Genomic DNA, 54,871 nt, shown 5'->3' on the forward strand with positions numbered 1-54,871 from the left:
TGCCAGCACCCTGGCAGACCTGCACCTCGTCGCTTTCGTCTGCCTCATGCTCAGACAGGCCGCTCAACTCGCCACAGGTTCATAACAGCCTCTAGGCTATTTCGAGCGCGTGCTTGCGGCCAACGGCGGCCGCCGCCTCGTCGGCGCGGATCTCTGCTACGCCGACCTGTCGCTGTTCCAGCTCGTCGACGGCCTGCTCTACGCCTTCCCCAAGGCGACCGCCGCGGCCCTCCGGAGAACCCCGCAGGTGGCGCGGCTCCACGAGACCGTGGCGCGGCGCCCGCGGCTCGCCGCCTACCTCGCCAGCGCGCGCCGGATCCCGTTCAACGAGGACGGCATCTTCCGCCGCTACCCGGAGCTGGATCCCTGAGACGCGAGCCGGGGCTCACCGACGCGGGCCGGCGATCAGGATCGCCGCGAGCACCAGCGCGACGAGCCCGAGCACCAGCGACAGCAGGCGCCAGAACAGCAGCGGGTCGCGCTCCAGGAGCGACGCCCGCCGGCCATCCGTGAAGGCCGGGTTGGGGTGGCGCAGGTCGTGGACGAAGGCCGACACGGTCGCGTAGCGCCGCTGCGGATCGGGATGGACGGCCCTGCGCAGCGCGCCGTCGACCCAGACCGGCAGCAGCGGGCGCACGGTCAGCGCCGACGCGTAGCGCAGCCGCCGCTGCGCCGCGCGCGTCCGGGCCCGGGGCACCGCGTCGCCGTAGGGCAGCCGCCCCGTGAGCATCTGGTAGGTCATCACGCCGACCGCGAAGACGTCCGACTGGGCGGTCCCCGGGGCGCCGAGGAAGCACTCCGGCGCCGTGTACTGCACCGTGCCCAGGATCTCCGCCGGGTCGATCCGCGGGTCGCCCTCGACGACGCCGGCGACCTGGGTCGCGCCGAAATCGATGATCTGGACGGTGCCGGCCGCGTCGATCAGGACGTTGTCGGGCCGCAGGTCCTGGTGGACCATCTCCCGCCGGTGGAAGGCCTGCACGCCCCGGGCGAGCTGCTCGACGAGCCCCCGCACCGCCTCCAGCTCGGGCGCCGCGTGGTCGCGCATCCACTGGGTCAGGGTCTGGCCCTCGACGTAGCGCATCACCGTGTAGAGGTGGCTGCGGCGGCCGGCCTGGGGATGGGCCTTCAGCACGTGGGGATTGTCGATCCGCCGCGCGATCCACTCCTCCATGACGAAGCGCTTCCGCTGGGCGGGATCGTCCCGCAGGTCCAGCGACAGCACCTTCAGCGCGACCTGCGCACCGGTCTCCGCCTCGAGCGCCAGGTAGACGCGGCTTCGCGGACCGGAGTGGAGGATCCGCAGCAGCCGGAAGCCGTCGAGTTCCGCGGGCGGGTCGAGGAGCGGCGCCGGGTCCAGACCGTCGGCCTCGCCGAGGAGGTCGGCCGGCTCGCCCTCCGGCACGGTCTCGACCCGCACGATCTGGATCGTCAGGTTGTCCGGGCTGCCGGCCGCCAGGGCCATCTCGACGATCGCCCGCGCGGCCGCATCCAGGGTCCCGGCCCGCGCGATCTCCGCGACCATGTCGCGGGGCCGGACATGCTCGTGGATGCCGTCCGTCGTCAGCACGAAGGTGTCACCGGCCTCGACGCCCACGGCGTGGTAGTCGATCTCGACGCGGCCCTGCGCTCCGAGGGCGCGGCCGAGATACGATTCCGCCGCGGAGACGACGACCCGGTGGTCCTCGGTGAGCTGCTCGAGCGACCGGCCGGACACCCGCCAGATCCGGGCATCGCCCACGTGGAAGAGGTGGGCCACGCGGGATTTCAGCACGAGGGCGTCGAAGGTCGTGACGTGGCCCCGGTCGGCATCGTTCGGATCGGCGCCGCGCCGCGTCTCGGCGTAGAGCCAGGAATTCGTGGCCGCGATCACGCGCTGCGCCGAGGTCTTCACCGACCACGTGTCCGGCGTGGCGTAGTAGTCGCTGAGGAAGCCCTTGACCGCGGTCTCGCTCGCCGCCGCGCCCGCCGCGCTGCTGCTGATCCCGTCGGCGAGGGCGACCGCGATCCCCTTCAGGCCCAGCGCCGGCTGGACGGGAACCAGCGCGCCGTTGAAATCCTGGTTGGCGGCCTTGCGGCCGGCGCTGCTGTGCTGGCCGATCGTGACCGTCAGGTCGGCCGGGCCGCGCGGTCCGGCGCTCAAGCGGCGGCCGCCGCGCTGTCGCCCCGGCCGCGGTACGACAGCGCCTCGGCGAGGTGGAGCCGGCGGACCTGCGCCTCGCCGTCGAGGTCGGCCAGGGTCCTGGCGACGCGCAGCGTCCGGTGGAAGCCGCGGGCGGAGAGGCGCATGCTCTCGGCCGCCTGGCGGATCAGCGCCGTCCCGTCGGCGTCGGGGCTCGCGACGTCCGAGATCAGCGTCGCGGGACAGGTCGCGTTGGTGGTGGATTCCGGCAGGCCGCGCGCGGCGTAGCGCGCGCCCTGGAGCGCGCGGGCCGCCGACACCCGCGCGGCCGCCTCGCGGGAGCCCTCGGCCGGCGCGGGCAGGATCAGGTCAGCGGCCGTCACCGCCGCCACCTCGACGCGCAGGTCGATTCGGTCGAGCATCGGGCCGGAGATCCGCGCCTGATACTGCGCCATGCAGCGCGCGTTCGGCCCGCGCCGGCAGGCGTAGCCCGGTTCGAGACCGTGGCCGCAGCGGCACGGGTTCATCGCCGCGACCAGCTGGAACCGCGCCGGGTAGGTGATTCGGTGGTTGGCCCGGGCAATCATCACCGCCCCGGATTCCATCGGCTGGCGCAGGCTGTCGAGCACCTGCGGGGAAAATTCGGGGAGCTCGTCCAGGAACAGCACGCCGCCATGGGCCAGGGAGACCTCACCGGGCCGCGCCCCGAGGCCGCCCCCCACCAGGGCCGCCATCGAGGCGGAATGGTGCGGCTGCCGGAACGGCCGGCGGTTCGAGAGCGCCCCGTCCTTCAGCGCGCCCGCCACCGACTGGATCACGGAGATGTCGAGCAGCTCGCGCGGCGTGAGCGGCGGCAGGATCGAGGGAAGACGCGCCGCCAGCATCGACTTGCCCGAGCCGGGCGGCCCGTTCATCAACATGTTGACGACGTCGAGACCCACGTGCGAGTCCTCCGGTTGTTAGGTGGATGGGTTATATGAAGGCGTACTCGTACCTGCGTTTCTCGACGCCCGAGCAAGCCAAAGGCGACAGCTCGCGGAGGCAACTTGCGCTGGCACGAGAATACGCGAGCCGGCATGATCTCGAATTGGACGAGCAACTGACATTCGCAGACCTCGGCGTATCAGCGTTTCATGGACGCAATGCCGAGACCGGCCGACTGGGCGAGTTCCTTGAGGCGGTCAAGGATGGCGTCGTGCCTCAAGGCTCTTACCTGCTGGTAGAGAGCTTGGACAGGATTTCACGGCAGGCCGCACGCAAGGCGCTTCGGGCGCTGGAGAACATCGTCGAGGCCGGGATCACGGTCGTCACTTTGAGCGACGGCAAGGCGTACACTGCTGACAGCATCGATGACGATCCCATGTCGCTGATGCTCGCGTTGATGATTTTCATCCGATCGAATGAAGAAAGCGCAACCAAGTCGCGTCGCTTGAAGGCGGCATGGCAGAACAAGCGCGCGACCGCCGCTTCACGGCCCTTCACAGCGCGTGCCCCTGCATGGCTGGAGCTGACTCCAGAACGGACGTGGCGGGTGCGGGAAGATCGAGCGGCAGTAGTGCGCCGCATCTTCAAGATGGCGTCAGAAGGGACCGGCGAACACGCTATCACAGCCGCGCTGAACGGAGACGGTATCCCTCCGTTCGGTAACGGCTCTCGGATCGGGACGCATTGGCACCGAACCTCGGTTATCAAGATCCTCGAAAATCCCGCAGTAGGCGGTGTGCTCCAGCCCTACACACAGGAGCATGTTGAGGGGCGGAAGATACGGACACCTCAGGCGCCGATTGAGGGGCACTTCCCCATCATTGTGGATGATGAGACCCGTGAAGCGGTCCGATCCCTCCGCGAGGGCGCACCGAGCCCTCAGCGGGGACGGCACGCGACGACAACGGTTCAGAACATGCTCGGCGGTCTCGCCCGATGCCCCATCTGTTCGAGCACCATGACACGGGTGTCAAAGGGCTCTCACGCGAAGGCCGGTCATCCATCGCTCGTATGCACAAAGGCAAAGGCTGGGGGCGGATGTCGATACCGTGCAGTGCGCCTGGATCTCGTTGAGGCGGCGCTGATCAAGGACGCGAAATTCATCTGCCAGATCGGCCCGACAGACAAACGGATCTTGCCCGGCTGGTTCGATCTCCAGAAGATCAGAGACCAAATCAACGCCACTCAAACAAAGATCGACAACCTTGTCGACGCCATCGCAAATGGATCTGGATCAACCTCACTCACCCTTGCTCTCGCACATCAGGAGCAAACGATCCAGTTCATGCGGTCACGCGAGCTTGAGGTGCTGAGGATCAACGAGGTGTCAGACAGCGCCACGTTGAGCCGGAAATTGGATGAGTTGGGAACACTACTGACGAGCGCGCCAATCAACCGCCACGGCATCAACCTGGTTCTACGTCAGTTGCTATCCGAAGTCGTGGTTCAGTACGGGACCGGCCTCATTGTTCTACGGTGGAAGAGTGGAGGCGAGGCAATAGTGCGTTTCGACAAACGCGATGATCCCAGCAAGGCGGTGGACGCATGGCGCGAGGTGGCGGTATCGCTCACAAATGATGTGCCGCCGTCCTCGACGCCCATGACCGAGGAAGCGCGTGATGCCCTGATCCAGCACCCTGTCAGTAAGAGCCGCACGTTTCGCCGAAGCGTGGGCCTCCCGGCGGACGAGACTGAATAGTCGCCGCACCGGAATGCCCATCAGATCGCCCAGGAGACTCGCTGGCGCCGTTCAGGGTCTCGGACGGCCGGATGGATGCCTTCGCCACTGGAGGGGACTCAGCGGCCAATTCTGGAGCCGTTTCGACCATCGCCGCCGGGGCAACGTAAGTGGTCCGTCGCCGCTCTTGCAGGACGTCAGCAACGATCCCGGCGAGGCGCCGACCGTCGAGCTGGCCAGCGGCGCGCTGAAACTCGAACAGTTCGTCGTTCGAGGCGTGGGCCAGAACCGCACGAACCGCGTCAGGCCGGGCTTGGCGTTCGGCATCACGCGCGGCCTGTTCTTCGGCGGCTCTATCTTCCTTCGCTTGTAGAAGAGCAGCACGGGCGGCCCTCACTTCGTCCGGGACCTTGAACTTCTCGCCGCGACGCTTGGCGGCTTCTTGTCTGCGGCGGGCTTCTCCGAGGCTGGTAATCATGTGCGTACTCCGGCCTCGCGCTTCAGGCGGCTGGCCAATTGGGGGTGGGTGTTGGTGATGAAGCCCTGGTGGCTCCGGTTGGTCCGGCCTTCACGCCAGGGGTTTCCGAAACTCCTGAACAAGGTCTCGGCTTGCTCGCGCTTGCGGGCGTCGGCTCCGGCGCGGATCGCGGCGTTCATCGCCAAGGCGCGTTCTGTGGCGTTCGAGCCGGCCGGGATCGAGCTGGCCGGCGTCGAGGCCGTGACCGGCGCTCCCATGCCGACGCTCATCATCGTGAGAGCATCGTCCAGGGTGCCGACAGGACCGGCGCCAAGGTCGAACTGAACGTGGCCGCCGTCATCGAGGCTGGCGACCGCGTTCATGGTCGTCTCGATGGTCTCGACTTCCGCTCTGGTGAACTCCCGGCCAGCGGCCTTGCCGAAGGCGCGGATCTGTGGGGCGAGGTGAAGGCTGACGCTCACCGGCCGTCCTCTCGGATCGCGGACGCAAGGGCTCCGGCCTCAAGAAGGGCAGCGGCCAGGGTGCTGCGGATGAATTGGGGCCGGCTGAGACGCTTGTCTCTGCGAGCGCGGTCCAGGGCCTGTGCAACCTCGCCGTCCAGCTCGACATAGAGGCGCACCGCCGCTGGTGCGGGGTTCGTGGTCATCGTGGGTCTCCGGTTGAAGGCGTGCAACGCGCACGCAAAACGCGCCTCTGGCGAGATGCCGAGACGTTGAGGCCGGAATGGTGTCCGGCGTGTCATGATGCGAGGAGTTTCGACCAGATCAAAGACTGGCAGTGTGCTCCCGCCTTATCACAAGATGGCCTCAGTGTCAAGTGTCCATGCTTCCAAAGCGCATGCTTATGCTTCGGATGTACTACGCAGTAAGCTTGGCCGTGACGGGTATCGTGGCTCTTTGCGGGCTTCGCCCTTGTCCGGCTTCTTCAGAATGGATGACTCTGCGGTCCTACCTTCAAGCTCCACCATGAATGATCGGATGATGGTGGTAGAAGCGAGCAACGCGAGCGATGTAGGCGAAGCCGACAAAACCGTGATGCTTGGCGCCGCCTCGCGTGCGTGCGCGACATCCTAACCGCTGGCCTCTACATCGGCAGGTTCACCTACGCAGGTTCCATAGGTAGGTTCAGTAGGTAGGATAGTAGGTCAACTTGAACCCACCCCCAGGTCAACTTGAACCGGGGGTAGGGTCAACTTGAACCGAGGGGTAGGGTCAACTTGAACCCACCCCACCTAGGGTCAACTTGAACCCACCCCCGTCCAACTTGAACCTACCTCAGAACAGAACCTCCTCTTCATCAGCCGGCTTGGGAGGCTCCCCATACGCTTCGTATGAAGCAATCTCGGTCTCCAGGTTGGCTCGCCAGTTGTCCTTCGTCCAGCTCAATGCACTTTTTCTGAGGTCATCGAAAAGCGGCATTGCGTAGAACGTGACCCGTCGTTCGATTTCAGCAACCTCGTCTGCTGTGAGCCGGACAGGGCCTGCCTGGAAGGTGATCTTGTTGGCAGGGTTGCGCACTGCTTTCTTCGGTCTCTCTGATCCGGCCGGAGCTTTGCTTTCGGCGCGTTTCCAGATCGGGTAGTAGTGGTTCGGGGCCGGATCGCCGCTCTCATCCCAAGCCGGTTCAACAGCGAACCATCCACGATCCTGAAGACTTTTGATGCCGCGCTTGACCGCCGTAACGTTGATGCCAGCTTCGCGAGCAAGTCTCGCGTGACCGGGGCGTGCCTTGCCCTCGTCCTTGTTCCAGAATGTAAAGATCAAGGCGTTCGCGACAGCCTTGCCGAACGGCGTCACTTCTGGATCGGCAGTGACGGCTTTGATGAAGAGAACTTGTTTGAGGAGGGTCTTCTCGTCTTGCGCTTTCGGCGCATCTGTGCTATCGACGGTCATCATCTTCTCATGAGTGATGGCCCGTCACCGCACGTCTCGCCAGACATGCAGCGGTTGGCGGGCCTTCGCTTGTCGAACCCTATTTTCTTCAGATCTGAGCCGGAAAATCGGGCATCTAAGCCATTGATGTTGCTTGCGTTTTTGGGAAATGGGGATTTTCCGCTGTCTCCAGCCGCTTTTTGTGTGACGGACTGAAGGAAAGCGGCAGGTCTTTCAGACCCGCGTCCTGACGATGCCGGCAGCGATAGCGGCGGCTCTGATGCTGTAGAACTCGCCGGCCTCGACGCGCTTGGCGATGTCCGGGTGATCCCGCCTGATCCTGCTGGCCAAGTAGGCGACGCTGCTGCCCCTGGTGGTGGTGGCCGGATCGTTGCTCCGCTGGCCCTGGTAGGCGAGCGGCTTTGCCTCCCGCATGGTCTGAGCGGCCTGTGCGGATCGAATGGCACGCCTCTGCGACGTGGCGGTGATAGTCGGCATGATCCTATGTGTTCCTTCGATCGATTTGAAACGTTATCATATTACACATGAACGTTACATGAACGGGATACTCCGCGCGAGCGGGTTCCTTCGATGTCTCAGGGACTTACGATCCCGATAGGGACGGCCCGTAGGCCGCCCCCGTTCGTGGATCAGGTCAATTCAGGCTCCAGATCGTGGGTCCGGTGGTTCCAGTCCTCGGTCATCTTCCGCTGGACCTTGTTGGCCAGCTCCTGCGGGTTCTCCCCGGCACCGTGAACGTTGATCGTGACCGGACCGCCCTGGACCGGGCGACCGCCACCAGCACCACCGACACCACCGTTGAAGCGACCACCACCGGCCGGGACACTCCGAACGATGTCATCGGTCGTGGGCTTCTGGCCGAACGGCACGCCCTGGATGCCACCGCCCACGTCGACCTTCTCGCCCTTCAGAGCCTGGAGGCGTTCAGTCCCGCCATCCTGAGCCCGCCGGGCCCGCTCACCAATGGCCTTGATCGAGGCCACGGCCTTCTGCTCCTGGAGCCACGGCTGGGTGCCGTTCCACTCGAAGTGCATCGGGTCCTTGCGGCCCTTCCAATCCATGCCCCAGATCAGGCCGTACTTCTTGGCGAGGGCACGAACGTTGTCCGGCATGTCCGTGATCGAGGTCCCCAGCGGGTTCTTGCCGGGGTTCAGATCGATGGCGTTGCCAAAGGCGTGCTGTGACAGACGGCTGCCACCGCGCACGTTGCGATGAGCGTGACCACCGAGGCTCTGAACGTTGTAGCCCTGCGCCTCCAGCTCGCTCAGGAAGCCCTGGAACGAAGGAAGCGCCGCAGCGTGAACCTGAGTGGCCCGGCCGGTCTTGGACCGCAGGGTGGCCAGGTTTGAGCCGGGTGCCCCGAACTGGCCGTGCATCAGGTTGGCTCTGAGTGGACCATCGGTGGTCAAGCCAACGTCAGGGATGCCCAGGTTGCCGAGACTGGCGACCTTGCTAACACCAGACACGTTCCCGACCTTCCAGCCCTCGTGCGCCTGCATGGCGTCGAGGAGCTTGGCGCGCTGCTCCGGGGAGTACTCGGACATCCGCTTACCGGGATCGCCGCCCATGGCCCTGAGGTAGGCCGGAACGTTGTTCTCGGAGGCCGGAGCCCAGCGCCGGATCGCACCACTGAGGGTCAGATCCTTGTAGCCCTTGGACTCGAACAGGAGCTTTTCCTGCGCCTTGCGCCCCGCCTCGTAGGACGGGAACTTGGCGAAGCGACCGTCCGTGCCAGTGGCGCCCATCGAACGAGCGAACGGCCCGTACTCGATGTTCCCAGGGTTGTTGTTCCGCCAGGAGCGAGACCCGCCCGACTTCTGATCGGGGGATGCGGTGTCACTGCCTGGAGCGCCACGTCCCTTGCCGTACCAGTCCGGCACCTTCATGTCCGGCGGGGTGAAGAACTTGCCGCTGGAGCCGCTGCCACCGCTACCGCTGGAGCCGCCAACGCTACCGCCGCCCATGGATGAGGCGACAGAGGCACCAAGGCCGCCGTTCGTGAGCGCGGCCTTCTGGAGGAGCGAGCGTAGATCCTCGATGCCACTGGCAACGCGCCGGGTGCTGTCGTCCCGGTCATCGTAGGCGCTGTAGGACGCCTTCTTGACCAAAGCCGCGATAGAGCCGGTGGTCTCCACGTCGAGGGACTGACGCTGCACGCGGGCGGGAGGATCGACCCACGCGGGCGCCGTGCTCTTGGTCTCGCCCTTGCCGTCCCCGTAGAGGCGGGAGGCGATACCGGGGTCCAGGAACTCAACGATCCCACGGCCCCAGCCCTTCGACATGTCCGGGGCCTTCAGGATGCCGAGTTTGTTGGCGATGGTGGCCAGGAACGCCGCGCCGAGCAAGCCGCCGGCTGTGGCGATGGCTCCGGCGCCCAGGAACCCGCCTGCCGCCGCACTCGTGCCGCCGATCAGCCCCGCCGTCCGTAGGGACGTGGCGATGGTGCCGATGGTGACGGCGAACCCGCCCAGCGCGGATGCGAGACCGCCCAGGACGGCGACGTAGGGAGCGATTGCGACAAGGGCGAAGCTGAAGCCCAAGACCTTGGCAGACAGGTTGCCCAGGGCATCCGCGCTCATGTTCGTGCCGGTGAACGAGGTCACGACCGACTTGACGGTATCTATGACCTGACGCACGCCGCGGCCGAAACCCTGCGCGAACTCGAAGAAGCTTTTCAGGGTGCTGTAGTCCAGGCTACCCGGCCTCCCGAAGGCTGACTCAAGCATCTCCTTGACGTTCTTGAAGCCGAGACCATCCACGAACCCATCGATGAGGGTGTGGACGTGCGCCTTGATTACATCGAAGTCGGTGTACTTGCCCAGATCGATGAAGAACGTGCCGATCTCTCGCACGATGTCTTCGATGCCGCCGCCTACAGCTTCCCAGGCCAGATCGAAGGTGGCCGTGAGCTGGCTCCTGAGACCGGCGAGGGTGCCGAGACGTTCGTTCTGTGCCTGCTTGAGGTGGCCGGCGTTCCGTGGGTCGCGTTCAGCGTCCACCGCCTGGCGGAGCATGGGCGACGCCTTGGCCATCATCAGCATTTCACCCCGCCATTCGCGCATGCCGATGAGGTTGGCGGCACGGGCGGCCCTCTCCGGGCTCATGCGCGCCATCTTCTCGAACATCTTCAGGAGGACGGCGGTCGGGTCCTGTGCGGTCTGACGGGAGACCGACGCGTTCGAGCCCAGCCCCAGGAGCCGGAACCCCTCGCTCAGATCCTTGCCCCGCTGGCCACGCGCCGTCTTGGCGTTGACCATGTCGTTGACGAGGAAGTCCATGAACGTGCCGGCCTTGCCCTCCTGCATGCCGGCCGAGATGCCGACGCCCGTGAAGGCGGTCAGGTCCTGGACGGACATCTTGGAGGAGCCGAGAACACCAGCGCCGCGCCGGAGCGACGAAACCAGTTCCTTGGAGTCGGCCGCCGTGACCTTCGCCACCACAGCGAGGCCGTTCAGCATCTTGTCGATAGCGCCCGCATCGAACTTCGACGGGTCCTGAGTGAGGGTGGAGAGGCGCCCCACAAGCTTGGTGGTGTCGGGGACGTTCAGATCGAGGCCGGCGGAGGCGCCCATGATCGAGCGCGTCACGTCCTTCGCCGCGATCTCGGGAATGCCGGCCTTCAAGGTCTCGGTGAAGGCGTTCAGCGCGTCGGCCGGACGAAAGCCGAACTCGACGGCGGAGCGGTTCAGCCATCCTGACCGGGTGGCGTTGACCTGATCCCGGCTCTGGCCGCCGAACATCCGCAGGTTCGCTTCCGCTGTATCGATCCGAGACCGGGCTTCCAGGCCGATGCTGCCGAGCTTCGCCAGTGCGCCGGCTCCGATGGTGCCGAGCAACGAGATGGAGCGGGCGGCGTCAGTGACCCGGCCTGCCACATCCTTCCCATCCGAGAAGCCTCGCGAGACAGAGCGGCGGACATCGGCCCGGCGGCGTTCGGCGGCGCGGGTCTCGCGTGCGGTCTCGCGGATCGCAGAGGCGCGGGCGCGTTCAGCATCCCGTTCCATGCTGGCCTGCTGCCTGAGCATCCGGGTCTGAAAGGCCATGCGTTCGCGGAACTGCCGGAGCGTGGCATCCTCTGCGCTCCGGCGGGCGCGGTCCTGGCGGGCCTGCTCAGCCCCTACGGCGCGTTCCTCCGCGAGACGCTGACGGTTCATCCGGGTATCGAACGTGAACCGCTGGCGTAGGCCGCGCATGGCGGCATCCTGGCCCTTGGTGAAGTTGTCGGCGGGCTGACTGCCGCTGTTGAGGCCGGCTGTCATCTTCCGCATGTCGGTGCTGAAACTCAGCGCAAGCTTCTGTAGCGCCCGCATCTCGGATTGTAGTTTGCGGACAGCGGCAACTGCTTGGTCTGCGCTCGCTGTCAATTCGATGTGTACGATTTCGTCTGCCATGGTGCTCCGGCCGGTTGTTCCGGCTCTTGGAAAGGGGGTCTTTTGGGCGAAAAAAATCTTGTCTAGTCAGCCACCCCACCCCCCTATGCGTCATAAAAAAACCGACCGCTTGCATTCTTGCAAGTGTAAGGCATGTCTTTCGCCAGGGTAGTGTAAGTGCTTGGCACAGCGACGCGAGGGACCTGCCACGCGAAGATTACATGCAAGCGATGATGAACGTGTGGCATCTTGCTCACTCGCCCATCGTTTCGTTGAATGCTTTCAGTGTCTTGGGCGATGTGCCCGGTGCCAGGGATCAATCGACATGATGAACCGTGACAAGCTCGTTCTGCTCGACGCCACGACCGCCATGCTGCTTCGCCTTGCGGATGAGCTGCGGGAGGCTGGCGACCTGGACGGCGCCTTGGCTGCCAGCGATGCCGCGGAAGCCGCGATGGTGCTGCTTGATCTCGACACGCTCAGAGCGCGCGTGGGGGCGTAGCTCCCCCAGTCAATCGAACCGGCGAGAGGATCGTGCATCGCGGGCAGCGTTCCTGCGAGCGCGGTCCTGTTGCAGTGCGAGGCCCGCTTCGATCTGCCGGATACGATCAAGGCTGTCCGCCTGCCGCTCCTGTGCCCTGGCCATGTCCCTGAGGGCGTTGGCCTCGCGGGTGCCGTCCTGTGCCACCGCCGGTGCGACGGGTGACAGGAGTATACCGGCCAGGATCATGCGAGCGGGCGACATGCGCCGAAACTGGCCGGACCCGGAGTCCCTGTCCAGCGCGGCCGGTTACGCACCGCACGGGACTGGTGCCGTCATCAGGGGGCCGTAGCTCCCGAGGATCCGGCGGCGGTCGAGGCTGGCCAGCCGGTCGAGCGCCACCAAGGCTCGGTCGAGGTGCGAGGGATCGGCCTCCGCACATGCCAGAGCTTCACACAGGGTCGAGGCGCGGGGTCCGGCCATCAGTCGGGCCACGGCCCGGAGGGTACGGCACCGAGCGGCACGCTCGCAGGTCGAGAGGTTCGGCGCCCATGGGCCGAATGCGTCGGATGAGCTCATGATCGTTTCTTGGTGTTGGGCGGGACGCGATTTACTGGCGTGGAGGCCGAGAGAGGGGGTTGCAGAGAGAGTCCAGGCATTTTACAAACCAGTCAACGAACGTAGACCGGAATGTAAGAGGCGGCATCGAGATGGCCGAGGGTCGGTTCGTCGGCTACTACCGGGTGAGCACCAAGCGTCAGGGCGCGTCCGGTCTCGGCCTCGAAGCGCAGCAGTCCGCTGTCCGTGGCTACTTGAACGGCGGGTCTTGGTCCCTGGTCGCCGAGGTGGTCGAGGTCGAGAGCGGCAAGCGGTCGGACCGGCCAAAGCTGGCCGAAGCTCTGCGCCTCTGCCGGTTGCACAAGGCCGTTCTCATCATTGCCAAGCTGGACCGGCTCGCGCGCAACGTGGCCTTCGTCTCGGCTCTGATGGAAAGCGGAGTCGAGTTCGTGGCGGTGGACTTCCCGCAGGCCAACCGGCTGACGGTCCACATCCTAGCCGCCGTCGCGGAGCATGAAGCAAAGGCCATCAGCGAGCGGACTAAGGCTGCCCTGGCCCAGGCCAGGGCCAGAGGTGTTCGACTCGGTGGAGACCGGGGCGCCGTTCTGTCCCGTGAAGCTCAGACCGCTGGTAACGCTGTCCGCACGGCCAAGGCCAACTACCGGGCCGCCGACTTACTGCCAGTGATCCGGGACATCCGCGCAGCCGGAGCCGTCACGTTGCAGCAGGTGGCAGACGGGCTGAACGCTCGCGGCATTACCACTGCCAGGGGTGGCCAGTGGTCGCCGATTCAGGTCCAGCGGGTCGAGGCGCGGGCCGCCTGAACGAAAATGGGCCGCTCCCGTAGGAGCGGCCCGAGTCAAGGGAGGAAACGCCCGCTAGGGCTACAGCGCGGCGAAGCTGGCGCTATCGCCCTGCTGCGGCGCACCAACGGATACCGCACTGCGGAGTTCCGCCGACTGGTCTGGTCGATCAGAAACCAAGCCCCTCTCAGTGCTTGTCTGCGGACGCATAACGCGATACGGTTGAAGCATCGTCAGAGAGGGTACATTCCTCCGACGTTCCATGGCAGTCCCAATTGTGGGCAGCCTCTCCCCGCGTCGTACACGGCAGCCAAACTATTTGGCAGCCAGAGCAGTACAATTCGCCACCGTACACGGGCCCGCGGGGAGCACGTTGCGGATCTTCAATCCAGGCTCACGCCAGGATGGAAGGTCCGTGACCGAATGCCGGACACGTACCCTTCCATTGTGAGCCCGACCGCGACGGCTCTGATGGACAATACACAAAAAAATCAATCATCCGACCACCAACTCAAGGTGCGGCTTCTGTTCGGCCTGTTCGAGGCCGACGCCAAAGGCGCGTTGGCCATTGCCGCTGCCCTGGTGTTCCTCGTGCTACTGGGCGCTGGCCGCGCTTGGCAGCTCTGGTGAGTTATCGTCGTGCTCGCTCTCCGTTCTGCATGCCCAAACTGAGCGGAGGGCGAGCACCGACACGACTCGCGGGCCTACAATTCATTTCCATCGGATTGAGAGAAGGACGAACTGAGCTGCCCTCTATCCACAGCACTATCTCAATCCGAGGCTCATCCCCGCTGCAATGAGGGGGGCAACAACCTATGGTCGCCCCAAGGCAACGCTCAGGATGCAACAGCATGGCCGTCGCAATTGGAAATAAGTTTTCGGCCACGTTCACTATCGATCCCAAATGGATGGAACAACATGGCGTTTTCGACCCAACCCTGGATATAGACGCGCCGCTTTTCATTGATCCGTTTCTGCTAGCATACAGCAGACATAAAGAATTTTCTGAAGGCGTGTTCGATACCTACGAAGAGCATTTTTCGACAGTTTACAGCCTTCTGAGGGCCTCAGTCTTTGAAGGCGACAAAGCTTGGAACGCCGCATTCAAAAAATTTCATCTGAGTGAAGCGCAAAACATGCATGGGACCTGCCTCGGATATAGCCGCCGATCTACTCGCGGGCACGCCTTTGGTCCAATGAAAGCCGCACAAGCATTGAGATGGGCAAGCAACCTCATCGAAATTGGCGTGAAAGATCCTGAGTTATTCTCAGCTTTGTCCCTCTTTGAAAAGGGCATTGGTTCAGATCTTATAAGCGACATGGTTGCGTGTATTGGACTCAAACACATTGTCGCGTTTAATCGACGCATTATCTCGGAGATCGAAAGCGACTTGGGCTTAAAGCTTCCGACGGATATGTTCGAAATCCGAGGCGACTGGTATGAACTTGTGCCAAATCCGTTCAGCGACCCAACGACACCTATAATTTTGCTTTCTGACGACATCCTCAAATACCTTCCAATTTTAGAAGATCCACGTGACATTGCAAAGATCGCCGAAGAAAATGCGGAACTTAGAGATCGCGTCAATGCACACCTTTCCGAAATTTTCGTTATTCAGTACAAAAATGAACGTGACCGTTTGAAGAACTACGCCCTACGTGACGCCAATGCTTTCCAGATTTTCCTAGACCTACTGAAAATTACCGAAAAAAATCATTATGACTTGGTCAAAGATCCAGCGGGCATTATGCTTTGGCGCGAAGCTGCCGATGAGGCCATATCTCAAGACAATTTTAAGATTACCGACGACAGGCGACTGCCAGATGTTGATCGAATAAATTCGGTCATCGTCCAGATTATCCAGCAATTCCAAAAACTGGTCGAGCAAAATCGTCTTAACAGGCTGTTCTTTGTAGATTACAAGCCGAGGCACGAGAGGTTTGCTCAGCTTTTATTTCTGGCTGTTGCAATTTCGTATTGTCAATCCAACAAATTAGATATGTCTCCCGAGGCTGATGCGGGAGCAGGCCCGGTTGATTTCAAGATGTCATCTGGAGAAAGCAAAGCTCTGGTTGAGATAAAACTTTCAACGAACGGCAAAACTGTCCAGGGCTATAAAACACAGCTCGATGCATACGCTGGAGCAGAGGGTGTTGACTTTGTTCATTATGTCGTGATTGACGTGGGAAAGTTGGGATACAAGCGGCGGGATCTTGAGAAACTACAAAGAACGGACGAAAAACTCAAAAAATTTCGCCCGCTCTATTTTATTGATGGAAAACTCAGAGAAAGTGCAAGCAAGCTGACCGACAAGGATGACGAGTAGGTCGGCCTCAATCGGCCGTTTGCGCTGAGACTGCTTAGACGCCAGCACAATGAACCTGTCTGACGCCTACACCTGCCTAGTGACAGTATCGAGCATACGGGTCTTCACGTCGTTAACATGAACAGGTTGTGGCCCCCGGCGGCCGCGATCTCCAGGGCGCGCTTGGCGCCCTCCTGCCCCTTGATGTCGGCGAGGTCCGGCAGCGGCCCGGCCGGCGCGGCGACGGCGGGCTCCGGCCGCGCCATCACCTGGCTGCCCTTGAAGTGGTTGGCGAGCTGGATCAGCGAGCGCGGCGCGAGCACGTCGAGGTCGCCCCCCGCCCAGGCCGCCTCCGGCCCAGTGGACGCCGGGCAGATGAGCCCGAGCCCCCGATCGGCCGCCGCCATCGCGGCCGGCAGCACGCCGCTCACCGCCGTGATGCTGCCGTCGAGGGCGAGCTCGCCCAGGACGCAGTAGCCGGCGAGCGCGTCCGCCGGGATCGCGCCGATGGCCGCCATGACGCCCAGCGCGATCGGCAGGTCGAAATGCGAGCCTTCCTTGGGAAGATCCGCCGGGGCGAGGTTCACCGTGATGCGCTTGGCCGGCAGCGCCAGCCCCGAGGCGATCAGCGCTCCGCGGACCCGCTCGCGCGATTCCGCCACCGCCTTGTCGGGCAGACCGACGACGGTGAACACCACCGAGCCCGGCACGATCTGGACCTGCACGTCCACCGCCCGCGCCTCGATGCCCTCGAAGGCCACGGTGGCGACGCGGGTGACCATTCGTGCAGTGTCCTCGCCGCCGCGTTCCGGTACGGCCAAGATGTGCGGCAGATTCGGTGGCGGCTCAAGGGGATCGTCGCCATGGAACTCCGCCGCGGCACGCCTGTTCACAGCCGGAAACAATTGCCGGATCGGAGACAGCCATGCGCCTGACCACGTCCCTTCTCGCCCTGACCTTGATCGCGGGCACCGGCCTCGCCGCCCGCGCCGACGAGAAGCTTCCGCCCGATCAGCAGGCCAAGGTCGAGGCCATGCTCAAGCAGGAGGGCTTCACCAAGTGGAAGGAGATCGAGCTCGACGACGGCATGATCGAGGTCGACGACGCGATCGACGCGAGCGGCAAGCAGTTCGACCTGAAGCTCGATCCGAAGACCCTGGCCATCGTGAAGCGCAAGGCCGAGTGAGGCAGCGCTTCGGCTGCGCTTCGACTCGGCTTCAGCAGCGCTTGCGTTCGGGCCGAGGCCCGGCCATATAGCCGGCGGGGGGTTGGCGAGGGACGTTTCACTCGCCAACCGGGTCAGGTCCGGAAGGAAGCAGCCCTAACGAGACCGAGCGGGTCTTCGTCCAGCCTCCCACCTCATTCCACGGCGCGCGGCAGCCGGACCCAGACACGGCATGGACGCTACGACCGGCACGCCTGACGACGAGCCGGGCCTGCCCGGGTTTCCAGCGCCCCCCGCCGCGGCGACGCCCTACCGGGTGCTCGCGCGCAAGTACCGCCCCACCAATTTCGGCGACCTGATCGGCCAGGACGCGATGGTGCGGACCCTCGCCAACGGGTTCGCGGCCAACCGCATCCCGCAGGCCTGGATGCTCACCGGCGTCCGCGGAGTCGGCAAGACCACGACGGCCCGCATCCTGGCGCGCGGCCTCAACTACGCCCGCGCCGGACAGCCCGACACCGGCCCGACCGTGTCGATGCCGGAACTCGGCCTCCACTGCGCGGCGATCATGGAATCCCGGCACATGGACGTGCTGGAGATGGACGCCGCCTCGCATACCGGCATCGACGACGTCCGGGCGATCATCGACGGCATCCGCTACGGGCCGGTCTCGGCGCGCTACAAGGTCTACATCGTGGACGAGGTCCACATGCTCTCCGAGAAGGCGTTCAACGCCTTCCTGAAGACGCTGGAGGAGCCGCCGCCGCACGCGAAATTCGTGTTCGCCACCACGGAGATCCGCAAGGTCCCGGTGACGATCCTGTCCCGCTGCCAGCGATTCGACCTGCGCCGGGTCGAGGCGCCGACCCTGCACGCGCATCTCGCGAAGGTCTGCGCGGCCGAGGGCGTATCGGTCGAGGACGAGGCTCTGGGCGCCATCGTGCGCGCCGCGGAAGGGTCGGTGCGCGACGCGCTCTCGCTGCTCGACCAGGCGATCGCCCACGGCGCCGGCACGATCACGGCGCAGAGCGTGCGCGACATGCTGGGCCTCGCTGACCGCGCCCGGATCCTCGCCCTGTTCGAGGCGGTGATGCGCGGCGCGGTGCCGGCCGCCTTCGCGGAGCTGCGAGCGCAGTACGATTCCGGCGCGGACCCGTCGGTCGTACTCTCGGATCTCGCGGCCTTCACGCACCTCGTCACCCGGCTCAAGGTGGTGCCGGAAGCCGCCGCCGACCCGACGCTCAGCGAGACCGAGCGCGTCCGCGGCGCCGCGTTCGCCGAGAAGCTGTCGATCCGCGCCCTGTCGCGGGCGTGGCAGATCCTGCTGAAGGCGATTCCCGAGGTCCAGGCGGCGCCCCGGCCCCTCGCGGCCGCCGAGATGGCGATCGTGCGCCTCGCCTACGCGGCCGACCTGCCCACACCCGACGAGGCCCTGCGCCAGCTCCGGGCCGAGGCCGCCGCCGCGCCCGCGGACGAGGCCCCGGCCGCGTCAGCCCGGCCGCCCCTCCCGCCGATTCCCGACCTGCGCGGCGGCGGTTCCGCGGCGCTCGCCGCGGCACCCCGCACGGTCGCGCCGGAGCCCGTCCCGGTCGCGGCGCCCCTGGCCGCGCCCGTCGCGCTGAACGCGCCGGCGAGCGTCCCGATCAGCGCGCCCGCAAGTGCGCCCGTCGGTGCGCCGGCGCCGAGGCCGGCGCCCGCGGCACCGCCGACGCCGCGTCTCGGTCGGTTCGAGGACCTGATCGCGCTGGCCGACGCCAACCGGGACATCCTTCTGCGGACCGCGCTGGAGCGCGACGTCCACCTGGTGCGCTTCGAGGAGGGCCGGATCGAGTTCCGCCTCGCCTCCGGCGGCCGGTCGAGCCTCGCCAACGACATCGCCGCCGCCATCGAGCGCTGGACCGGGCGGCGCTGGGTGGTGGCCCTGTCGAAGGACGAGGGCGCCCCGACCCTCGACGCGGCCGCCCGTGCCGCGACCGAGACACGCCGGGAGAACGCCGCCGCCGACCCATTCGTGCGCGAGGTTCTGACGCGCTTCCCCGGGGCCGAGATCGTCGACGTGCGCGAGACAATCTCCGAGGCCCTCCCCTCCGCCGAGCAGGAGATCCTCGGGGAAGGTGACGCCGCGCGGGTCGGCGAGGTCGAGGACGACGACGCCTGACGCATGGTGGCGCCCGGGCCGCGCCATACCCAGATCAGACGAGGAAACGGAAAGAGAGCCGCATGCGCGACCTGATGGGCATCATGAAGCAGGCTCAGGCCATGCAGGAGAAGATGGCCAACCTGCAGTCCGAGATGGACGAGATCGAGGTGACCGGCGCCTCCGGCGGCGGCTCCGTCCGGGTCACCATGAGCGCCAAGGGTCAGATGAAGGGGGTCAGCATCGACCCCTCGCTGATGGTCGCGGACGAGCGCGAGATCCTTGAGGACCTGATCGTCGCGGCCTGCAACGACGCCCGCGGGAAGGCCGAGGCGACCATGCAGGAGCGCATGGCCGAGCTGACCAAGGGCCTGCCCCTGCCGCCGGGCATGAAGCTGCCGTTCTAGGACGCATCCCGGACAGGACGTCCGAACCGTCTTCGCGCGCGCAGCGAAGCAATCCAGCGTAGCGCGACCGGGCTGCTTCCCTGCGCTCGCTAAGACGAACGGGACGGGCGGCCCCGCGGGCCGCCCGCTCTCTGTTTACGCCGCGATCGCCTGCGCGGTCGGCCCGGCGGCGCGCACGTCGGCGTCGACATGGGCCTCGAATCGCTTGAAGTTGTCGTCGAACATCTTCACGAGCCGCGCCGCCGTCTCCACGAAGGCGCCCTTGTTGGCCCATGTCTTCACCGGCGTCAGGATGTGCGGCTCGACGCCCGGAACCGAGACCGGCACCGCGAAGCCGAAATACGGGTCGCGGCGGAACTCGGCCTGCGCCAGCGAGCCGTCGAGGGCGGCGCTCAGCAGGCGGCGCGTCACGCGGATCGGCATCCGCCGGCCGGTGCCGACGCCGCCGCCGGTCCAGCCCGTGTTGACCAGCCAGCAATCGACGCTGTGCTTGGCGATGAGGTCGCGCAGCAGGTTGCCGTAGGTGCTCGGATGCCGCGGCATGAACGGCGCGCCGAAGCAGGTCGAGAAGGTCGCCTCGGGCCCGGTCAGGCCGCGCTCGGTGCCGGCCACCTTGGCGGTGTAGCCCGAGAGGAAGTGGTACATCGCCTCGGCGCCGGTGAGCTTGGCGATCGGCGGCATCACCCCGAAGGCGTCGCAGGTCAGCATGACGATGTTCTTCGGATGCCCGGCCCGGCCGGAGGCGCTGGCGTTGGCGATGAAGTCCAGCGGGTAGGCACAGCGGGTGTTCTCGGTGAGCGACGCGTCGTCGAAATCCGGTGCGCGGGTGACCGGATCGATGATCACGTTCTCCATCACCGTGCCGAAGCGCTCGGTGGTGGCGTAGATCTCCGGCTCGGCGTTGCGCGAGAGGCGGATGGTCTTGGCGTAGCAGCCGCCCTCGAAGTTGAAGATGCCCTCGTTCGACCAGCCATGCTCGTCGTCGCCCAGCAGCTGGCGGGAGCTGTCGTTCGACAGCGTCGTCTTGCCGGTGCCCGAGAGGCCGAAGAAGATCGCCGAGCCGCCCTCGGCATCGAGCGCCGCGTTGGCGGAGCAGTGCATCGGCATCACGCCCTGGCCGGGCAGGATGTAGTTCAGGTAGGTGAAGACCGACTTCTTCATCTCGCCCGCGTAGGCGGAGCCGCCGATCAGCACGAGCTTCTTCGAGAAGTCGATGGCGATCACGGTCTTCGACCGGCAGCCGTGCCGGGCGGGATCGGCCTGGAAGCTCGGCAGGTCGATGATCGTCATGTCCGGCACGTAGGACGCGATCTCGGAGCGGTCCGGACGGATCAGCAGGTTGCGGATGAACAGCGAGTGCCACGCGAACTCGGTGAAGACCCGGGCCTTGACCCGGTAGGCCGGATCGGCGCCGCCGTAGAGGTCCTGGGCGAACAGCTCCTTGCCCTCGGCGTGCTTCAGGAAGTCCTGGCGCAGGGTCTCGAATTGCTCGGGCGTGATGGCGCCGTTGTTGTCCCACCAGACCTCGTTCTCGGTGCCGGCGTCGCGCACCACGAACTTGTCCTTGGGCGAGCGGCCGGTATGGCTGCCGGTGGTGGCGACGAGGGCGCCGCCGCGGGCGAGCTGCGCCTCCTTGCGGGACAGGGCCTCCTCGTAGAGGCGCGGGGCCTCGAAATTCCAGTGGACGGCCTTGAGGTCGCGGAAGCCCGCCGCCTCGGCGCCGTGGGCCGCGTTGTGATCACCGATGTTGGTCATGATCGTATCTCCCGGGCCCCTGTTCGACCGTCGACGCGACTGAGCCGGACGGCACCGCCGTCCGGGTTTGCCCGGGAGACGTCCGTGCGGTCGTACAGGACCGCCGCACGCAGGTTCTCCGTTCCCGGCCGCTCGCCATCCCACTCACGCGTAGGCGGCGAAGCTTCGCTGTCATAATGGGCTCCGCCGGGAGCCCGCAACGTGTACAAACAGGTTAGACCACAGTCGTGGACTCAGGAACCCAGGTCTGTAAGCAGTTCCGTTCGTCGTGCAGCATAATGCCACCGGCGAAGCGGCGTCGGAATACCCATATACCACATACGATGGACCGCATCGGCGCGCGGACCCTTGCGCGGCGCCCGGCGCCGTCTATGCCCGTCCCGATCCGCAGCCCCTTCCTCGCCCCAGAGGCACGATGCCCCAAGCCGTCGCCGGCCCCGAGATCGAGCGCCTGATCCAGCTCCTCGCCCGCATGCCGGGCCTCGGACCGCGCTCGGCGCGGCGGGCTGCCCTGCAGCTCATCAAGAAGCGCGACACGCTGCTCGGGCCCCTCGCCGACGCGATGCGGGTGGCGGCCGACCGCATCATCGTGTGCACGAGCTGCGGGAACGTCGACACCTCCGACCCGTGCACGATCTGCCGCGACGCCGAGCGGGATCCGACGACGCTCGTGGTGGTGGAGGACGTGTCCGACCTCTGGGCGCTGGAGCGGTCCGGGGCCGTGAAGGCGCGCTACCACGTGCTCGGCGGCGTCCTCTCGGCGCTCGACGGCGTCCGTCCGGAGCACCTGAACCTCGCGAGCCTCGTGGAGCGCGTGGCCCGGCCCGAGGTGACCGAGGTCATCCTGGCGCTCAACGCCACCGTCGACGGCCAGACCACCGCCCACTACGTCACGGAGTCGATCCGGCACTGCGACGTGAAGGTCACGCGCCTCGCCCACGGCGTGCCGGTCGGCGGCGAGCTCGACTACCTCGACGAGGGCACGCTCTCGGCGGCGATCCGCAGCCGGACGGTGTTCTGAGGGCCGGCGACAGGTCGCGAACCGGTATTTGACCGGTCCTCGGCCGCATCCTATTCGACGGTGAGCCCGGACCCGTGCCGGCGCCTTCCCTGCCGGTTCCCGCCATGACCATCCGCCCGCTCGTCATCCTTCCCGATCCCGTCCTGCGCCTGGGCTCCGAACCGGTCGGGCCGATTACCGCCGAGATCCGGACCCTCGTCGCCGACATGTTCGAGACGATGTACGACGCTCCTGGCGTCGGGCTGGCGGCGATCCAGATCGGCGTGGCGAAGCGCGTCGTGACGATCGACACGTCGAAGGAGGAAGGCGTCCGCGACGCGCGAGTCTTCATCAATCCCGAGATCGTCTGGTCGTCCGAGGAGAAGCGGGTCTACGACGAGGGCTGCCTGTCGATCCCGGACTACTACGCCGAGGTCGAGCGCCCGGACCGGGTGCGCGTGAAGTTCCGAGACCTCGACGGCAAGGAGCAGGAGATCGAGGCCGACGGCCTGCTCTCGACCTGCATCCAGCACGAGATCGACCACCTGAACGGCGTGCTGTTCATCGATCACCTGTCGAAGCTGAAGCGCGACCGGGTGATCAAGAAGTTCACCAAGGCGGCCAAGCGCGACGCGGCCTGAGCCGGCCATGCGCGTCGTCTTCATGGGCACGCCGGACTTCGCGGTGCCGACGCTCGCGCGGCTCGCGCAGGACGGGCACGACATCGCGGCGGTCTACACCCGCGCGCCCGCCAGGGCCGGCCGCGGCATGAGCCTGCGCCCCTCCCCGGTCCACGCGCTCGCCGACACGCTCGGCGCGCCGGTCCTGACGCCCGCGACGCTCCGCACGCCCGAAGCCGCCGAGACCTTCGCGGCGCACCGGGCGGACGTCGCGGTCGTCGTGGCCTACGGGATGCTGCTGCCGCAGGCGATCCTCGACGCGCCGCGGTACGGCTGTCTCAACCTGCACGGATCCCTGCTGCCGCGCTGGCGCGGCGCGGCGCCGATCCAGCGCGCCGTGATGGCGGGCGACGCCGAGAGCGGCGTCGGCGTCATGCGGATGGAGGCCGGTCTCGACACAGGCCCGGTCGCCCTCGAGGCGCGGTTGCCGATCACCCCGGGCATGACGGCGGGCGCCCTGCACGACGCGCTCATGCCCCTCGGCGCCGACCTGATGGCGCGGGCCCTCGCGGCGCTGGACGCGGGCACGCTGACCTTCGCGCCGCAGCCGGAGGACGGAATCGTCTACGCCCATAAGATCACCAACGACGAGGCGCGGATCGACTGGTTCCGCCCGGCGGCCGAGGTCGCCAACCGGATCAACGGGCTGTCGCCGTTCCCCGGTGCCTTCTTCGAGGTCGATCTCGGCAAGGGCTCCGAGCGCGTGAAGGTGCTCCGCGCCGCCCCGGCGGAGGGTTCGGGCGCGCCGGGCACGCTGCGCGATTCCGAAGGCACCGTCGCCTGCGGGGACGGCGCCGTCCGGCTCCTGGAGCTGCGCCGCGCCGGGAAGGGCGGCAGCGCCAGCGGGGCCGAGTTCGTCCGCGGCGCCCGCCTGACGCCCGGCGCCCGCCTCGGCTGATGCGCGTCGCCCGTTCACGGCATTCGGCGCGCGGCCCGACCCGTCATCGCGAGCGCAGCGAAGCGACCCAGGGCAGCGCACCCTGGCGAGGCTCGGCGCGACGCCGGATCGCTTCGGCACGCTCGCAGAAACGATCGCGCGCGCAGCTTTCCGAAGCTCTGTGCCGTATCGCGAGATCGAACATCGGAGCGCTATCGAGAGACCTTGAGGGGGCCGGCTGATGCCCCGCTACAAGCTCGTCATCGAGTACGACGGCGGTCCGTTCTGCGGCTGGCAGCGGCAGGCGGACGATCCCACGGTCCAGGGCGCGATCGAGGCGGCGGTCACGCGCTTCTCCGGCGAGGAGGCCCGGCTCACCTGCGCGGGCCGGACCGATGCCGGCGTGCACGCGATCCATCAGGTCGCCCATCTCGACCTCGCCAAGGACTGGCGGACCGACACGGTGCGGGACGCCCTGAACGCCCATCTGCGGCCGCAGCCGGTGGCGATCCTGTCCGCCGAGACCGTGCCGGAGAGCTTCGACGCCCGCCACTCGGCGATCCGCCGGCACTACCGCTACCGCATCCTCAATCGGCGCAGCCCCGCGGCGCTGACGCGCGCCCATGTCTGGCACGTGCCGTGGCCCCTCGACGCGGCACTCATGCACGAAGCCGCCCAGCGCCTCGTCGGCCGCCACGACTTCTCGGCCTTCCGGGCCGCCGAGTGCCAGGCGAACAGCCCGATCCGCACGCTGGAGCAGCTCGACGTGGGCCGCACGCCGATGGCGCTCCACGACGAGATCGTTGTCGCGACGTCGGCGCGCTCGTTCCTGCACCATCAGGTGCGGGCGATGGTCGGCACGCTGATGCTCGCCGGCTGCCGCCGCCTCTCGGCGGACGCGGTCGCCGCTATCCTGGCCTCGGGCGACAAGCGCCGGTGCGGGCCGCTGGCCCCGGCCGCCGGGCTGACCTTCGTGGGCGTCGACTACGAACCGGGGAAGTAGGCGTCGAGCACGCGCCCGTAGATCGCCGTCAGCCGCTCTAGGTCGGCGACCGCCACGCACTCGTCGGTCTGGTGCATGGTCTCGCCGACGAGGCCGAACTCGATCACCGGGCAGGCATCCTTGATGAAGCGGGCATCCGACGTGCCGCCCGTCGTGGAGAGCGTCGGGGTCAGGCCGGTCTCGGCCCGGATCGCCTCCGCGACCAGCGTCACGAAGGCGTCCGGCCGCGTCAGGAAGGCCGGCGCGTTCGAGGGCTGCAGATCCAGGCTGAAGCGCACCGCGTTCCCGGCCGCCTGCTCCAGGCGCCGACGGATCTCTTCGCCCAGGCTCTCGGCCGTCCAGTCGTCATTGAAGCGGACGTTGAAGGTCGCCCGGGCGGTCGCCGGGATCACGTTGGTGGCCGGGTTGCCGACGTCGATCGTGGTGAATTCGAGGTTCGAGGCGTCGAAATGCGCCGTCCCGCGATCCAGCGGCTCGGCGACCAGCGCCGAGGCGAGGCGCAGCAGGCCCGGGATCGGGTTCTCGGCCTTGTGCGGGTAGGCGACGTGGCCCTGCCGGCCGAGAACGGTGAGCTTGCCGGTCAGCGACCCGCGCCGGCCGATCTTGATCATCTCGCCGAGCCGGCCCGGATTGGTCGGCTCCCCGAGGACACAGTGGTCGAACCGCTCGCCCCGGCGCCGCGCCCAGTCGAGGAGCTTCACGGTGCCGTTGACCGCCGGTCCCTCCTCGTCGCCGGTGATCAGGAACGCGATGGAGCCGCCGAAATCGGCGCCGCGCCGGTCGAGGAAGGCGAGGGTCGCCGCGAGCATGCAGGCGACGCCGCCCTTCATATCGGCCGCTCCCCGCCCGTACAGCATCCCGTCGGCCACGGCGCCCGCGAAGGGATCGTGGCGCCACGCGCCCTCGCCCTCCGGCACGACGTCGGTGTGACCGGCGAAGACGAGGCACGGACCGTCCCGCCCGACGCGGGCGTAGAGGTTCGGTGTGTCGGGGTAGCCGGGCTCCGAGAAGACCGGCCGCTCGACCGCGAAGCCGGCCGGCCGGAGCGCGTCGGCGACGACGTCGAGGGCGCCCCGATCCTCCGGCGTCACGGACCGGCACCGGATCAGGTCCTGCGCGAGGCGCAGGGCCGCGTCGGGGGCGTGATGATCTGCCGGCATGAACCCGTCCTCGGCGGCGCGACGTGCCGCGCGGCCCGCTTAACCCGAAGCGGGCCGCCCCGGAACTCCCGTCCCGGGCCCTACTTGGTCACCACGACCTGCACGTCGCCGTGGCGGCGCTGCACCGACACGGTGACGTCGTCGTCATAGCGCTGGAACCGGATGTCCAGGCGCGAGCCGCCGAGCTTGACGTTGTAGAGCGTCACCCCGTCGAGGAAGCCCGGCAGGATCGGGTTCTTGAGCCGGACACGGTTGCGCTCGTGGTCCAGTTCGAGGCCTAGGCAGGCCGCCAGGAACGCGAACGGCGCCGCCGCCGCCCAGGCCTGCGGGCTGCAGGCGACCGGGTACGAGACGGGGCCGCGCTGCTTGCGGCGCATGAAGCCGCAGAACAGCTCTGGCAGCCGCTTCTGGTCCTGGTAGAGCGAGGTGTCGAACATCCCCTGGAAGATGCGCGCGGCCTCGTGCTTGCGGTCGTAGCGCGCCAGACCCATCGCGATCAGCGCGTTGTCGTGCGGCCAGATCGAGCCGTTGTGGTAGGACATCGGGTTGTAGCGCGCCTCGCCCTTGGCGATCGTGCGCACACCCCAGCCGTTGAAGCCGTCCTTGCACAGCAGCGTCTCGGCGACCCGCACCGCCCGCTCCGGCTTGGCGATGCCGGTGAACAGGGCGTGGCCGGCATTGGAGGAGCGCACCGCGCACTGCTTCTTGGCGCCGTCGAGCGCCAGCGCGTAGGTGCCGATCTCCTCGTTCCAGAACGCCGCGTCGAACCGCTCGCGCAGGCTCGCCGCCTCCTGGGTGAGGCGCTCCGCCATCGGGTCGTGGCCGAGGAGCGCCGCGAGCTTCGCCATGCCGTTCTTGGCGGCGTAGACGTAGCCCTGCACCTCGCAGAGGGCGATCGGGCCCTTGGCCAGGTGACCGTCGGTGTGGAAGATCGAGTCGTGGCTGTCCTTCCAGCCCTGATTCTCGAGACCCTTGTCGGTGTCGCGGGCGTACTCGACGAAGCCGTCGCCGTCGCGGTCGCCGTAGCGGTCCATCCATTCGAGCGCGAGTTCGAGGGCCGGCCAGATCGCCCGCACGGTCTCGAGGTCGCCCGTGACGGCGTAGTACTCCCAGGCCAGCATCACGAAGAGCGGCGTGCCGTCGATGGTGCCGTAATAGTGCCGGAACGGCACCTCGCCGAGCATCGCCATCTCGCCGCGCCGGGTCTCGTGGAGGACCTTGCCGGGCTGCGCGTCGGCGGCCGGATCGACCGCCTTGGCCTGGGTCGAGGCGAGGTAGCGCAGCACGCCCCGGGCGAATTTCGGGTCGATCCAGAGCGCCATCATCGCGGTGATGATGCCGTCGCGCCCGAACACCGTGGAGTACCAGGGGATGCCGGCGAAGGGGTAGATGCCCTCCGGGGTTCGGCTCGCGAGCATGTAGAGGTCGGCGGTCGCCCGGCACAGCCCCTCGTTGAACTGGTCGTTCGACGAGATGATCGTGGTGATGCCCGCCGTCAGCGCCCGCAGGTCGCGCCGCGAATCGCGGTAGGCGCGGGCGAAGATCGTCCCCTCGCCGAGATCCTTCGGCTCGCGCCGGGCACCGCCGGCATTGGCGGCGAGCGTCAGCTTGGCGGCCGCGTCCTCGCCGACCATCGTGTCGGTCGGGGGCTTGGTGAAGGCCCGGTGCGCCTCGAAGGTGACGCGGATGAACAGGGAGGTCCGGCCCTCCGGCGGGAGCGACACGTCGAACACGACCTTGCCGGGCTCGATCGAATCGGGCTTCGGGCCGAAATGCAGGGAGGTCGTCCGGACGATCTCGTCCAGGCCGACGTAGCGGAACTGCACCTCGCGGTCGCTCGCCACGAGCACGCCGCGCTTGCCGCGCTCCTGTCGATCTGTCCCGCGAACCTCGAAGAGGTCGCGGAAATCCGCGTCGAAGGTGACGGCGATGCGCAGGCGCCGGTGCTTCGAATCGTAGGAGCGGAGGCCGATCCGGTCGTAGCAGGCGCCGCGGAACAGGAACTTGGTGCGCTCGATCGCGATCGTCTCGCGGGGGATCGAGGTCTCGTCGTGGGCGTCGATGCGGATGTCGGGCGTCGTCATGTCGACGCTGAGGGCGCCGTTATCGTCCTGCATCACCGAGGAGAGCATCAGCGGGCGCTGGCCCTCGACCGTCACCTCCAGGCGCGAGAGGTAGCGCGTGTCCTGGAAATAGAGGCCTTCCGGCCCGGGCTGGACGCCGATGTCGCCGTAGGAATCGAGGACGCCGAAGGCCTCGCCGAACTTCAGCGAGCGCAGCGGCCGCTCGACCAGGGAGGTCTGCGCCTCGATGTGATAGGTCGGGAGGACGTCGTCCGCGTCCTGGAATCCGTGCGCCACGCTTCCGGCGCTCGCCGCGGTCCGGGCCTTCGCATCGTGGGCCGCTGCCGTGTTGTCCGCCGCCATGCAGGGCATCTCCGGGTGCAAGTGAGGGGTGCGAATCGAGAGGGCTGCTGCATCCCTTCGATGCAGCAGCCCTTGTTCACCCTACGGATGAGTCGCCTTTAAGACGCTAGGCCGAGCCGGCCCCGCCTCGCAAGCCCGGTGCCGGCTTTCAGGCCGGCATGGCGGCGACCGGGATCGCCGGACGCGCGGAGCCGTTGACCTCGCCGTACTGCGGCATGAAGCCGGACTTCGGCAGCTTGATCACGTCGGCGCCGCGGGCGAGCAGGTCCTCGTAGGCGGCGACGTACTTCTTCACCATGCACTCGGCGGTGAAGGCGCTCTCGAAGTGGCGGCGCACGCCGGCGCGGCTCATGGTCTTGACCTTGGCGACCGCGGCCACGGCGTCGTCCATGTTCTCGCAGAGAACGCCGCCCACGCCGTCCTTGATGACCTCCGGCACGGAGCCGTTCCGGAACGCGATCACCGGGGTGCCGGCCGACATCGCCTCGATCATCACGAGGCCGAAGGGCTCGGGCCAATCGATCGGGAAGGCGAGCGCCAGGGCATTGCCGAGAAAGTCCTTCTTCTGCTCCTCGTTGATCTCGCCGATGTACTCGATCAGCGGGTGATGGATCATCGGCTCGATGACTTCGTCCCAGTAATCCTGGTCGGCCTTGTCGACCTTGGCGGCGATCTTAAGGGGCGTGCCGGAACGGATCGCCATCTCGATCGCGCGGTCGGGCCGCTTCTCGGGCGAGATCCGGCCGAGGAAGGCTAGGTAGCCGCCCTTGGCGTCCGGGTAGTACGGGCAGTTCTCGGCCGGCAGGCCGTGATGGATCGTCGCCAGCCAGTTCGAGGTCGGCGGCATGGGCAGGCGCTGGTTGTCCGAGATCGAGACCAGCGGCATGCCCGTGAAGGTGCGGTAGACCGGCATGAAGTCCGGCACGTCCAGGCGACCGTGCATCGTGGTGATGCACTTATGGTTCAGATCCTCGAACATCGGGTACTGAAGCAGGTCGATGTGGAAGTGCAGGATGTCGAACTCGTGCGCGCGGCGGTGCACCTGATGCAGCATCGCCAGGTGGCTGGCCGTGTGATCCCGGTAGCCGAGCAGGCGGAGGCCTTCGGGCGTGCAGGCCGCGAGCTTGGCAGTCGTCTCGGAGTCACCGCTCGCGAACAGCGTGACTTCGTGGCCCTGGCGAACCAGTTCCTCTGTAATCCAGCTGACGACGCGCTCGGTGCCGCCGTAGAACTTCGGAGGGACGGCCTCCGACAACGGAGCGATCTGGGCAATGCGCACGAAGTGTCTCCTGGTTGGCCAATTTGACGGGGGGTCTAACCCTGCCGGCCTGAGCGGGACATGAATGAAACCGACGGCTAAGGTTATGGTTCCTGGCGCACCCGCTGTCCCTCGCCGTTTTGTGCGGCGCGCAAGCCGTCCCCGAATTCCTCCGAATCAGCACGGGCGAAACGGCCGCTGCCCCGCCGTTGCCGGCTCGCCGGCGCGGGTGTGTGCAGAGGGGCCCGGTCCCAGGGCTCGATACGCCGGAGCCCGGCGACGCGTTCCCCCGGATCTCGATCTCGTGCTCCGATCCGCGGGCGTTGCCGCCGCGTCAGCTTTCTGTCATAAGCCGCCCCGCGTCGAACCGCCCGGCCGATAGGGCTGCCGTGGCGGCTCGTGCTGCTCCACCAGAAGCATCAGCGCGCGAACCCCATCCGATCCTCCCGGGTCGGTCCGGGATCATTTCGCGCAACGGAGAGCCAAATGCCCAAGTTGAAGACGAAATCGGGCGCGAAGAAGCGCTTCAAGATCACCGGCACCGGCAAGGTGATGTACGCCCAGGCCGGCAAGCGCCACGGGATGATCAAGCGGACGACCAAGCAGATCCGCAACCTGCGCGGCACCACGACCCTGTTCGAGGGCGATGCCGCCAACGTGAAGAAGTACTTCCTGCCGAACGCGCGGTAAGTCCTTCAACACCCGTTGCCACTGTCTTTCGTCGAATCCAGGAGATAACCGATGGCCCGCGTCAAGCGCGGCGTGACCAGTCACGCGAAGCACAAGAAGGTTCTGAAGGCCGCCAAGGGCTATTACGGCCGGCGCAAAAATACGATCCGCATCGCCAAGCAGGCGGTCGAGAAGGGCATGCAGTATGCCTACCGCGACCGCAAGAACAAGAAGCGCACGTTCCGCGCCCTCTGGATCCAGCGCCTCAACGCGGCGGTCCGCGAGCACGGCCTGACATACTCGCGCTTCATCGACGGCCTGGCGAAGTCGGGCATCGTCGTCGACCGCAAGGCCCTGTCGGAGCTGGCGATCCACGAGCCGGCGAGCTTCGCCGCCGTCGTCGAGAAGGCGAAGGCCGCGCTGCCGCAGAACACCGCCAAGGCCGCCTGATCCAGGCCTGAGGCGAGACGGACGGAAGGCGCGGTTCCCCAGGGAGCCGCGCCTTCGTCGTTTACGAGGTCCCGCGCCTCGCGCTTGCGCCGGCGCCCGCAACGCGCGAGAGCACGGCCCGACGGCCGACTCCGCCAACCCTGCTCGAAGACAGCGATGACCGATCTCGACACCCTGGAACGCGACCTCCTGGCCCAGGTGAGCGCGGCCTCCGACGAGGCCACCCTCGACGCGGTCCGCGTCGCCGCGCTCGGCAAGAAGGGCAGCGTCTCGGATCTGCTGAAGACGCTCGGGTCGATGACGCCGGACGAGCGCAAGGAGCGCGGGCCCCTGATCAACGGGCTGCGCGACCGGGTCCAGGGCGCCGTCACCGCCCGCAAGACCGAACTCGCCGAGGCCGCCCTGGAGGCCCGCCTCGCCTCCGAGCGGGTCGACGTGACCCTGCCGGTCCGCGAGGCCCCCGAGGTGCGCGGCCGGATCCACCCGATCTCCCAGGTGATCGACGAGATCACCGCGATCTTCGCCGACATGGGCTTCGCGGTCGCCGAGGGTCCGGACATCGAGACGGACGAGCTGAACTTCACGGCGCTCAACTTCCCGCCCGGCCACCCGGCCCGCGAGATGCACGACACCTTCTTCCTGGCGCCCGACCGCGACGGGCAGCGCAAGGTGCTGCGCACCCACACCTCGCCTGTACAGGTCCGGACCATGCGGGCGCAGACGCCACCGATCCGCGTGATCATCCCGGGGCGGACCTACCGGCACGATTCCGACCAGACCCACACGCCGATGTTTCACCAAGTCGAGGGGCTGGTGATCGACAAGGCGGCCAACATCGCCAACCTGAAATGGGTGCTGGAGGAGTTCTGCAAGGCGTTCTTCGAGGTCGACGGCGTGAAGATGCGCTTCCGCCCGTCCTTCTTCCCCTTCACCGAGCCCTCCGCCGAGGTCGACATCCAGTGCTCGCGCAAGGGCGGCGAGATCCGCTTCGGCGAGGGGGACGACTGGCTGGAGATCCTGGGCTGCGGGATGGTCCACCCGAACGTGCTGCGCAATTGCGGGCTCGACCCGGACGCCGTGCAGGGCTTCGCCTTCGGTGTCGGCATCGACCGCATCGCCATGCTGAAATACGGCATGCCGGACCTGCGCCCGTTCTTCGAGGCCGACGTCCGCTGGCTCGACCATTACGGCTTCCGCCCGCTCGACGTGCCGAGCCTCGTGGGCGGCCTCACGAGCTGAGCCGCCCCGGCCCCGCGATCCTGTTCCTCCGACGGTCGAGCCGATACCGGGCTCTCGAAGGTCCATCATGAAATTCACCCTCTCCTGGCTCAAGGACCACCTCGACACCGAGGCCTCCCTCGACACCGTCGCCGAGACGCTCACGCGGATCGGCCTTGAGGTGGAGGGCGTCGAGGACAAGGCCGCCGCGCTCAGGCCCTACGTGATCGCCCGGATCCTGACGGCCGAGCAGCACCCGAACGCCGACCGGCTCCGGGTCTGCACGGTCGACACCGGCACGGGCACCCCCGTGCAGGTGGTGTGCGGCGCCCCGAACGCCCGGGCCGACCTCGTCTCGGTCTTCGCGCCGCCCGGCACCTACGTCCCGGGCAAGAACATCACCCTGTCGGTGGGCACGATCCGCGGCGTCGAGAGCCACGGCATGCTGTGCTCGGGCGCCGAGCTCGGCCTCGGCGACGACCACGACGGCATCCTGGAACTCCCGACCGACGCGCCGGTCGGCCAGGCCTACGCGCTCTACGCCGGGCTCGACGATCCGGTCATCGAGATCAACCTGACGCCGAACCGTCCGGACTGCACCTCCGTCCACGGCATCGCCCGCGACCTCGCGGCGGCCGGCCTCGGCACGCTCAAGGGCGAGACGCTGCCGGGCCTGCGCGGCGAGGGTCCCTGCCCGGTCGCGGTCGCGGTCGAGCTCGCCCTCGATCCGGCCGACCGGCACCTCGCCCCGATGTTCGCCCTGCGGCTCGTGCGCGGCGTCCGGAACGGCCCGTCGCCGGCCTGGATGCAGGCCCGGCTGCGCGCCATCGGCCTGCGGCCGATCAACAGTCTCGTCGACATCACCAACTACGTCACCTTCGACCGCGGGCGGCCACTGCACGTCTTCGACGCTGCCAAAGTCGCCGGCACGCTGACCGTGCGGCGGGCGCGGGCGGGCGAGAGCCTGCGCGCCCTCGACGGCCGGACCCACACGCTGACCGACGACACCGTGGTGATCGCCGACGCGAACGGCGTCGAATCCATCGCCGGCATCATGGGCGGCGAGGCGTCGGGCTGCGACGCCGGCACCGTGGACGTGCTGATCGAGTCGGCCCTGTGGGACCCGACCAACATCGCCCAGTCGGGCCGACGGCTCGGCATCATCACCGACGCGCGCTACCGCTTCGAGCGGGGCGTCGACCCGGCCTTCACGGTTCCCGGCCTCGACCTCGCGACGCGGCTGGTGGTCGATCTCTGCGGCGGAACGCCGACCGAGGCGCACGTCGCCGGCGCGCCGCCCGAATCCCGGCGCAGCATCGACTTCCCTTGGACCGAGGTCCGCCGCCTCGCCGGACTGGACGTGCCACGCACCGAGATGCAGCAGATCCTCGAGACGCTGGGCTTCCACGTCTCCGGCACCGGGGACCGGGTGACGGTGCTGCCCCCGTCCTGGCGGCCCGACGTCGAGGGCAAGGCCGACCTCGTCGAGGAGGTCGTCCGCATCGCCGGGCTCGACCGGATCGCGGCCGAGCCCCTGCCGCCGCTCGCCGGGATCGGCCGCCCGCTGCTCACCGTGATGCAGAAGCGGACCCGCCTCGCCAAGCGCGCCCTGGCGAGCCGCGGCCTCATGGAGGCGGTCACGTGGTCGTTCGTGCCGCACGACGACGCCGTCCTGTTCGGCGGCGGCGGGGCCGACCTGGTGCTGGCCAACCCGATCGCCTCGGAGCTGTCCGACATGCGGCCGAGCCTGGTGCCGGGCCTCCTGCGCGCGGCGCAACGCAATGCCGACCGCGGCTACCCGGACGCCGCCCTGTTCGAGGTCGGCCAGTGCTTCGCCTCGGACGTACCGGAAGGCCAGACCGTCCGCGCGGCGGCGGTCCGCCGCGGCGGCGCGACCCTGGCCGGCGCCGGGCGGCACTGGGACGGCACGGCGGCGACCGTCGACGCGTTCGACGCCAAGGCGGACGCCATCGCGTTGCTCGGCAGCCTGGTCGTGCCGACCGGCGGCCTCCAGATCACGCCCGGCGGCCCGTCCTGGCTGCATCCCGGCCGCTCCGGCACGCTGCGTTTCGGTCCGAAGACGGAGATCGGCTGGTTCGGGGAGGTGCATCCGCGAACGCTACAGGCCCTCGACCTGAAGGGAACGCTCGTGGCCTTCGAGATCGTCCTCGACGCCCTGCCCCTGCCCAAGCTCAAGCCGACCAAGGCCAAAGCCGCCCTGGCACTGTCGGAATTCCAGCCGCTGTCGCGGGACTTCGCCTTCGTGGTCGGCCGCGACGTGCCGGCGGGTGACATCGTCAAGGCCGCCCAGAACGCCGAGCGCAAGCTGGTGACGGGTGTCGATGTGTTCGACCTCTACGAGGGGCCGGGCGTGCCGGACGGCGCGAAGTCGGTGGCGATCGCGGTGCGTCTCCAGCCCGTCGAGCGGACCCTGACCGACGCGGAGATCGAGGCGGTGAGCGCCAGGATCGTCGCCGAGGTCACCCGCAAGACGGGCGCGACGCTCCGGGCCTGAGGCGCCGCCATGGACCGGATCGCCCTGCTCATCGACGACCTCGCGGCGGCCGAGTACCGGCCGAAGGCGGCGTTGCGGGAGGCCCTGAACCACCCCGCCGCCGTCGCGGAGGCGACGCTGCCGCTGCTGGAGGCGGCCGCCGACGGGCGCGAGCTGGCAGCGGAGGAGACGAACCTCCTGTTCTGGGGCCTGCACGTCATGGCCCATGCCCGGGACACGCGCGCCCTCGCGCCGCTCCTCAGGCTGCTCCGGCACGATGAGGAGACCCTCGACGCGGTGCTGGGGGACGCCGTCACGGCGACGCTGGCCAAGGTCGTGGCGAGCCTGTTCGACGGCGATCCGCAGCCGCTGTTCCGCCTGATCCTGGACAGCACGGTCGACGATCACGCGCGCATGGCGCTGATGTGCGCCTGCACCTTCCTGACCCTGGAGGGACGGATCGACCGGGCCGCGATGCACGACCTGCTGGTCCGTTTCGACGACGCGCAGGCCGCCGTGGAGGACGGGCCGGCCTGGGTCGGCTGGGAGGAGACGATCGCGCATCTCGGCTTCCGGGACCTCGCGCCCCGCGCGGCCGCGGCCCGCGCCGACGGACGGCTCACCGACGAGATCAGCGACGCCGACTGGTTCAAGGAGGCCCTGCGCAAGGCCGAGACCAAGCCGGACGACCGGGACCGGCTCGGGCCCTACCAGTACGGCTACCTCGACGATCCGGTCGAGGCTCTCGACTGGGCCGAGGAGGGCGCGGGCGAGCCGCAGCGCAACCCGTTCAAGGATGTCGGCCGCAACGATCCCTGCCCCTGCGGCTCGGGCAAGAAGTTCAAGAAGTGCTGCCTCGGCAAGGCGGAGGCGGAGGGGCCTTGGATGCCGCCGGAACCCCTAGGCCGCTGAGGCGCCGCTGCCGCTGAGCGGGTTCTCGGGATCCCAGCCGTAGCTCAGGGTCTCGAACCGCATGGCGCGGGCGTCGACCATGAGGAGGCGCCCGACGAGGGGCTCGCCGAAGCCCGCCACGGCCCGGATCACCTCCATGGCCATCAGCGAGCCCATGACGCCGGCGAGCGCGCCGAGCACGCCGGCCTCCGCGCAGGCGGGCACACTGCCGGGCGGCGGCGGGTTCGGGAAGAGGCAGCGATAGGTCGGGTTCGGCGTCCCGTCGGGCCCCGTCTCGTGGGCCCGGATCGTGGTCAGCGTGCCGTCGAAGCGGCCCAGAGCCGCGGTCACCAGCGGCCGACGCGCCCGGAAGCAGGCGTCCGACACCGCGTAGCGCGTGGCGAAATTGTCGGACCCATCCGCCACGAGGTCATAGCCGGCGATCAGGTCGACGGCGTTGTCCGCGTCGATCCGGAACGGGTGCGGGACCACCGACACGTGCGGGTTGAGGCGCGCCACCGCGTCGGCCGCGCTCTCGACCTTCAGCCGACCGAGATCCGACGTCCCGTGGATCACCTGCCGCTGCAGGTTCGACAGGGAGACCGTGTCGTCGTCGACGAGGCCGATCGTGCCGATCCCCGCGGCGGCGAGGTACTGGATCAGCGGCGCGCCGAGGCCGCCCGCCCCGACGACGAGGATCCGGGCGGCCTTGAGCCGGGCCTGACCGGGACCGCCGACCTCCGCGAGGACGAGGTGGCGGGCGTAGCGTTCGATCTCATCGGGAGCGAGAGCCATGGCCTGCCCATAGACTGCCGTGGCCGCGCATGGAAGGATCGGGCGCGTCTCGAAGGCTCGTCGGAATCTCGGCCGACGCTTCGACCTCGTCATCGCGAGCGTAGCGAAGCGACCCAGGTCAGCGGGACGTCTCTCAGCGCAGCGCAACACTGGGTGGCTTCGCTCCGCTCGCAGAGACGGTGGTGCGGTGATCAGCAGGAAGCGATTTAGCCCCCCTCAAGATCCGCTGTTCGAGGGCTCGGTACGCGAAACGCCGCCCCGGTGAGGAGGCGGCGCGGGTCTCGCGTCTCTGGATCCGGGCCGCTCAGCGCGGCGCGAGGATCATGATCATCTGCCGGCCTTCGAGCATCGGCTCGCTCTCGACCTTGGCGATCTCGGCGGTCTCGCTCTTCACGCGCTCCAGGAGGCGCAGACCGATGTCCTGGTGAGCCATCTCACGACCGCGGAAGCGCAGGGTCACCTTGACCTTGTCGCCCTCCTCGAAGAAGCGGTGCACCGACTTCATCTTGGTGTCGTAGTCGTGCTTGTCGATGCCGGGGCGGAGCTTGATCTCCTTCACCTCGACGGTCTTCTGCCGCTTGCGGGCCTCGTTCTGCTTCTTCTGCTCGTTGAAGCGGAAGCGCCCGTAATCGAGCAGCTTGCAGACGGGCGGCACGGAGTTCGGCGCGATCTCCACGAGATCGAGACCGGCCTCCTCGGCCAGATTGAGGGCGTCGAAGAAGGGAACGACGCCGCGGTTCTGCCCGGTGTCGTCGATCAGCTGCACTTCCCGCACACCGCGAATGTCGCGGTTGGCGCGCGGCCCGTCCTTCTGCGGGGCCGGCATGGCTCTCATCGGTCTACGAATGGCTTAGGTCTCCTGCTGCAACGGCGAAACGGCGGATCTTCAGGAAGATCTCCTGACCGCCAGCCGCTCCGGTCTCATCCGGACATACAACGTTGGTGGAACCGCGGCCAGAGTCAACCGGCTACCATCGCGACGCCGGAAATAATCGGCCGCCGCGTCGCGATTCGAGTCCGATGCCCTCAGGTCGAACGGCCGAGCAGCTCGGCGTAGACCGCCAGCGTGTCGCCGACCATCCGCTCCAGGGAGAAGTGCGCCTCGACATGCGCGCGGCTGCGCCGACCGAGGGCGTCGCGGGCGCTCGCGCCGAGAGAGAGGGCCTCGGTCAGAGCGGCGGCGAGCGCGGCCGGGTCGCCGGGCGGCACGCGCCATCCGGTGCGCTGGCCGGCGGGGGTCTCGGGCGGTGCCAGCACCGTCTCCGGCACCGCTCCGAGATCCGAGACGACCACGGGTGCGCCGAGCGCCTGCGCCTCGACGGCCGAGCGGCCGAAGGCCTCGGGCTCCACGGACGGCACCGCCACCACCGATGCGGCGCGGAAGGCCGCCGGCATGTCGGTGCAGTGCCCGACTCTGCGGACGATGCCCTCGAGCCCGCGCGCGGCGATCAGCGCGTCGAGCTCGCGCTCGTAGGCGGCGCGGCCCTGCGGGTCCCCCGCGAGGACCACGGCCAGGTCCGGGACGCCGCGATCGCGCATCCGCGCGGCGGCCTCGATCAGCACGCGGTGGCCCTTCCATGCCGTGAGGCGGGCGGCCAGCAGGATCACCCGCTCGTGCGGCGCCACGTTCCAGCTCCGGCGCAGCGCCTCGACCCGGGCGGCCCCGACCGCCACCGGGTTGAACACCGCGAGGTCGGTGCCGCGGTGGATGACCCGCACGCGGTCGCCGGCCTGCTCGGCGTGCAACCGGTGGATCAGGTCCGCGGTGTAGTGCGAGTTGGCGATCACCACGTCGCCGCGGGCCATGATCGAGTTGTAGAGGACCTTCACGCCGGTCCGGCCGGAATAGCTGCCGTGATAGGTGGTCACGAACGGGAGCCCGAGCCGGCGCGCCGCCCCGAGGGCGACCCAGGCGGGCGCGCGGGAGCGGGCGTGGATGATCTGCACCTTCTCGCGGCGGCAGAGCGCCATCAGCCGCAGGACGTTCACCGCCATCGAGGCCGGGTTCTTCGACGCGGCCGGGAATCGGAGCCAGTGCCCGCCCTTGGCCTGCAACTCGCCGACGAGCCGTCCGCCCTCGGTCGCCACCAGGGCGCGGGCGCCCACGGCCGCGAGGCCGCCCGCGACGTCGACGGTGGTACGCTCGGCGCCGCCCGCATCGAGTTCGGGGATGATCTGCAGGATGCGGGCGCCGGCCAGCGCCCCGACCTCCGCCGGGAAACCCGACAGGGCGTGGGGTCCGTCGCCCGTTCGCGGGCCCTCGGCGAGGACGCGCAGGCCCCCGGCCGGTATCTGCCAAATGCTCGCTGCCATTGATCCAGCATCGCCGCCGGGCTTTACGGTCCGGTAAACGAGAGTTGAAGCCGAACCGTTCAGGACCGGACTTCTTCCATGTCGAGACAGGGATACCGGAGAGAACGATGACGGATACGGCCCCCGAGTTCCTGACCGTCGGCATCGGCGACGAGGCCCGCCGCATCGCCGTGCGGGTGCGCGCGGGCGGCGGGCCGCCGGTGGTCTGGCTCGGCGGCTTTCGCTCCGACATGACCGCGACCAAGGCGACGGCGCTCGATGCCTGGGCCGAACGGACGGGCCGGGCGCTCGTGCGGTTCGACTACGCCGCGCACGGTGCCTCGGGCGGCACGTTCACGGACTGCACCATCTCGTCGTGGCTCGAGGACGCGCAGGCGGTCCTGGCGGCCTACGTGACGGAGGCGCCGGTGCTCGTCGGCTCGTCGATGGGCGGCTGGATCGCCTGCCTGGGGGCCCGCGACCGGGCCGCGCGCGGGAAGGCCACGGCGGGGCTGGTGCTCATCGCGCCGGCCCTCGACTTCACCGAGGAGCTGATCTGGAACCGCCTCAGCGAGGCGGCGCGCGCCATGCTAATCCGCGACGGCGTACTCCGGAAGCCCAGCGACTACGCGCCGGAGCCGGACCCGATCACGCGGGCCCTGATCGACGACGGCCGCCGACACTGCATGCTGGGCGGCCAAGTCGATCCGGGCTGCCCGGTGCACATCCTCCAGGGCATGCGGGACACCGACGTCCCCTACACGCACGCCCTGCGAATCCTCGACCGCCTGCCGGCCGAAGGGACGGTGCTGACACTGATCGCCGACGGCGACCACCGCCTGTCGCGGCCGCAGGACATCGCGCGGCTCGTGGCGGCGGTGGCCGAGATCGCCTGACCGGTCTCCCGGCCAGGCCTCTCAGCGGGTCGGGTGCAGGGTCAATGCAGGCTGACGGGCTGCAGGTCGTGCGCGGCGGCGTTGGCCAGCACGACGTCCCGCGAATCGGCGAGCATGATCGGCGCGCCGCTCGCCGAGAGCAGGGCGAACAGGTCGAGGCCGGGCGTCAGCTCGGGGGCCTGCGGGAAGAAGCGGCGGACCTCGTCGGACCGGATCGGCCGGACGTAGGCGATGTGCCCCTCGCCCAGCGCCGCGAGATCGGCCGGCTGGAAATCGGCCGGATCGAGATCGGCGGGGGTCAGAGGAGACGGATTCAGATCGGTCATAAAGCCCTCCTGGGGTGGCAGAGCGTCCACCGCCGATCCTGAAGGCATCGGCGGCTCCACCCTGATGTGGGGATCCGCGCCGGCCAATCAATCGGTCGGCGTCAGCCGCGGGCGCCGATATCGATCTTGCGCACGATGCGGTCCGGCTCCGGCCGGACCAGATCGATCGACAGGAGGCCGTTGGCGAGGTCGGCGCCGAGGACCTCCATGCCGTCCGCGAGGAGGAAGGCCCGCTGGAACTGCCGCGCCGCGATGCCGCGGTGCAGGAAGTGGCGCTCGCGCTCGTCGACCTGCCGGCCGCGCACGACGAGCTGGCTCTCCTCCAGCATCACGTCCAGCTGATCGCGGGTGAAGCCGGCCACCGCCAGGGTGATCCGCAGGCGTTCGGGCTCGCTCTCGGTCCGGGGCAGGCGCTCGATGTTGTAGGGCGGGTAGCCGTCGTTGGCGGCCTTGGAGACCCGGTCGAGGGCCTGCTCGATCTCGTCGAAGCCGAGCAGGAACGGGTGCCCGAAGGGCGAGGATCGAGTCATCGCGGCCATCATCCAGAAAGCGAAGCCTCCGACCCCGGGATCTGCCGCAATCCCGGGATGCCCGAGCACCTCGTCGACAGGAGCCCGCCCGGGGCAGCGCTCCGCCGGACGTGACGACGCCGGCAACTCGGAGATATGGCCAAGGCCTTCCGGGCCATCAAGGGAGGAGGCCGGAATCGACGGCGAGCCGTGGTCGCGCATTTCCGGGATGTTTCGGCAAATTCATGCGGGATCGATAGGCAAAGCCTGCAACGGCCACGCTTTCTTCTAACAGTTTGGAACTGCTCTGATTTTCTCGCCGGGCCTTGATCCGGGCGGCGGGCCTGGATACTGCCGCGGCAGGCGACGATCCGGCTCCCGAGATCGATCGCCGCGATCCTTTTCCCGCGAGGCGCCGGAGCCGTGAGCACGCCCATGACCCCGTCGGACCACGCGGCGATGCGGCGCGTCGCAGACGTGTGCGGCGACGAGGCCGACATCCTGGCCCTGTCGGTGGCCCGCTTCGTGGCGGCCGGCTACATGACCAGCGACGTCGCCTGCTGGAACGCGGCCTTCGACGGGGCCGAGCAGCTGCTCGGGCCGACGGAGGGGTGCCGCTTCGTCGCCTGCGTGGTCGCGATCATCCGGGCGCTCCGTGCGGAACGCGACGGCGACTGGTCGTTCATGCCGGCGAGCTGCTGCCGCGTGACCGGCCACGAATGCGCGCTGGTGAAGCTGATCAACCGGGGCCGCCAGCGCCTCTGGGCGGATCTCGAGGCCGCCGCGGCCGAGATCACCGGCCAGGACGCCGCGCCGCGCCTCGTGGCGGCGGTCCGCGCCGCGGTCGGGCCGCTCGACGCGGCGGCCGAGCGCCTCGCCCCGGCCTCCTGCCCCGCCGGAACGGTGCTGCACTGATCCGGCTCCCCGTCACCCCGGACCGCGCGGCGCGAGCCCACGGCCGGCGCGAACTCGAAGAGGACTTTGTCACGGTGCTTGCCCTGCGCGCTCCCCTGTACCGCCGTCGGATCGGGCGTGTCGCCCTCGACACGGCGGCCTGCTTCGCGCTCTCGGCGCTGCTCGTCGTCTCGGCCCTGGCGCAGGACGCGTCCGAGAAGGCGCCGATCAAGTTGCAGCTCAACAAGGTTGAGACCGCGGGCGAGGCCTGCCGGATCACCATGGTGATCGACAACAAGGGATCGGGCCTCAAGTCCTACAAGGTGGATCTCTTCGCCTTCGACCCCGAGGGCGTCGCGCAGAAGCGCGTGGCGGTCGAACTCGGGCCGCTGCCGCCGAAGAAGACCACCGTGAAGATCTTCGATTTCCCCGGCATCGCCTGCAACAAGGTCGGTCGCGTCCTCCTGAACGACGTCCTGACCTGCGACGGCGGCGATCCGGGCCGTGAGGCCTGCCTCGAGCGGACCGAGACCGACAGCAAGGCCGGCCTGTCGTTCGACCGCTGATGCGGGTGGTGTGACGGCTGACGAGACCAAACCGCCCGGCGGCGAGAGCCGCCGGGCGGCCTGCGGCTTTCGCCGCACCCCGAGACGATGGCGGCGCAAGGCCGCGTGAGACCAGGACGCCAGGAGCCCGCGATGGACCCGACACAAGCCCCGATCGAGGCGGCCCACGACTTCTCGTTCCTCGGCCTGTTCCTGCAGGCCGACCCGATCGTGAAGGGCGTGATGATCCTGCTGGTGATCGCCTCGATCGCCTGCTGGACGGTGGTGTTCGAGAAGGTCATCCGGCTCGCCGCCGCGCGGCGCCAGGCCAAGGCCTTCGCGAACCTGGTCCGCTCCGGGGGCAGCCTCGACGGCGAGCATCGCGGCATCGCCGGCCACGTGGTGAAGGCAGCGATCGACGCGTGGCGCGATCAGGATTCCTCCGAGACCCGGGCCGAGCGCCGCGACCGCATCGAGCGGGCGATGAAGGGCGCGCTCGCCATCGAGGTGAAGCGCCTGCGCACCGGCCTCTCGCTGCTGGCGACCTCCGGCTCCACGGCCCCGTTCGTCGGCCTGTTCGGCACCGTCTGGGGCATCATGAACTCGTTCTCGTCCATCGCCCGCAGCCAGGACACCTCCCTCGCCGTCGTGGCGCCGGGCATCGCGGAAGCGCTGTTCGCGACAGCGATCGGTCTCGTCGTCGCGATCCCGGCGGTGATGGCTTACAACAAGCTCTCGAGCGACGTGAGCGGCATCCAGAGCACCTTCTCGTCCTATATCTCGGTCCTGGGCAACCGCCTCGCGCGCGACCGCGCCGGCGCCCACCGCGCGGCCGCCGAGTAGCGCGGCCGGCGCCCGCCCCCAGAGAGCCGAACGTAAAGGTACCGGAGACGCCCCATGGCGATGGGATCCATTCGCGCGAACGACGACGACGACCTCGACGACGTGCCGATGTCCGACATCAACGTCACCCCGATGGTCGACGTGATGCTCGTGCTGCTGATCATCTTCATGGTCGCCGCGCCGCTGATGACCACCGGCGTGCCGGTCCAGCTGCCGAAGACCGCGGCGCCCAAGGTCGCGCAGTCGAAGAAGCCCGCCGAGGTGACGGTCGACAAGGACGGCAACCCCTCCATCGCCAAGGAGGTGTTCACGATGGAGAGCATCGTGCCGCGTCTGCGCGAGATGGCGGCGGCCGACAAGGATCAGGTGATCCTCGTGCGCGGCGACCGCGACGTGCCCTACGGCAAGGTGATGGAGGTCATGGGCCTCGTCGGACAGGCCGGCTTCACCAAGGTGTCGCTGATCGCGCAGTCGCCCGGCGGCGCCGCTCCGGCCGCGCCTGGCGCCGCCCCGGCCGCCCCCGCAGGGACCGCGCGCTGAGCCGATGAGCACCTACACGTCGACGGATATGCCGGCCGGTCTCGGCGAGCGCCGCCCGTCCGGGCTGCTCGCCGCTTTCCTGGTCGCCCTCGGGCTGCACGCCTGCGTGCTCGCCGCCGTGATGTTCCTGCGGCTCTCCCCGCCCGCACCGCCCGGCGAGCAGCAGATCACCGTCGACCTCGCGCCGCTCATGACCGACGCGGCCACCGAGGCCCCGGCGGAGCAGCAGATGAGCCAGGAGGCCCCGCCGGAGGCGAAGCCGGTGGACACGCCGCCCGACGAGGCCGTCCAGCCGCCGCCGACCGAGATGACCGAGGTGAAGCCGGAGGACACCCAGGCGGTCGAGATGCCGCAAGAGGCTCAGCCCGTGGAGGCGCAGAGCCAGGTGATCACCTCCGCGTCCGAGGCCGCCGAGCCGCTGGCGCCGCCCCCCACCGAGGTCGCCAAGTCCGAGGAGCCGCCCAAGCCGACGCCCGATCCGGCGAAGCTGAAGGCGGAGCGCGAAGCCAAGCTGCGCAAGATCCGGGAGGAGAAGCTCCGCGAGCAGAAGCGCGAGGAGGCGCGGCAGGAGCGCCTGGAGGAGATCCGCGAGGCGAAGGCCAAGGCCGCGCGCGAGGCCAAGGCCCGCGAGGCCAAGGCCCGGGCGGGCGCCGAGCGGAGTTCGGCGTCGGCCTCGCGCGAGAACGCGGCCGGTCGGGCCGCCGCGGGCAACGATCCGAGCGCCATGCGCCAGTGGCAGGGCGCCATCAGCGCGGCGATCCACAGCCGGATGAACGTGAACGCGGCCGTCGGCACCGGCGGCGGAACCGCGGTGGTGCGCTTCACCGTGATGCGCTCGGGTCAGGTGACGGGCGCCGGCGTGGCCCGGTCCAGCGGCGTCGGCCAGATCGACAGCGCCGCCCTCGCGGCGGTGCGCGGCTCGATGCCGGCGGCGCCCCCCGGCGTGACGCAGTCCAGCCTGTCGGTCTCCATTCCGCTCAACTTCCGCGTGCGCTGATCGGAGGACGATCCGGGCCGGATCCCGCTCAGCCGACCGCGAGCCCGATCCGGATCGTCCAGCGGACGCGTACGAATGGTGTGCGCCGTCAGTCCCGGTCGGCGATCCGGATTCGCCATCGGCCGCGCGGGCATGCTAAAGCCTTCGTGAACCTGCCTTCCCCGCGCGCCTGACGGCGATGCGGGAGGGCGCCGATCCGGCCTTGCCCCCCGCCCCTCGAACAGGCCGGACCCGCTCAGACCCCGTCCCGCGCAGGCTGCGCCGGGTCGGACCCGTCGAGCCGGGGTGAAAGGGACAGGATGAACGACGACACTGAGTACGACCTCGACGAGGTGAATGCCACCCGCGACGCGGAGGCGGAAGCCAAGACCCGGGCGGAGAACCGCGCCGAGCGCGCGGAACGGGCGGAGCGCATGGCTCGCGAGGGCGCCCAGGCGATGGCGGAGCACCACGCGGCCATCAAGGCGATGGACGAGCGGACGGTGCGGCTGCGCTCGCTCCGGCTCGCCAAGGAGGCCGCGGACGCGCAGGCCAAGGCGGCCGAGAAGGAAGCCAAGGCGGCCGCCAAGGGCAGCGCGAAGAAGGCCGCGCCGAAGAAGACGACCGCGAAGGGCTAGAGGTCGATGGCCGAAGACCGCAACCGCCGCCGCTTCAGCGACCCGCGCGCGGCAGCCGAGGCGGCCTTCCGGGCCGCGACGAGCCCGAAGACGGCCGCCCCGCCGCCGCAGGCCGCGCCGCGGCCGGCAACGGTCCCGGGTTCGCGGGAAGTGGTGAGCCTGCGCCTCGACAGCGCCGTGCTCGCCCATTTCCAGAAGGACGGCCCGGGCTGGCAGGACCGCATCAACGAGGCGCTCAAGGCCCTCGTCCCGGCGGCCGAGGCCTGAGACCTCCCGCGCGGGGAACGCCGTCGCGCCTGGGACCGGTGCTCAGACCGGCTTCGGCCGCTCGCGCAGGATCCGGTTCACCGCCCGGTCGAGGGCGGACAGAAAGGCCGACCGGTCGGCGCGCGAGAACGGTTTCGGCCCGCCCGTGATGGTCCCGGCCTCGCGCAACGATTGCATCAAGTCGCGCGTCGCCAGGGCGAGACCGATCCCGGCCTCGCTGAACGGCTTCCCAGTGAACGCCAGGACCGTGGCGCCGGCCTTCACGCAGCGCGCGGCCAGCGGAACGTCGGCGGTGAGCACGATGCTCCCGGCTCCGGCCCGCGCGGCGATCCAGTCGTCGGCGGCGTCGAGTTCCGGGCCGACGACCACGCGCTCGATCCAGGGCTCGCGCGGCAGGTTCAGCACGCTGTTGGCGACGACGTGGACGGTCAGGCCGTAGCGCTCGGCGACCCGGTAGGTCTCGTCCTTGACCGGGCAGGCATCGGCGTCGAGGTAGATCGGCGGGCGGGCCGGCGCGTCGCTCATGGTCGGGGCACCAGCTTCGAGGTGAAACCCGCCAGGATCAGGAGCACGCCCAGAGCGAATTGGCCGCGCTCGATATCGCCGCCCACCGACAGAACGACGGCGCGGCCGAAGACCGCGAGCCCGATCAGCGGCAGCCCGAAGCGCAGCGCCATCTTCACGGCGATCAGGGTGTTCGCCCGCGCGGTGCTCGCCCCGGCCATCAGCGGGCGACCGCGGCGCGGCGCGGCGCCAGATCCGCCACGGGTGCGGTCTCGGCGGGTCCGCGCTCGAGCGTCGCCACCGACAGCGGCGCGCCGCGGCCGCGGAGCGCGTGGGCGCCGAGGGACCGCGCCCGGACGCCGGCCGGCAGGCGCGGGAGGCGGTTGAGGAGATCCTGCGAGATCAGGATGCCGACGCCCAGCGGGCGGCACAGGGCCTCGATCCGCGACGTGACATTCACGGCGTCGCCGAAATACGCGATCTTGTGGCGGTCGACCCCGACTTCGGCCGTGACCACCGAGCCGCCGTGCAGCGCCGCCCGGAGCCGCGGGACCGTCCCGAACCGGGCTTGCCAGGCCGCGGCATCGGCCTCGATCCGGTCGAGCACCTCGAACACGCAGGTGACGCAGCGCGCGTCCTTCAGGCCGCGGGCCATCGGCCACGTCACCATGGCGAGATCGCCGATATAGTCGTCCACCGAGCCGCCGTTGCGCCGCACCGGCTCGGCGAGCGTCGCGAACACGGCGCTGAGATACTCCTGGGCGCGCAGGTCGCCGTGGGTCTCCGCGAAGGCCGTGGAGCCGACCACGTCGAGGAACAGGAAGACCCGCTCTTCCGCCACCGGCTTGTGATAGCGGCCGATCATGAAGTTCACGAACACCTCGCCGCCGATCAGGTCGCGCATCCGGATGACGAAGACCAGCAGGCCCGACACGGCCAGGGCGTAGGCCAGGACCCGCGCGGTCATGCGGGTCGCGGTCGTGAGGTCGTCCGGTGTCAGGGCGAACGCCCAGACGAGCAGGCCGCCCAGGGCGTTGCCCGCCATGATCATCAGGACATAGGCGAGTTCCGCGGCCAGCACGTAGAGCCAGGCCGGCAGCCGCCGGATCTTCGCCTGCAGGCCGGCCAGGATCAACCCGCGGTCGAACGCCAGCACCGTGGCGCCCATGCAGAGGCCGTACGTGAATCCGGCGAGGGGCGAGGCGCCGGCCGCGAAGATGATGTTGTAGAGCAACCCCGCGCCGGCCGCCGCCAGCAGGATCAGACCCCAGAATATCCGGTGGGCCGGCAGCATCGAGGCGTCTCCAGCATGGCCAGCCGACGGACCGTGCGCGGGTCCGGGCGTCGCGTGGCCCTGCGCGGCGGCGCTGCGCGGGGCGGCGCAGACTCGGCGAGCCCGCGCCGCCGGACTTCGGGCATGGGCCTAAAGTTTAGCGCCGCGGGAGGCCGCATGCCATTGCTCAACGCCCCAAGATGGCGCGAGTAAGGCGTGCCGGGTTGTTGCGCGGCCGAGCCGTGATACGCCGGCGGCCCGGGACTCGACCGGACCGCCGCCAGCAACCCCCTGTGACAGCGAAGAGGGAGCGCTGCCATGTACGCCAGGAGCTTCGGCGCGACGCGCGTCTCTGTGCCGGTGATCGGCCAGGGCACGTGGCACATCGACAGTTCGGACCGGACGGACGCGGTCCGGGCGCTGCGGGCCGGGATCGACGCCGGCATGACTCATATCGACACCGCGGAGATGTACGGGGACGCGGAGGCGATCGTCGCCGCCGCCGTCGCGGATTGCCGCGAGGAGGTGTTCCTCGTCTCGAAGGTGGTGCCGGGCAACGCGACGCGCCGGGGCGTCGCGCGGGCCTGTGAGGCGTCGCTCCGGCGTCTGCGGACGGACCGGCTGGACTGCTACCTGCTGCACTGGCCGGGCCAGCACCCGCTCGAAGAGACGATCGCGGGCTTCGAGGATCTGCGCCGTGCGGGCAAGATCCTGTCCTGGGGCGTCAGCAACTTCGACGTCGAGGATCTCGACCGCGTCCGGGCCATCGCGGGGCCGGACCGGATCGCCTGCAATCAGGTCCTCTACCACCTGAACGAGCGGGCCATCGAGCACGCCGTGCTGCCCTGGTGCGAGAAGCACGGCGTCGCCATGGTGGGCTACTCGCCCTTCGGCAGCGGCGACTTCCCCGATCCGGCCAGCGCGGGCGGCCGCGTCCTGGCGGGCATCGCGCAGAACCACGGCACGACGCCCTACGCGGTGGCTCTCGCCTACCTGACCCGGCTGCCGGGCACGTTCACGATCCCCAAGACCGGTCGCCCGGACCGGGCCGTCGAGAATGCCGGCGCGGCGGACCTGCACCTCGGCGCGGCCGAGATCGCCCTGATCGACGCGCATTTCCCCCGCGGACCGCGGCCCCGGATGCTGCCGATGCTGTGAGCCGCGGGCCCGCTCAGGCCCGCAGCGCCAGGGCCACGGGATCCGCCGGCGCGGCGGCGCGGACGCGGTTGCGCCCGGCCTTCTTGGCCGCGTAGAGGGCGGCGTCGGCCGCCGTGAACAGCCCTTCGGGCGGATCGCCGCCGGCCGGATCGGCACAGGCGACGCCGATGCTCACCGTCGCGATGCCACCGACCTCCGGGGCGTGGGGGATGCGGAGGTTCACCACGGCCCGGCGGACGCGCTCCGCCGCGACGCTGGCGGCCGTCGCGTCGACGCTCGGTAACAGGGCGACGAACTCCTCGCCGCCGATCCGGAAGCTCAGGCCGGCGGTATCGAGGGTGCGTTGCAGGCACTCCGCCACCGCTTTCAGCGCCTCGTCGCCGCGCTGGTGACCGAAGCGGTCGTTGAACTGCTTGAAGTGGTCAGCATCGACGATCAACAGCGCCAGGGGCGTCCGCAGCTGTGCGGCCCGCTTCCACTCCACGGCGAAGTGCTCGTCGTAGCTGCGCCGGTTCGGCAGGCCCGTCAGGCCGTCGGTCCGCGCGAGCACGGCGAGCGCGGCGTTGGCCTCGCGGCTGGAGGCTTCCGCGGCCACGTGGCGCCCGACCTCCCGGTGCAGCAGGATCGTCAGGCCGAAGGCGAGGAGGCAGAGGCACAGGATCAGGACGGCGACGATCGCCGCCTTGTAGATCCAGCCGCTGCGGATGCTGTCGACGTCCGTCGCCACGGTCACGATCAGCGGCAGGTCGTCGAGGTCGGCGAAGCTGTAGACCCGCTCGACGCCGTCGAGGAACGAGCGCCCCTGGAACTCGCCGCGCGCCTTGGCCCGGTACATCTTGTAGCCGGGGCTCGCGCTGATGTTCTGGCCGAGCGCCTCCGGCCGTGCCGGCGCCCGGATCAGCAGCGTCCCGTCCCGGTGGAAGACGTTCAGAGCGATGCCGTCGTCGAAATGCAGGCGCTCGAACAGCGCCTGAAAATGCGCGAGCCTGATCGATCCCGACACGATCCCGGCGAATGAGCCGTCGGGCGTCCAGATCCGCCGGGTCATGCGGATGATGGGCTCACCGGTCATGAGAGATACGGTCGGCCCGGACAGGATCAGGCCGCCTTCGGGATTCGACCGATGGAACTCGAATTCCGGCAGCGTGCGCATGTTGGGCCGGGTCCGCACGCCGGGATCGCTCGTCAGCCGGACGTCGCCGGCCGCGTCCGTGACAGCGATCGGACCGAGGCCGGAGCCCGCCACAGCCGTGTCGAACAGCGCCAGGCGCCGAATATCCGGGTCCAAGGCCGCGATGTCGGCGCGACTCGCGAGCCGTGCGGAGTTCCGCAGCGAGAGGTCGTAGACCCGCAGGCTATGGCCGACGCCCTCCTCGATCACCGCCAGGAGATTCCCGGCGTTGCGGCGGGCGTTGTGCCAAGCGACGTCCCGCAGATCCAGGCAGAGATAGACGCCGAGCAGCGCGAGGCAGAGCAGTAGGCATGTGCCGGCCGCCGCGATCAGGCGCGAGGCGCGATCGTCCAGGTGAGCTCTGATCGCTGTAGCGGTCGCGCGCAGGAGCATTGGCTCGATCGGGCTGCCACGAACCGCGCCATTGCGGTTGACGGGCTTACTGTTCACCCGATCTTACGTCCACGAAGATTGAAAAAGCGGTTATTGGCGGCACTAAGAAGCGCTGAATCACCGCTAATACAAATACAGGCCGCCGTGGCTGTCAGTCCCGCCTCGACGCGTTCACCGTGGGCCGGAGCCCGGGTGTGATCGCGCAGATGCACGAAGGCGCGCGCCGCGGGCCGCCTCTCGCCCGCAACGCGCGCCGCCGCCTGGTCCCGACGAACGCGGAAACCACGGAGCGTCAGTCACCGATGCCGAACAGCTTCTCGATGAAGTTGCGGTCGTCCTTCGGTGCGCGCCGCGACGGTGCGGCCTGGCGCGGCGCCGGGGCCTCCGGCTCGCCGAGGATCTGGCCCAGGAGCCCGCCCGGGCCCGCCGGGGCGGCACTCGCCACCGAGGCGGTCGTCTCCGGCTGGCGGCGCCAGCGGTTGAGGCCCGGGAGCGGGACCGGCGTCTGCCCCTTCAGGGCTTGGGTCATATAGGTCTTCCAGATCTCCGCCGGCAGGTTGCCGCCGGTGACCTTCTTGGTGAGCTCGCCGTCGTCGTTGCCGAGCCAGACGCCGGTCACGAGGCTGCCCGAGAAACCCATGAACCACGCGTCGCGGTAATCCTGGGTGGTGCCGCTCTTGCCCGCGAGGTCCCAGCCGGGAATGTCGGCCTTCTTGCCGGTGCCGCTGACGAAGGTCTCGTGCATCATGGCGTTCATCATGCCGTCGGCGTTGGCGTCGATGACCCGGCCCAGACCGTTGTCGGACCGCTTGTAGAGGACCTTCCCGTCCTGGCTCTTCACGGCGGTGACCACGTAGGGGATCACGCCGATGCCACCGTTGGCGAAGGCCCCGTAGGCGCCGACCATCTCCAAGAGCGTGACCTCGGACGTGCCGAGGGCGATGGAGCCGTTGGCCTGGAGCGGCGAGGTGATGCCGAGCCGCTGGGCGGTCTGGACCACGGTCTTCGGCCCGACCTCCTGGCCGAGGCGCACCGCGACGGTGTTGAGCGACTGGGCGAGCGCCGTCCGCAGGGTGACGGGACCCTCGTAGCGGTGGGAGTAGTTCTCCGGCGCCCAGTTGCCGATCCGGATCGGCGCGTCCTCCCGGACCGTGTCGGGCGTGGCGCCGTGCTCCACGGCCGCGAGGTACACGAAGGGCTTGAACGAGGAGCCGGGCTGACGCTTGGCGGTCGTGGCCCGGTTGAACTGGCTCTGCGCGTAGTCGCGGCCGCCGATCAGGGCGCGGATGGCGCCGTCCGGCCGCATCGAGACCAGCGCCCCCTGGCTGACGTTGTAGCGCGTGCCCTTGGCGTTGAGCTCGTCGGTGAGCGCCTTCTCGGCCGCCGCCTGGAGGCTCGGATCGACCGTGGTCTGGACCGTGATGTCGGTGTCGAACTTGCCGACGTAATCGTCGAGCACGTCCATCACGAGGTCGGCGACGTAGTTGGCCGACCCGCCGCCGCGGGCGTTGGCGGGCTTCGCCGGCTGGGCGAGCGCCACCTTGACGTCCTGCGCCGACGCGAAGCCCAGCTCCTGCATGGCGGCGAGCACCTGCGCGGCGCGGGCCTGGGCGGCCGGGAGGTTGCGGTTCGGGGCAAGGCGCGAGGGCGCCTGCACGAGGCCGCCGAGCATCGCGGCCTGCGCGAGGCTCACCTCCTTGGCAGGCTTGCCGAAATAGCGCTGCGCCGCCGCCTCGACGCCGTAGGCGCCGGCGCCGAAATAGACGCGGTTCAGGTAGAGTTCGAGGATCTCGTCCTTCGTGTACTTGTGCTCGAGCCAGAGCGCGAGGATCGCCTCCTGGATCTTGCGCGAGGCCGAGCGCTCCGGGGTCAGGAACAGGTTCTTGGCGAGCTGCTGGGTGAGGGTCGAGCCGCCCTGCGCCACGCCGCGCCGGGTCAGGTTCTGGCCGATGGCCCGCATGATACCGACCGGGTCGACGCCGAAATGCTGGTAGAAGCGCCGATCCTCGATCGCCACGAAGGCGCGCGGCAGGTAGGGCGGCAGCTCCTTGATCGACACGACGCGGCCGCCGGTCTCGCCGCGGTTGGCGAGCAGGGAGCCGTCGCTCGCCAGGATCGCGATGTTGGGCGGACGCTTCGGCACCGCGAGCTGGTCGATCGGTGGCAGCTGCGAGGCGTGGTAAGCGATGAGCCCCGCGAGCCCGATCACCCCCCAGAGGCCGAGGACGACGCAGCCGTAGACGATGCGGCCGAGCCAGGAACGCCGGCGTCGGCCGCGACCCGAGGCCTTCGCCCGCCCCGTTGTCCGCGCCGGCGCCTTGCTCGGCTGCCGCGCTCCGCCGCCCGATCGCTTCGCCACGCCGTCTCCTGCCCCGGGGCGGTCCTCACGGGTCAGGCGCAGGTCGAGTTCGCCGCGATCCCGCGCGCGCCCTTCGGGCACGTCGAAGTTCGGCTCAATCCTGCCCCGACCCTTGGCCATGCATCCCGTTCTCGAATGTTCCGCCGCGATGCGCGACCGTCAGGCACGCCGCAGGACGGTTTCCGCACGCCAAATGCGGCGGTTTCGCGCCCCGTCCGGCAACGACACCGGGGCCGGCACCGCCGGCGATCCTTGTCGAAACCGTTTGTGACCGCTTCGCGGTACGGTGCGGAAAAAGGCTGGCCAATCCGTTAAGGACCGCGCCGGACGGTCGGGATCGAGCCCGGCCACCGCGTGTTGGGACGACGCTGCCCTAGCGCGCGGCGCCCTGAAGCTCGCCCGTGCTCGCCAGGATCGTCTCCTGCAGCGCGGTCGCCGCCGCGTGGTGGCGACCCGGGCCGAGCACGACGAACTCGACCGCGCCGAGCGGCGGCAGGCCGGCCGCCTCGGAGATCGCGGCGAGGCCCGGCGGCAGGATCTTGGCCGAATGCGGCGCGATGCCCAGGCCCGCCTCGACGGCGGCCCGCAGCCCCATCAGGCTTCCGCTGGTGCAGGCCACCCGCCAGGACCGGCCCACTGCCTCGAGGGCGTCGAGCGCCAAGGTGCGGGTCATCGACGGTGGCGGGTAGAGCACGAGGGGCAAGGGCTTGGCCGGATCCGGCACGAGGCCGGGCCGGCCCGTCCAGATCAGATCCTCCGCCCAGGCCAAGGTCCCGCGCGGGTCGCCGCGCCGCCGCTTGCAGAAGATCACGTCGAGCTCGCCCGCATCGTAGCCCTGGTAGAGGGCGCGGCTCAGCCCGACCGTGATCTGCAGATCGACCGCGTCGTGCCGATCGGCGAAGCGGGCCAGGACCTGTGCCAGGGTCGACAGGGTGTAGTCCTCGGAGACGCCGAGCCGGATGCGGCCGCGCAGGCCTTCCGGCGAGAAGAAGGCGCGCAGCCGGTCCTGCGCGTCCACCACGTCGCGGGCGAAGCCGATCATGGCCTGACCGTCCGGCGTGGGCGCGACCCGGTGGGTGTCCCGCGTCAGGAGCGCGCGACCGAGCGCCTGCTCTAGCCGGGCGATGTGCCCGCTCACCGTGGATTGCCGCAGACCGAGAGCCTGCGCCGCGGCGGTGAAGCTGCGGCTCTCGACGACGGCCAGGAACGAGCGCAGCAGCTCGATGTTCGGGTTGCCTATCATGAGTCACGATAACCGATATCGGTAACCTGCGGGCGCCGCGCAGCGTTAGGGTTCGGGACAACCCCGTCCCAGAGCCGCGCCGCGAAGCCTTGCCCGATGTCCGCACCCGTTATCGTGACCACGCTGTTCGTCGGCGGCCTCATGGCGATCCCGACGCTCGGGAAATGGGCGACGCAGGTCACAGAGGTGCTCGCCTCCCTGCTGGCGATCGCCACCGTGCTGGTCGCGATCCTGTATCTCTGCGATCGCTGGCCCGACTACTTCGCCAATCCGCGGATGCCGGTCGGCCTGACGGCGACGCCCTTCGCCGACTGAGACGATGAGTCGTCCCGCGCGAGCTCGGAGACCGGGGAGCGATCCCTTCGCCGGCGCCGCCCTGGCGTTCGTCGCCGGCTTCGTCGACGCTGCGGCCTTCATCGCCCTGACCGGCCTCTTCACCGCTCATGTCACCGGCAACTTCGTCCTGATCGGCGCCGAGCTGGTCGCGAGCTCCAGCGGCGTGGTGGCCAAGCTCCTGGCGCTGCCCGTCTTCGTCGGAGCGGTGGCGGGGGCGCGGGTCCTGGCCCTGGCGCTGGAGCGGCGGGCTTTCGACCCCCTGCCCTGGCTCCTCGCCGTGGAGGTGACCCTGCTCGCGGGATTCGGGCTGTGTGGCACCGTGTGGTCGCCCCTCGGCGGAGCGGACAGTGCCGCTTCCATCGCCGTCGGCATGCTCGCGGTCGCGGCCATGGGGTTACAGAACGCCATCGGCCGCCTGTCTCTCGGCCATCTCGCCCCCACCACGGTCATGACGGTGAGCGTCAGCCAGGCCGTCATCGACGCGACCGACCTCGTCCTGGGACGCGGCCCACAGCGCGATCAGACCCGGGAGAGGTTCCTGCGCGTGCTTCCGGCGATCGCGGCCTTCGCCGCGGGCGCGCTGTTCGGCGCCTTCGGGATCGCCCATCTCGCCTTCGGCAGCATCGTCCTGCCGCTCGGCGTTCTGACGGCCCTGATCGTCCTGGCCGCGGCGCCAGGAGACGCCGGCGCCGGGCCGTGAGGAGCCGCGCCGCGCGGCGCTCGGGCGGCGACCGCCGTCACCGCTCGGCCGGCGGTTCGGGCGATGGCTTACCCAGCACCCGTCGCGCCTCGGCGAGCAGCACGGGATGGCGGGCCGCCTGCGGACCGGAATCCGGCGTCTCGCGGCCGAGCCGGGCGATGCGCGCCCCGAACAGGCGCCGGCGCAGACCGAACCGGCGGACGCTCATCAACAGCGCCTGAAGCACGAGGCGGACCGCCTCGGTCCGCTCGCGCTCCTCCACGATCGCCGCCGCGAGAGCGGCCTCGCGCCGGAGCGCGGCTTCGAGCTCCACCCGGACGGCGGCGCGGGCCGCCTCGTCCTTGCGCGCCGCGTCGAGCTGGATCCGGCATTCCTGGAGTGCGCTGAGCAGCAGAAGCTCCTGCGCGGACGCATCCCTCATCAAGGCCTCCCGGGGCGCCGTCTCCCGTCCGACGACGGGGCGTTCCGCCCGATCACCGTCGCGCCGGCCGCGGACCGGCCCGCGCGCATCCTTGTGCGACGCCATAGCGAGCGCGGCCGCTGGCCGGAAGCCGCCGACCGGATTATTCGGCACCCGCACCGCGAACCACGGGGGAATCGGGGACGTGCAGATTCGGATCGCTCTGGCCTTCGGGGCCATCACGCTGGGAGGCGGCGCGCTGGCACCCGCCCCGGCCCAGGCCTACCAGCTCGACACGGTGAACCTGGTCGGCTGCGCGCAGGAGGGCGGCGTCTGCCGGATGCCCTATCCCACCAACGTCTATTACGGCGTGCCCGGCCGGACGAACGGCCGGCCGTTCCCGCAGGGCGGCGTCGTGCCCTGCAACACCCAGACCTTCGGCGATCCGGCGCCGGGCCAGGCGAAGAGCTGCTGGTACGCTCCGCGGATCAACGCGGGCGGCGGTGGGGGCTACGGCGGCGGCTACGGCGGTGGCGGCGGGGGTGCCTACG

General features: G+C 69.1%; 52 protein-coding genes, 1 other RNA gene and 4 pseudogenes (1 of these 57 cut by a window edge). 33 read left to right on the forward strand and 24 right to left on the reverse strand.

Going from position 1 to position 54,871, the window contains the following annotated elements; translation table 11 throughout:
* Window positions 1-85, forward strand: a pseudogene (locus tag ABIC30_RS09690) (IS5/IS1182 family transposase); the annotation flags it as partial.
* 6 nt (window positions 86-91) lie between these two features.
* Window positions 92-370, forward strand: a pseudogene (locus ABIC30_RS09695) (glutathione S-transferase C-terminal domain-containing protein); the annotation flags it as partial.
* A 15-nt stretch (window positions 371-385) separates the two neighbouring features.
* On the opposite strand, the gene ABIC30_RS09700 reads toward ABIC30_RS09695, so the two are convergent.
* Both ABIC30_RS09700 and ABIC30_RS09705 read right to left on the reverse strand, forming a co-directional pair.
* Complete coding sequence (locus tag ABIC30_RS09700) at window positions 386-2,143, reverse strand: bifunctional protein-serine/threonine kinase/phosphatase (protein ID WP_020094657.1); 1,758 nt, start codon at window positions 2,141-2,143, stop codon at window positions 386-388.
* Window positions 2,140-3,045, reverse strand: a pseudogene (locus ABIC30_RS09705) (YifB family Mg chelatase-like AAA ATPase); the annotation flags it as partial. The pseudogene ABIC30_RS09705 and the gene ABIC30_RS09700, both read right to left, overlap by 4 nt.
* 53 nt (window positions 3,046-3,098) lie before the next feature.
* On the opposite strand from ABIC30_RS09705, the gene ABIC30_RS09710 reads away from it, so the two are divergent.
* Window positions 3,099-4,805 (forward strand): recombinase family protein, encoded by a 1,707-nt coding sequence (locus tag ABIC30_RS09710; RefSeq protein WP_354454802.1) that lies wholly within the window; start codon window positions 3,099-3,101, stop codon window positions 4,803-4,805.
* Window positions 4,806-4,971: 166 nt separating this feature from the next.
* Window positions 4,972-5,157, forward strand: coding sequence for a hypothetical protein (locus ABIC30_RS09715; protein ID WP_354454804.1), 186 nt, complete (start codon window positions 4,972-4,974; stop codon window positions 5,155-5,157).
* A 101-nt stretch (window positions 5,158-5,258) separates the two neighbouring features.
* On the opposite strand, the gene ABIC30_RS09720 is transcribed toward ABIC30_RS09715, so the two are convergent.
* From ABIC30_RS09720 to ABIC30_RS09740, 5 genes are all read right to left on the reverse strand, one after another.
* A complete protein-coding gene (locus ABIC30_RS09720; RefSeq protein ID WP_354454806.1) occupies window positions 5,259-5,723 on the reverse strand; it encodes a hypothetical protein in 465 nt (154 codons plus the stop codon).
* The gene (locus ABIC30_RS09725; RefSeq protein ID WP_354454808.1) at window positions 5,720-5,908 is read right to left on the reverse strand and encodes a hypothetical protein; all 189 of its coding nucleotides are present in this window, start codon (window positions 5,906-5,908) and stop codon (window positions 5,720-5,722) included. Before ABIC30_RS09725 ends, ABIC30_RS09720 begins: the two co-directional genes overlap by 4 nt.
* Before the next feature lie 628 nt (window positions 5,909-6,536).
* Window positions 6,537-7,157 carry a hypothetical protein gene (locus ABIC30_RS09730; RefSeq protein ID WP_354454810.1) on the reverse strand — a complete coding sequence of 207 codons (621 nt, stop codon included), beginning with the start codon at window positions 7,155-7,157 and terminating at the stop codon, window positions 6,537-6,539.
* Window positions 7,158-7,367: 210 nt separating this feature from the next.
* Entirely contained in the window at window positions 7,368-7,631 is a 264-nt protein-coding gene (locus ABIC30_RS09735; RefSeq protein ID WP_354454812.1) for a hypothetical protein, read from the reverse strand.
* A gap of 152 nt (window positions 7,632-7,783) precedes the next feature.
* Entirely contained in the window at window positions 7,784-11,545 is a 3,762-nt protein-coding gene (locus ABIC30_RS09740) for a M15 family metallopeptidase (RefSeq protein ID WP_354454814.1), read from the reverse strand.
* 304 nt (window positions 11,546-11,849) lie between these two features.
* On the opposite strand from ABIC30_RS09740, the gene ABIC30_RS09745 reads away from it, so the two are divergent.
* From ABIC30_RS09745 to ABIC30_RS09760, 4 genes are all read left to right on the forward strand, one after another.
* On the forward strand, window positions 11,850-12,026 hold the full coding sequence (locus ABIC30_RS09745; protein WP_354454816.1) for a hypothetical protein: 177 nt from the start codon (window positions 11,850-11,852) through the stop codon (window positions 12,024-12,026).
* A 689-nt stretch (window positions 12,027-12,715) separates the two neighbouring features.
* A complete protein-coding gene (locus tag ABIC30_RS09750; RefSeq protein WP_354454818.1) occupies window positions 12,716-13,387 on the forward strand; it encodes a recombinase family protein in 672 nt (223 codons plus the stop codon).
* A gap of 402 nt (window positions 13,388-13,789) precedes the next feature.
* A complete protein-coding gene (locus tag ABIC30_RS09755; protein WP_354454820.1) occupies window positions 13,790-13,996 on the forward strand; it encodes a hypothetical protein in 207 nt (68 codons plus the stop codon).
* Window positions 13,997-14,217: 221 nt separating this feature from the next.
* Window positions 14,218-15,693: a DUF8370 family protein gene (locus ABIC30_RS09760; RefSeq protein WP_354454822.1), complete on the forward strand. Its 1,476-nt coding sequence runs from the start codon at window positions 14,218-14,220 to the stop codon at window positions 15,691-15,693.
* Window positions 15,694-15,809: 116 nt separating this feature from the next.
* Here ABIC30_RS09760 and ABIC30_RS09765 read toward each other — a convergent pair.
* Window positions 15,810-16,454 (reverse strand): annotated as a pseudogene (locus ABIC30_RS09765) (magnesium chelatase domain-containing protein); the annotation flags it as partial.
* Between the two features lie 143 nt (window positions 16,455-16,597).
* Between ABIC30_RS09765 and ABIC30_RS09770 the strand changes: the two are divergent.
* The 4 genes from ABIC30_RS09770 (at window position 16,598) to ABIC30_RS09785 (ending at window position 19,381) form a co-directional block, all read left to right on the forward strand.
* Window positions 16,598-16,858 (forward strand): PepSY domain-containing protein, encoded by a 261-nt coding sequence (locus ABIC30_RS09770; RefSeq protein ID WP_020092787.1) that lies wholly within the window; start codon window positions 16,598-16,600, stop codon window positions 16,856-16,858.
* 75 nt (window positions 16,859-16,933) lie between these two features.
* Window positions 16,934-17,032, forward strand: an RNA gene (ffs, locus tag ABIC30_RS09775) — signal recognition particle sRNA small type.
* Between the two features lie 37 nt (window positions 17,033-17,069).
* Window positions 17,070-18,995, forward strand: coding sequence for a DNA polymerase III subunit gamma/tau (locus tag ABIC30_RS09780; RefSeq protein WP_020092788.1), 1,926 nt, complete (start codon window positions 17,070-17,072; stop codon window positions 18,993-18,995).
* 62 nt (window positions 18,996-19,057) lie between these two features.
* On the forward strand, window positions 19,058-19,381 hold the full coding sequence (locus ABIC30_RS09785) for a YbaB/EbfC family nucleoid-associated protein (RefSeq protein ID WP_020092789.1): 324 nt from the start codon (window positions 19,058-19,060) through the stop codon (window positions 19,379-19,381).
* A 135-nt stretch (window positions 19,382-19,516) separates the two neighbouring features.
* Here the strand turns inward: ABIC30_RS09785 and ABIC30_RS09790 are convergent, their stop codons facing one another.
* On the reverse strand, window positions 19,517-21,136 hold the full coding sequence (locus ABIC30_RS09790; RefSeq protein WP_020092790.1) for a phosphoenolpyruvate carboxykinase: 1,620 nt from the start codon (window positions 21,134-21,136) through the stop codon (window positions 19,517-19,519).
* A 415-nt stretch (window positions 21,137-21,551) separates the two neighbouring features.
* On the opposite strand from ABIC30_RS09790, the gene recR reads away from it, so the two are divergent.
* The 4 genes from recR (at window position 21,552) to truA (ending at window position 24,696) form a co-directional block, all read left to right on the forward strand.
* Window positions 21,552-22,157, forward strand: a complete 606-nt coding sequence (gene recR / locus ABIC30_RS09795) for a recombination mediator RecR (protein WP_020092791.1) — start codon at window positions 21,552-21,554, stop codon at window positions 22,155-22,157.
* A gap of 104 nt (window positions 22,158-22,261) precedes the next feature.
* On the forward strand, window positions 22,262-22,777 hold the full coding sequence (gene def, locus ABIC30_RS09800; protein WP_020092792.1) for a peptide deformylase: 516 nt from the start codon (window positions 22,262-22,264) through the stop codon (window positions 22,775-22,777).
* Window positions 22,778-22,784: 7 nt separating this feature from the next.
* Entirely contained in the window at window positions 22,785-23,714 is a 930-nt protein-coding gene (gene fmt, locus ABIC30_RS09805) for a methionyl-tRNA formyltransferase (protein WP_020092793.1), read from the forward strand.
* A gap of 220 nt (window positions 23,715-23,934) precedes the next feature.
* Window positions 23,935-24,696, forward strand: coding sequence for a tRNA pseudouridine(38-40) synthase TruA (gene truA / locus ABIC30_RS09810; protein WP_020092794.1), 762 nt, complete (start codon window positions 23,935-23,937; stop codon window positions 24,694-24,696).
* Here the strand turns inward: truA and dapE are convergent.
* The 3 genes from dapE to ABIC30_RS09825 all read right to left on the reverse strand — a co-directional run bounded on the left by dapE (window position 24,678) and on the right by ABIC30_RS09825 (window position 29,561).
* Complete coding sequence (dapE, locus tag ABIC30_RS09815; protein ID WP_020092795.1) at window positions 24,678-25,856, reverse strand: succinyl-diaminopimelate desuccinylase; 1,179 nt, start codon at window positions 25,854-25,856, stop codon at window positions 24,678-24,680. The two genes, truA and dapE, sit on opposite strands and share 19 nt — an antisense overlap.
* A gap of 80 nt (window positions 25,857-25,936) precedes the next feature.
* A complete protein-coding gene (locus tag ABIC30_RS09820; RefSeq protein ID WP_354454827.1) occupies window positions 25,937-28,282 on the reverse strand; it encodes an amylo-alpha-1,6-glucosidase in 2,346 nt (781 codons plus the stop codon).
* Between the two features lie 148 nt (window positions 28,283-28,430).
* Window positions 28,431-29,561 carry a glycosyltransferase family 4 protein gene (locus ABIC30_RS09825; protein WP_026604868.1) on the reverse strand — a complete coding sequence of 377 codons (1,131 nt, stop codon included), beginning with the start codon at window positions 29,559-29,561 and terminating at the stop codon, window positions 28,431-28,433.
* A 465-nt stretch (window positions 29,562-30,026) separates the two neighbouring features.
* On the opposite strand from ABIC30_RS09825, the gene rpmI reads away from it, so the two are divergent.
* The 5 genes from rpmI (at window position 30,027) to ABIC30_RS09850 (ending at window position 35,283) form a co-directional block, all read left to right on the forward strand.
* Window positions 30,027-30,230, forward strand: a complete 204-nt coding sequence (rpmI, locus tag ABIC30_RS09830; RefSeq protein ID WP_007561407.1) for a 50S ribosomal protein L35 — start codon at window positions 30,027-30,029, stop codon at window positions 30,228-30,230.
* A gap of 51 nt (window positions 30,231-30,281) precedes the next feature.
* Entirely contained in the window at window positions 30,282-30,659 is a 378-nt protein-coding gene (rplT, locus tag ABIC30_RS09835; protein WP_012320099.1) for a 50S ribosomal protein L20, read from the forward strand.
* Between the two features lie 156 nt (window positions 30,660-30,815).
* Window positions 30,816-31,898 carry a phenylalanine--tRNA ligase subunit alpha gene (gene pheS / locus ABIC30_RS09840; RefSeq protein ID WP_020092798.1) on the forward strand — a complete coding sequence of 361 codons (1,083 nt, stop codon included), beginning with the start codon at window positions 30,816-30,818 and terminating at the stop codon, window positions 31,896-31,898.
* Window positions 31,899-31,965: 67 nt separating this feature from the next.
* Window positions 31,966-34,392 carry a phenylalanine--tRNA ligase subunit beta gene (pheT, locus tag ABIC30_RS09845; protein WP_103985894.1) on the forward strand — a complete coding sequence of 809 codons (2,427 nt, stop codon included), beginning with the start codon at window positions 31,966-31,968 and terminating at the stop codon, window positions 34,390-34,392.
* Window positions 34,393-34,401: 9 nt separating this feature from the next.
* Window positions 34,402-35,283, forward strand: a complete 882-nt coding sequence (locus tag ABIC30_RS09850) for a DUF1186 domain-containing protein (protein ID WP_020092800.1) — start codon at window positions 34,402-34,404, stop codon at window positions 35,281-35,283.
* Here ABIC30_RS09850 and ABIC30_RS09855 read toward each other — a convergent pair.
* From ABIC30_RS09855 to ABIC30_RS09865, 3 genes are all read right to left on the reverse strand, one after another.
* Window positions 35,272-36,057: a HesA/MoeB/ThiF family protein gene (locus ABIC30_RS09855; RefSeq protein ID WP_020092801.1), complete on the reverse strand. Its 786-nt coding sequence runs from the start codon at window positions 36,055-36,057 to the stop codon at window positions 35,272-35,274. The genes ABIC30_RS09850 and ABIC30_RS09855 overlap by 12 nt on opposite strands.
* Window positions 36,058-36,361: 304 nt before the next feature.
* Window positions 36,362-36,883 (reverse strand): translation initiation factor IF-3, encoded by a 522-nt coding sequence (infC, locus tag ABIC30_RS09860; protein ID WP_020092802.1) that lies wholly within the window; start codon window positions 36,881-36,883, stop codon window positions 36,362-36,364.
* A gap of 200 nt (window positions 36,884-37,083) precedes the next feature.
* Complete coding sequence (locus tag ABIC30_RS09865; protein WP_020092803.1) at window positions 37,084-38,370, reverse strand: glycosyltransferase family 4 protein; 1,287 nt, start codon at window positions 38,368-38,370, stop codon at window positions 37,084-37,086.
* A 107-nt stretch (window positions 38,371-38,477) separates the two neighbouring features.
* Between ABIC30_RS09865 and ABIC30_RS09870 the strand changes: the two genes are divergently transcribed.
* A complete protein-coding gene (locus ABIC30_RS09870; RefSeq protein WP_020092804.1) occupies window positions 38,478-39,245 on the forward strand; it encodes an alpha/beta hydrolase in 768 nt (255 codons plus the stop codon).
* 41 nt (window positions 39,246-39,286) lie between these two features.
* On the opposite strand, the gene ABIC30_RS09875 is transcribed toward ABIC30_RS09870, so the two are convergent.
* Window positions 39,287-39,571: a BQ00720 family protein gene (locus ABIC30_RS09875; RefSeq protein ID WP_020092805.1), complete on the reverse strand. Its 285-nt coding sequence runs from the start codon at window positions 39,569-39,571 to the stop codon at window positions 39,287-39,289.
* Window positions 39,572-39,672: 101 nt separating this feature from the next.
* Complete coding sequence (locus ABIC30_RS09880; protein ID WP_012320108.1) at window positions 39,673-40,101, reverse strand: Hsp20 family protein; 429 nt, start codon at window positions 40,099-40,101, stop codon at window positions 39,673-39,675.
* A 414-nt stretch (window positions 40,102-40,515) separates the two neighbouring features.
* Here ABIC30_RS09880 and ABIC30_RS09885 point away from each other — a divergent pair, with 414 nt between their 5' ends.
* The 7 genes from ABIC30_RS09885 (at window position 40,516) to ABIC30_RS09915 (ending at window position 44,783) form a co-directional block, all read left to right on the forward strand.
* Window positions 40,516-40,995 (forward strand): hypothetical protein, encoded by a 480-nt coding sequence (locus ABIC30_RS09885; RefSeq protein WP_020092807.1) that lies wholly within the window; start codon window positions 40,516-40,518, stop codon window positions 40,993-40,995.
* Between the two features lie 74 nt (window positions 40,996-41,069).
* Window positions 41,070-41,540, forward strand: coding sequence for a hypothetical protein (locus tag ABIC30_RS09890; RefSeq protein ID WP_020092808.1), 471 nt, complete (start codon window positions 41,070-41,072; stop codon window positions 41,538-41,540).
* A gap of 132 nt (window positions 41,541-41,672) precedes the next feature.
* The gene (locus tag ABIC30_RS09895; protein ID WP_020092809.1) at window positions 41,673-42,362 is read left to right on the forward strand and encodes a MotA/TolQ/ExbB proton channel family protein; all 690 of its coding nucleotides are present in this window, start codon (window positions 41,673-41,675) and stop codon (window positions 42,360-42,362) included.
* A 54-nt stretch (window positions 42,363-42,416) separates the two neighbouring features.
* Window positions 42,417-42,902 (forward strand): ExbD/TolR family protein, encoded by a 486-nt coding sequence (locus tag ABIC30_RS09900; protein WP_020092810.1) that lies wholly within the window; start codon window positions 42,417-42,419, stop codon window positions 42,900-42,902.
* A gap of 4 nt (window positions 42,903-42,906) precedes the next feature.
* Window positions 42,907-43,899: a cell envelope integrity protein TolA gene (gene tolA / locus ABIC30_RS09905; RefSeq protein WP_020092811.1), complete on the forward strand. Its 993-nt coding sequence runs from the start codon at window positions 42,907-42,909 to the stop codon at window positions 43,897-43,899.
* Window positions 43,900-44,198: 299 nt separating this feature from the next.
* The gene (locus ABIC30_RS09910; protein WP_020665400.1) at window positions 44,199-44,516 is read left to right on the forward strand and encodes a hypothetical protein; all 318 of its coding nucleotides are present in this window, start codon (window positions 44,199-44,201) and stop codon (window positions 44,514-44,516) included.
* Window positions 44,517-44,522: 6 nt separating this feature from the next.
* Window positions 44,523-44,783, forward strand: coding sequence for a BrnA antitoxin family protein (locus tag ABIC30_RS09915; protein ID WP_020665401.1), 261 nt, complete (start codon window positions 44,523-44,525; stop codon window positions 44,781-44,783).
* 42 nt (window positions 44,784-44,825) lie between these two features.
* On the opposite strand, the gene ABIC30_RS09920 is transcribed toward ABIC30_RS09915, so the two are convergent.
* Genes ABIC30_RS09920 through ABIC30_RS09930 form a run of 3 tightly spaced genes read right to left on the reverse strand, consistent with a single transcriptional unit; the run spans window position 44,826 to window position 46,581 of the window.
* On the reverse strand, window positions 44,826-45,308 hold the full coding sequence (locus ABIC30_RS09920) for a YaiI/YqxD family protein (protein ID WP_020092812.1): 483 nt from the start codon (window positions 45,306-45,308) through the stop codon (window positions 44,826-44,828).
* Complete coding sequence (locus tag ABIC30_RS09925) at window positions 45,305-45,508, reverse strand: hypothetical protein (protein WP_020092813.1); 204 nt, start codon at window positions 45,506-45,508, stop codon at window positions 45,305-45,307. The genes ABIC30_RS09920 and ABIC30_RS09925 overlap by 4 nt, the downstream gene beginning before the upstream one ends.
* Window positions 45,508-46,581: an adenylate/guanylate cyclase domain-containing protein gene (locus ABIC30_RS09930; protein ID WP_020092814.1), complete on the reverse strand. Its 1,074-nt coding sequence runs from the start codon at window positions 46,579-46,581 to the stop codon at window positions 45,508-45,510. The genes ABIC30_RS09925 and ABIC30_RS09930 overlap by 1 nt, the downstream gene beginning before the upstream one ends.
* 297 nt (window positions 46,582-46,878) lie before the next feature.
* Between ABIC30_RS09930 and ABIC30_RS09935 the strand changes: the two genes are divergently transcribed.
* On the forward strand, window positions 46,879-47,718 hold the full coding sequence (locus tag ABIC30_RS09935) for an aldo/keto reductase (RefSeq protein ID WP_020092815.1): 840 nt from the start codon (window positions 46,879-46,881) through the stop codon (window positions 47,716-47,718).
* A gap of 13 nt (window positions 47,719-47,731) precedes the next feature.
* On the opposite strand, the gene ABIC30_RS09940 is transcribed toward ABIC30_RS09935, so the two are convergent.
* The 3 genes from ABIC30_RS09940 to ABIC30_RS09950 form a co-directional block, all read right to left on the reverse strand.
* On the reverse strand, window positions 47,732-49,282 hold the full coding sequence (locus tag ABIC30_RS09940) for a GGDEF domain-containing protein (RefSeq protein WP_020092816.1): 1,551 nt from the start codon (window positions 49,280-49,282) through the stop codon (window positions 47,732-47,734).
* Window positions 49,283-49,574: 292 nt separating this feature from the next.
* Window positions 49,575-51,761, reverse strand: coding sequence for a transglycosylase domain-containing protein (locus ABIC30_RS09945; RefSeq protein ID WP_020092817.1), 2,187 nt, complete (start codon window positions 51,759-51,761; stop codon window positions 49,575-49,577).
* A gap of 253 nt (window positions 51,762-52,014) precedes the next feature.
* Window positions 52,015-52,884 carry a LysR family transcriptional regulator gene (locus tag ABIC30_RS09950; RefSeq protein WP_020092818.1) on the reverse strand — a complete coding sequence of 290 codons (870 nt, stop codon included), beginning with the start codon at window positions 52,882-52,884 and terminating at the stop codon, window positions 52,015-52,017.
* A 96-nt stretch (window positions 52,885-52,980) separates the two neighbouring features.
* Between ABIC30_RS09950 and ABIC30_RS09955 the strand changes: the two genes are divergently transcribed.
* Both ABIC30_RS09955 and ABIC30_RS09960 read left to right on the forward strand, forming a co-directional pair.
* Entirely contained in the window at window positions 52,981-53,199 is a 219-nt protein-coding gene (locus ABIC30_RS09955) for a hypothetical protein (RefSeq protein ID WP_020092819.1), read from the forward strand.
* 4 nt (window positions 53,200-53,203) lie between these two features.
* The gene (locus tag ABIC30_RS09960; protein ID WP_020092820.1) at window positions 53,204-53,920 is read left to right on the forward strand and encodes a YoaK family protein; all 717 of its coding nucleotides are present in this window, start codon (window positions 53,204-53,206) and stop codon (window positions 53,918-53,920) included.
* Window positions 53,921-53,957: 37 nt separating this feature from the next.
* Here ABIC30_RS09960 and ABIC30_RS09965 read toward each other — a convergent pair whose 3' ends face one another.
* Window positions 53,958-54,341, reverse strand: a complete 384-nt coding sequence (locus ABIC30_RS09965) for an ATP-dependent helicase (RefSeq protein WP_354454837.1) — start codon at window positions 54,339-54,341, stop codon at window positions 53,958-53,960.
* Between the two features lie 184 nt (window positions 54,342-54,525).
* Here ABIC30_RS09965 and ABIC30_RS09970 point away from each other — a divergent pair, with 184 nt between their 5' ends.
* A protein-coding gene (locus ABIC30_RS09970) for a hypothetical protein (protein ID WP_020092822.1) crosses the window boundary here: on the forward strand, window positions 54,526-54,871 show its 5' portion. Its footprint extends 155 nt past the window's final position; the window shows 346 of its 501 coding nt (coding positions 1-346); the start codon lies at window positions 54,526-54,528; the stop codon falls past the right edge of the window.

The sequence above is a fragment of the Methylobacterium sp. 1030 genome (assembly GCF_040544715.1).
In the GTDB taxonomy this organism is placed as follows: Bacteria; Pseudomonadota; Alphaproteobacteria; order Rhizobiales; family Beijerinckiaceae; genus Methylobacterium.

Coding starts and splice junctions, on each gene's coding strand:
- ABIC30_RS09710 (WP_354454802.1), top strand. CDS start 3,099: ATGAAGGCGTACTCGTACCTGCGTTTCTCGACGCCCGAGCAAGCCAAA.
- ABIC30_RS09725 (WP_354454808.1), bottom strand. CDS start 5,908: ATGACCACGAACCCCGCACCAGCGGCGGTGCGCCTCTATGTCGAGCTG.
- ABIC30_RS09730 (WP_354454810.1), bottom strand. CDS start 7,157: ATGATGACCGTCGATAGCACAGATGCGCCGAAAGCGCAAGACGAGAAG.
- ABIC30_RS09735 (WP_354454812.1), bottom strand. CDS start 7,631: ATGCCGACTATCACCGCCACGTCGCAGAGGCGTGCCATTCGATCCGCA.
- ABIC30_RS09740 (WP_354454814.1), bottom strand. CDS start 11,545: ATGGCAGACGAAATCGTACACATCGAATTGACAGCGAGCGCAGACCAA.
- ABIC30_RS09745 (WP_354454816.1), top strand. CDS start 11,850: ATGATGAACCGTGACAAGCTCGTTCTGCTCGACGCCACGACCGCCATG.
- ABIC30_RS09750 (WP_354454818.1), top strand. CDS start 12,716: ATGGCCGAGGGTCGGTTCGTCGGCTACTACCGGGTGAGCACCAAGCGT.
- ABIC30_RS09755 (WP_354454820.1), top strand. CDS start 13,790: ATGCCGGACACGTACCCTTCCATTGTGAGCCCGACCGCGACGGCTCTG.
- ABIC30_RS09760 (WP_354454822.1), top strand. CDS start 14,218: ATGGCCGTCGCAATTGGAAATAAGTTTTCGGCCACGTTCACTATCGAT.
- ABIC30_RS09770 (WP_020092787.1), top strand. CDS start 16,598: ATGCGCCTGACCACGTCCCTTCTCGCCCTGACCTTGATCGCGGGCACC.
- ABIC30_RS09780 (WP_020092788.1), top strand. CDS start 17,070: ATGGACGCTACGACCGGCACGCCTGACGACGAGCCGGGCCTGCCCGGG.
- ABIC30_RS09785 (WP_020092789.1), top strand. CDS start 19,058: ATGCGCGACCTGATGGGCATCATGAAGCAGGCTCAGGCCATGCAGGAG.
- ABIC30_RS09790 (WP_020092790.1), bottom strand. CDS start 21,136: ATGACCAACATCGGTGATCACAACGCGGCCCACGGCGCCGAGGCGGCG.
- recR (WP_020092791.1), top strand. CDS start 21,552: ATGCCCCAAGCCGTCGCCGGCCCCGAGATCGAGCGCCTGATCCAGCTC.
- def (WP_020092792.1), top strand. CDS start 22,262: ATGACCATCCGCCCGCTCGTCATCCTTCCCGATCCCGTCCTGCGCCTG.
- fmt (WP_020092793.1), top strand. CDS start 22,785: ATGCGCGTCGTCTTCATGGGCACGCCGGACTTCGCGGTGCCGACGCTC.
- truA (WP_020092794.1), top strand. CDS start 23,935: ATGCCCCGCTACAAGCTCGTCATCGAGTACGACGGCGGTCCGTTCTGC.
- dapE (WP_020092795.1), bottom strand. CDS start 25,856: ATGCCGGCAGATCATCACGCCCCCGACGCGGCCCTGCGCCTCGCGCAG.
- ABIC30_RS09820 (WP_354454827.1), bottom strand. CDS start 28,282: ATGGCGGCGGACAACACGGCAGCGGCCCACGATGCGAAGGCCCGGACC.
- rpmI (WP_007561407.1), top strand. CDS start 30,027: ATGCCCAAGTTGAAGACGAAATCGGGCGCGAAGAAGCGCTTCAAGATC.
- rplT (WP_012320099.1), top strand. CDS start 30,282: ATGGCCCGCGTCAAGCGCGGCGTGACCAGTCACGCGAAGCACAAGAAG.
- pheS (WP_020092798.1), top strand. CDS start 30,816: ATGACCGATCTCGACACCCTGGAACGCGACCTCCTGGCCCAGGTGAGC.
- pheT (WP_103985894.1), top strand. CDS start 31,966: ATGAAATTCACCCTCTCCTGGCTCAAGGACCACCTCGACACCGAGGCC.
- ABIC30_RS09850 (WP_020092800.1), top strand. CDS start 34,402: ATGGACCGGATCGCCCTGCTCATCGACGACCTCGCGGCGGCCGAGTAC.
- ABIC30_RS09855 (WP_020092801.1), bottom strand. CDS start 36,057: ATGGCTCTCGCTCCCGATGAGATCGAACGCTACGCCCGCCACCTCGTC.
- infC (WP_020092802.1), bottom strand. CDS start 36,883: ATGCCGGCCCCGCAGAAGGACGGGCCGCGCGCCAACCGCGACATTCGC.
- ABIC30_RS09865 (WP_020092803.1), bottom strand. CDS start 38,370: ATGGCAGCGAGCATTTGGCAGATACCGGCCGGGGGCCTGCGCGTCCTC.
- ABIC30_RS09870 (WP_020092804.1), top strand. CDS start 38,478: ATGACGGATACGGCCCCCGAGTTCCTGACCGTCGGCATCGGCGACGAG.
- ABIC30_RS09875 (WP_020092805.1), bottom strand. CDS start 39,571: ATGACCGATCTGAATCCGTCTCCTCTGACCCCCGCCGATCTCGATCCG.
- ABIC30_RS09880 (WP_012320108.1), bottom strand. CDS start 40,101: ATGACTCGATCCTCGCCCTTCGGGCACCCGTTCCTGCTCGGCTTCGAC.
- ABIC30_RS09885 (WP_020092807.1), top strand. CDS start 40,516: ATGACCCCGTCGGACCACGCGGCGATGCGGCGCGTCGCAGACGTGTGC.
- ABIC30_RS09895 (WP_020092809.1), top strand. CDS start 41,673: ATGGACCCGACACAAGCCCCGATCGAGGCGGCCCACGACTTCTCGTTC.
- ABIC30_RS09900 (WP_020092810.1), top strand. CDS start 42,417: ATGGCGATGGGATCCATTCGCGCGAACGACGACGACGACCTCGACGAC.
- tolA (WP_020092811.1), top strand. CDS start 42,907: ATGAGCACCTACACGTCGACGGATATGCCGGCCGGTCTCGGCGAGCGC.
- ABIC30_RS09910 (WP_020665400.1), top strand. CDS start 44,199: ATGAACGACGACACTGAGTACGACCTCGACGAGGTGAATGCCACCCGC.
- ABIC30_RS09915 (WP_020665401.1), top strand. CDS start 44,523: ATGGCCGAAGACCGCAACCGCCGCCGCTTCAGCGACCCGCGCGCGGCA.
- ABIC30_RS09920 (WP_020092812.1), bottom strand. CDS start 45,308: ATGAGCGACGCGCCGGCCCGCCCGCCGATCTACCTCGACGCCGATGCC.
- ABIC30_RS09925 (WP_020092813.1), bottom strand. CDS start 45,508: ATGGCCGGGGCGAGCACCGCGCGGGCGAACACCCTGATCGCCGTGAAG.
- ABIC30_RS09930 (WP_020092814.1), bottom strand. CDS start 46,581: ATGCTGCCGGCCCACCGGATATTCTGGGGTCTGATCCTGCTGGCGGCG.
- ABIC30_RS09935 (WP_020092815.1), top strand. CDS start 46,879: ATGTACGCCAGGAGCTTCGGCGCGACGCGCGTCTCTGTGCCGGTGATC.
- ABIC30_RS09940 (WP_020092816.1), bottom strand. CDS start 49,282: ATGCTCCTGCGCGCGACCGCTACAGCGATCAGAGCTCACCTGGACGAT.
- ABIC30_RS09945 (WP_020092817.1), bottom strand. CDS start 51,761: ATGGCCAAGGGTCGGGGCAGGATTGAGCCGAACTTCGACGTGCCCGAA.
- ABIC30_RS09950 (WP_020092818.1), bottom strand. CDS start 52,884: ATGATAGGCAACCCGAACATCGAGCTGCTGCGCTCGTTCCTGGCCGTC.
- ABIC30_RS09955 (WP_020092819.1), top strand. CDS start 52,981: ATGTCCGCACCCGTTATCGTGACCACGCTGTTCGTCGGCGGCCTCATG.
- ABIC30_RS09960 (WP_020092820.1), top strand. CDS start 53,204: ATGAGTCGTCCCGCGCGAGCTCGGAGACCGGGGAGCGATCCCTTCGCC.
- ABIC30_RS09965 (WP_354454837.1), bottom strand. CDS start 54,341: ATGAGGGATGCGTCCGCGCAGGAGCTTCTGCTGCTCAGCGCACTCCAG.